The 56,459-nt window shown below is 73.7% G+C and carries 50 protein-coding genes and 1 tRNA gene (1 of these 51 cut by a window edge); 23 read left to right on the top strand and 28 right to left on the bottom strand.

What is annotated here, in order from left to right; genetic code table 11:
• Positions 1-873: the 5' portion of a diaminopimelate decarboxylase gene (lysA, locus tag ACFYZF_RS03990; protein WP_387015674.1), read on the bottom strand. The gene continues 513 nt to the left of window position 1, outside the view; the window shows 873 of its 1,386 coding nt (coding positions 1-873); its start codon is at positions 871-873; the stop codon falls past the left edge of the window.
• Positions 874-933: 60 nt separating this feature from the next.
• Positions 934-2,598, bottom strand: coding sequence for an arginine--tRNA ligase (gene argS / locus ACFYZF_RS03985; protein ID WP_387015671.1), 1,665 nt, complete (start codon positions 2,596-2,598; stop codon positions 934-936).
• Between the two features lie 100 nt (positions 2,599-2,698).
• On the opposite strand from argS, the gene ACFYZF_RS03980 reads away from it, so the two are divergent.
• From ACFYZF_RS03980 to ACFYZF_RS03965, 4 genes are all read left to right on the top strand, one after another.
• Positions 2,699-3,514, top strand: a complete 816-nt coding sequence (locus tag ACFYZF_RS03980; RefSeq protein ID WP_387015668.1) for a DUF3105 domain-containing protein — start codon at positions 2,699-2,701, stop codon at positions 3,512-3,514.
• 25 nt (positions 3,515-3,539) lie between these two features.
• Positions 3,540-4,205: a DUF305 domain-containing protein gene (locus ACFYZF_RS03975; RefSeq protein ID WP_387015665.1), complete on the top strand. Its 666-nt coding sequence runs from the start codon at positions 3,540-3,542 to the stop codon at positions 4,203-4,205.
• Positions 4,206-4,407: 202 nt separating this feature from the next.
• Positions 4,408-5,100 carry a winged helix-turn-helix domain-containing protein gene (locus ACFYZF_RS03970; RefSeq protein WP_387016064.1) on the top strand — a complete coding sequence of 231 codons (693 nt, stop codon included), beginning with the start codon at positions 4,408-4,410 and terminating at the stop codon, positions 5,098-5,100.
• A gap of 137 nt (positions 5,101-5,237) precedes the next feature.
• Positions 5,238-5,309, top strand: a tRNA-Arg gene (locus ACFYZF_RS03965).
• Positions 5,310-5,453: 144 nt separating this feature from the next.
• On the opposite strand, the gene ACFYZF_RS03960 is transcribed toward ACFYZF_RS03965, so the two are convergent.
• Both ACFYZF_RS03960 and ACFYZF_RS03955 read right to left on the bottom strand, forming a co-directional pair.
• A complete protein-coding gene (locus ACFYZF_RS03960; RefSeq protein ID WP_387015663.1) occupies positions 5,454-5,624 on the bottom strand; it encodes a hypothetical protein in 171 nt (56 codons plus the stop codon).
• A 292-nt stretch (positions 5,625-5,916) separates the two neighbouring features.
• On the bottom strand, positions 5,917-6,534 hold the full coding sequence (locus ACFYZF_RS03955) for an RICIN domain-containing protein (RefSeq protein ID WP_387015661.1): 618 nt from the start codon (positions 6,532-6,534) through the stop codon (positions 5,917-5,919).
• A 655-nt stretch (positions 6,535-7,189) separates the two neighbouring features.
• On the opposite strand from ACFYZF_RS03955, the gene ACFYZF_RS03950 reads away from it, so the two are divergent.
• Positions 7,190-9,385, top strand: coding sequence for a PQQ-binding-like beta-propeller repeat protein (locus ACFYZF_RS03950; protein WP_387015658.1), 2,196 nt, complete (start codon positions 7,190-7,192; stop codon positions 9,383-9,385).
• A gap of 226 nt (positions 9,386-9,611) precedes the next feature.
• On the opposite strand, the gene ACFYZF_RS03945 is transcribed toward ACFYZF_RS03950, so the two are convergent.
• The gene (locus tag ACFYZF_RS03945; RefSeq protein ID WP_387015655.1) at positions 9,612-10,406 is read right to left on the bottom strand and encodes an isocitrate lyase/phosphoenolpyruvate mutase family protein; all 795 of its coding nucleotides are present in this window, start codon (positions 10,404-10,406) and stop codon (positions 9,612-9,614) included.
• Between the two features lie 225 nt (positions 10,407-10,631).
• On the opposite strand from ACFYZF_RS03945, the gene ACFYZF_RS03940 reads away from it, so the two are divergent.
• Complete coding sequence (locus ACFYZF_RS03940; protein ID WP_387015653.1) at positions 10,632-11,177, top strand: TetR/AcrR family transcriptional regulator; 546 nt, start codon at positions 10,632-10,634, stop codon at positions 11,175-11,177.
• A 44-nt stretch (positions 11,178-11,221) separates the two neighbouring features.
• Positions 11,222-13,429 (top strand): MMPL family transporter, encoded by a 2,208-nt coding sequence (locus ACFYZF_RS03935; RefSeq protein ID WP_387015650.1) that lies wholly within the window; start codon positions 11,222-11,224, stop codon positions 13,427-13,429.
• A 58-nt stretch (positions 13,430-13,487) separates the two neighbouring features.
• On the opposite strand, the gene ACFYZF_RS03930 is transcribed toward ACFYZF_RS03935, so the two are convergent.
• Positions 13,488-14,744: an erythromycin esterase family protein gene (locus ACFYZF_RS03930; protein ID WP_387015647.1), complete on the bottom strand. Its 1,257-nt coding sequence runs from the start codon at positions 14,742-14,744 to the stop codon at positions 13,488-13,490.
• A 138-nt stretch (positions 14,745-14,882) separates the two neighbouring features.
• Between ACFYZF_RS03930 and ACFYZF_RS03925 the strand changes: the two genes are divergently transcribed.
• Positions 14,883-15,074 (top strand): DUF2795 domain-containing protein, encoded by a 192-nt coding sequence (locus ACFYZF_RS03925; protein ID WP_387015644.1) that lies wholly within the window; start codon positions 14,883-14,885, stop codon positions 15,072-15,074.
• An 84-nt stretch (positions 15,075-15,158) separates the two neighbouring features.
• Here the strand turns inward: ACFYZF_RS03925 and ACFYZF_RS03920 are convergent, their stop codons facing one another.
• Positions 15,159-16,061 carry a Gfo/Idh/MocA family protein gene (locus ACFYZF_RS03920; protein WP_387016063.1) on the bottom strand — a complete coding sequence of 301 codons (903 nt, stop codon included), beginning with the start codon at positions 16,059-16,061 and terminating at the stop codon, positions 15,159-15,161.
• A gap of 251 nt (positions 16,062-16,312) precedes the next feature.
• On the opposite strand from ACFYZF_RS03920, the gene ACFYZF_RS03915 reads away from it, so the two are divergent.
• Together ACFYZF_RS03915 and ACFYZF_RS03910 are read left to right on the top strand one after the other, a co-directional pair.
• Positions 16,313-16,708 (top strand): hypothetical protein, encoded by a 396-nt coding sequence (locus ACFYZF_RS03915; protein ID WP_387016062.1) that lies wholly within the window; start codon positions 16,313-16,315, stop codon positions 16,706-16,708.
• Positions 16,701-17,117 carry a hypothetical protein gene (locus ACFYZF_RS03910; RefSeq protein ID WP_387015642.1) on the top strand — a complete coding sequence of 139 codons (417 nt, stop codon included), beginning with the start codon at positions 16,701-16,703 and terminating at the stop codon, positions 17,115-17,117. The genes ACFYZF_RS03915 and ACFYZF_RS03910 overlap by 8 nt, the downstream gene beginning before the upstream one ends.
• A 105-nt stretch (positions 17,118-17,222) precedes the next feature.
• Here the strand turns inward: ACFYZF_RS03910 and fabG are convergent, their stop codons facing one another.
• Both fabG and ACFYZF_RS03900 read right to left on the bottom strand, forming a co-directional pair.
• Positions 17,223-17,981 carry a 3-oxoacyl-ACP reductase FabG gene (fabG, locus tag ACFYZF_RS03905; RefSeq protein ID WP_387015639.1) on the bottom strand — a complete coding sequence of 253 codons (759 nt, stop codon included), beginning with the start codon at positions 17,979-17,981 and terminating at the stop codon, positions 17,223-17,225.
• A gap of 53 nt (positions 17,982-18,034) precedes the next feature.
• Entirely contained in the window at positions 18,035-19,687 is a 1,653-nt protein-coding gene (locus ACFYZF_RS03900) for an alpha-amylase family protein (protein ID WP_387015636.1), read from the bottom strand.
• Positions 19,688-19,899: 212 nt separating this feature from the next.
• Between ACFYZF_RS03900 and ACFYZF_RS03895 the strand changes: the two genes are divergently transcribed.
• Positions 19,900-20,571 (top strand): DedA family protein, encoded by a 672-nt coding sequence (locus tag ACFYZF_RS03895; RefSeq protein ID WP_387015634.1) that lies wholly within the window; start codon positions 19,900-19,902, stop codon positions 20,569-20,571.
• A gap of 53 nt (positions 20,572-20,624) precedes the next feature.
• Here the strand turns inward: ACFYZF_RS03895 and ACFYZF_RS03890 are convergent, their stop codons facing one another.
• The 4 genes from ACFYZF_RS03890 to ACFYZF_RS03875 form a co-directional block, all read right to left on the bottom strand.
• The gene (locus tag ACFYZF_RS03890) at positions 20,625-22,184 is read right to left on the bottom strand and encodes a cellulose binding domain-containing protein (RefSeq protein WP_387015632.1); all 1,560 of its coding nucleotides are present in this window, start codon (positions 22,182-22,184) and stop codon (positions 20,625-20,627) included.
• Between the two features lie 119 nt (positions 22,185-22,303).
• Positions 22,304-23,722, bottom strand: coding sequence for a chitinase (locus ACFYZF_RS03885; protein ID WP_387015629.1), 1,419 nt, complete (start codon positions 23,720-23,722; stop codon positions 22,304-22,306).
• Positions 23,723-23,785: 63 nt separating this feature from the next.
• Positions 23,786-24,289, bottom strand: a complete 504-nt coding sequence (locus tag ACFYZF_RS03880) for a YidC/Oxa1 family membrane protein insertase (RefSeq protein WP_387015627.1) — start codon at positions 24,287-24,289, stop codon at positions 23,786-23,788.
• 169 nt (positions 24,290-24,458) lie between these two features.
• On the bottom strand, positions 24,459-24,746 hold the full coding sequence (locus tag ACFYZF_RS03875; protein WP_387015624.1) for a DUF6412 domain-containing protein: 288 nt from the start codon (positions 24,744-24,746) through the stop codon (positions 24,459-24,461).
• A 199-nt stretch (positions 24,747-24,945) separates the two neighbouring features.
• On the opposite strand from ACFYZF_RS03875, the gene ACFYZF_RS03870 reads away from it, so the two are divergent.
• From ACFYZF_RS03870 to ACFYZF_RS03855, 4 genes are all read left to right on the top strand, one after another.
• The gene (locus ACFYZF_RS03870; RefSeq protein WP_387015621.1) at positions 24,946-26,094 is read left to right on the top strand and encodes a glutamate--cysteine ligase; all 1,149 of its coding nucleotides are present in this window, start codon (positions 24,946-24,948) and stop codon (positions 26,092-26,094) included.
• Between the two features lie 120 nt (positions 26,095-26,214).
• Positions 26,215-27,594, top strand: coding sequence for an FAD-dependent oxidoreductase (locus ACFYZF_RS03865; protein ID WP_387015618.1), 1,380 nt, complete (start codon positions 26,215-26,217; stop codon positions 27,592-27,594).
• Positions 27,595-27,678: 84 nt separating this feature from the next.
• Positions 27,679-29,100, top strand: coding sequence for a WGR domain-containing protein (locus tag ACFYZF_RS03860; protein WP_387015616.1), 1,422 nt, complete (start codon positions 27,679-27,681; stop codon positions 29,098-29,100).
• A 77-nt stretch (positions 29,101-29,177) separates the two neighbouring features.
• Complete coding sequence (locus ACFYZF_RS03855; protein ID WP_387015614.1) at positions 29,178-30,059, top strand: aminoglycoside phosphotransferase family protein; 882 nt, start codon at positions 29,178-29,180, stop codon at positions 30,057-30,059.
• Here the strand turns inward: ACFYZF_RS03855 and ACFYZF_RS03850 are convergent.
• A complete protein-coding gene (locus ACFYZF_RS03850) occupies positions 30,056-30,862 on the bottom strand; it encodes an Fpg/Nei family DNA glycosylase (RefSeq protein ID WP_387015612.1) in 807 nt (268 codons plus the stop codon). The genes ACFYZF_RS03855 and ACFYZF_RS03850 overlap by 4 nt on opposite strands.
• A gap of 240 nt (positions 30,863-31,102) precedes the next feature.
• Here ACFYZF_RS03850 and ACFYZF_RS03845 point away from each other — a divergent pair, with 240 nt between their 5' ends.
• The 3 genes from ACFYZF_RS03845 to rocD all read left to right on the top strand — a co-directional run bounded on the left by ACFYZF_RS03845 (position 31,103) and on the right by rocD (position 34,239).
• Entirely contained in the window at positions 31,103-31,870 is a 768-nt protein-coding gene (locus ACFYZF_RS03845; RefSeq protein WP_387015610.1) for a thrombospondin, read from the top strand.
• A 339-nt stretch (positions 31,871-32,209) separates the two neighbouring features.
• Positions 32,210-33,025: a dimethylargininase gene (gene ddaH, locus ACFYZF_RS03840; protein ID WP_387016060.1), complete on the top strand. Its 816-nt coding sequence runs from the start codon at positions 32,210-32,212 to the stop codon at positions 33,023-33,025.
• Positions 33,025-34,239, top strand: a complete 1,215-nt coding sequence (gene rocD / locus ACFYZF_RS03835) for an ornithine--oxo-acid transaminase (RefSeq protein ID WP_387016058.1) — start codon at positions 33,025-33,027, stop codon at positions 34,237-34,239. The genes ddaH and rocD overlap by 1 nt, the downstream gene beginning before the upstream one ends.
• A gap of 226 nt (positions 34,240-34,465) precedes the next feature.
• Here rocD and ACFYZF_RS03830 read toward each other — a convergent pair whose 3' ends face one another.
• Entirely contained in the window at positions 34,466-35,617 is a 1,152-nt protein-coding gene (locus ACFYZF_RS03830) for an FHA domain-containing protein (RefSeq protein WP_387015607.1), read from the bottom strand.
• On the bottom strand, positions 35,614-35,907 hold the full coding sequence (locus tag ACFYZF_RS03825; RefSeq protein WP_387015605.1) for a 4a-hydroxytetrahydrobiopterin dehydratase: 294 nt from the start codon (positions 35,905-35,907) through the stop codon (positions 35,614-35,616). Before ACFYZF_RS03825 ends, ACFYZF_RS03830 begins: the two co-directional genes overlap by 4 nt.
• A gap of 216 nt (positions 35,908-36,123) precedes the next feature.
• Here ACFYZF_RS03825 and ACFYZF_RS03820 point away from each other — a divergent pair, with 216 nt between their 5' ends.
• Entirely contained in the window at positions 36,124-36,900 is a 777-nt protein-coding gene (locus ACFYZF_RS03820; RefSeq protein WP_387015602.1) for a hypothetical protein, read from the top strand.
• A 61-nt stretch (positions 36,901-36,961) separates the two neighbouring features.
• On the opposite strand, the gene ACFYZF_RS03815 is transcribed toward ACFYZF_RS03820, so the two are convergent.
• The 5 genes from ACFYZF_RS03815 to ACFYZF_RS03795 all read right to left on the bottom strand — a co-directional run bounded on the left by ACFYZF_RS03815 (position 36,962) and on the right by ACFYZF_RS03795 (position 44,214).
• Entirely contained in the window at positions 36,962-38,011 is a 1,050-nt protein-coding gene (locus ACFYZF_RS03815) for a fatty acid desaturase family protein (RefSeq protein WP_387015600.1), read from the bottom strand.
• A 226-nt stretch (positions 38,012-38,237) separates the two neighbouring features.
• Positions 38,238-41,981, bottom strand: coding sequence for an SCO7613 C-terminal domain-containing membrane protein (locus tag ACFYZF_RS03810; protein ID WP_387015598.1), 3,744 nt, complete (start codon positions 41,979-41,981; stop codon positions 38,238-38,240).
• Positions 41,982-42,028: 47 nt separating this feature from the next.
• Positions 42,029-42,349 carry a divalent-cation tolerance protein CutA gene (gene cutA, locus ACFYZF_RS03805; protein WP_350886905.1) on the bottom strand — a complete coding sequence of 107 codons (321 nt, stop codon included), beginning with the start codon at positions 42,347-42,349 and terminating at the stop codon, positions 42,029-42,031.
• Between the two features lie 9 nt (positions 42,350-42,358).
• Positions 42,359-43,381, bottom strand: coding sequence for a 1-acyl-sn-glycerol-3-phosphate acyltransferase (locus tag ACFYZF_RS03800; RefSeq protein WP_387015594.1), 1,023 nt, complete (start codon positions 43,379-43,381; stop codon positions 42,359-42,361).
• A complete protein-coding gene (locus ACFYZF_RS03795; RefSeq protein ID WP_387015591.1) occupies positions 43,381-44,214 on the bottom strand; it encodes a patatin-like phospholipase family protein in 834 nt (277 codons plus the stop codon). Before ACFYZF_RS03795 ends, ACFYZF_RS03800 begins: the two co-directional genes overlap by 1 nt.
• A gap of 154 nt (positions 44,215-44,368) precedes the next feature.
• Between ACFYZF_RS03795 and ACFYZF_RS03790 the strand changes: the two genes are divergently transcribed.
• Positions 44,369-45,889 carry a serine/threonine-protein kinase gene (locus ACFYZF_RS03790; protein ID WP_387015589.1) on the top strand — a complete coding sequence of 507 codons (1,521 nt, stop codon included), beginning with the start codon at positions 44,369-44,371 and terminating at the stop codon, positions 45,887-45,889.
• Between the two features lie 59 nt (positions 45,890-45,948).
• On the opposite strand, the gene ACFYZF_RS03785 is transcribed toward ACFYZF_RS03790, so the two are convergent.
• The 7 genes from ACFYZF_RS03785 to ACFYZF_RS03755 form a co-directional block, all read right to left on the bottom strand.
• The gene (locus tag ACFYZF_RS03785; RefSeq protein ID WP_387016057.1) at positions 45,949-47,007 is read right to left on the bottom strand and encodes a glycosyltransferase; all 1,059 of its coding nucleotides are present in this window, start codon (positions 47,005-47,007) and stop codon (positions 45,949-45,951) included.
• Between the two features lie 231 nt (positions 47,008-47,238).
• Complete coding sequence (locus tag ACFYZF_RS03780) at positions 47,239-47,910, bottom strand: BON domain-containing protein (RefSeq protein ID WP_387015587.1); 672 nt, start codon at positions 47,908-47,910, stop codon at positions 47,239-47,241.
• A gap of 207 nt (positions 47,911-48,117) precedes the next feature.
• Positions 48,118-49,698, bottom strand: a complete 1,581-nt coding sequence (locus tag ACFYZF_RS03775) for a trypsin-like peptidase domain-containing protein (RefSeq protein WP_387015584.1) — start codon at positions 49,696-49,698, stop codon at positions 48,118-48,120.
• Positions 49,699-49,760: 62 nt separating this feature from the next.
• Positions 49,761-51,317 (bottom strand): sensor histidine kinase, encoded by a 1,557-nt coding sequence (locus ACFYZF_RS03770; protein WP_387015581.1) that lies wholly within the window; start codon positions 51,315-51,317, stop codon positions 49,761-49,763.
• Positions 51,314-52,015, bottom strand: coding sequence for a response regulator transcription factor (locus ACFYZF_RS03765; RefSeq protein ID WP_117665530.1), 702 nt, complete (start codon positions 52,013-52,015; stop codon positions 51,314-51,316). Before ACFYZF_RS03765 ends, ACFYZF_RS03770 begins: the two co-directional genes overlap by 4 nt.
• Positions 52,016-52,092: 77 nt before the next feature.
• Positions 52,093-52,701, bottom strand: a complete 609-nt coding sequence (locus tag ACFYZF_RS03760; RefSeq protein ID WP_387015578.1) for a PadR family transcriptional regulator — start codon at positions 52,699-52,701, stop codon at positions 52,093-52,095.
• Complete coding sequence (locus ACFYZF_RS03755; protein WP_387015576.1) at positions 52,698-53,528, bottom strand: DUF4097 domain-containing protein; 831 nt, start codon at positions 53,526-53,528, stop codon at positions 52,698-52,700. Before ACFYZF_RS03755 ends, ACFYZF_RS03760 begins: the two co-directional genes overlap by 4 nt.
• 188 nt (positions 53,529-53,716) lie before the next feature.
• Here ACFYZF_RS03755 and ACFYZF_RS03750 point away from each other — a divergent pair, with 188 nt between their 5' ends.
• From ACFYZF_RS03750 to ACFYZF_RS03740, 3 genes are all read left to right on the top strand, one after another.
• On the top strand, positions 53,717-54,373 hold the full coding sequence (locus ACFYZF_RS03750) for a hypothetical protein (RefSeq protein ID WP_387016055.1): 657 nt from the start codon (positions 53,717-53,719) through the stop codon (positions 54,371-54,373).
• Positions 54,374-54,559: 186 nt separating this feature from the next.
• Positions 54,560-55,498 (top strand): ABC transporter ATP-binding protein, encoded by a 939-nt coding sequence (locus ACFYZF_RS03745; protein WP_387015573.1) that lies wholly within the window; start codon positions 54,560-54,562, stop codon positions 55,496-55,498.
• Positions 55,495-56,319 (top strand): ABC transporter permease, encoded by an 825-nt coding sequence (locus ACFYZF_RS03740; RefSeq protein WP_387015570.1) that lies wholly within the window; start codon positions 55,495-55,497, stop codon positions 56,317-56,319. The genes ACFYZF_RS03745 and ACFYZF_RS03740 overlap by 4 nt, the downstream gene beginning before the upstream one ends.
• Positions 56,320-56,459 lie beyond the last annotated feature (140 nt).

The raw sequence follows: 56,459 nt of genomic DNA, 5'->3' as shown, positions 1-56,459 counted from the left end.
CTGCGGTGCGGACGGGTCGTCCTGGGTGGTGTACGCGATGCCGAAGCCGCCGCCCAGGTCCAGCTCGGGCAGCTCGACCCCCCGGGCGTCGCGGATCTGTGCCTGAAGGGCGAGCACCCGCCGGGCGGAGACCTCGAAGCCGTTGGCGTCGAAGATCTGCGAGCCGATGTGCGAGTGCAGGCCGCGCAGGTCGAGCACGTCCTCGTCGAGGACCTTGAACGCGGCCGTGGCGGCGGCCCCGCCCGCGAGGGAGAAGCCGAACTTCTGGTCCTCGTGGGCGGTGGCGATGAACTCGTGGGTGTGCGCCTCCACGCCCACGGTGACCCGGATCAGCACGCCGGGGCGCACCCCGCGCTCCCGGGCCAGCGCGGTGAGCCGGTCGATCTCGGTGAACGAGTCGAGGACGATCCGCCCCACGCCCGCGTCCAGGGCCCGGGTCAGCTCGGCCACGGACTTGTTGTTGCCGTGGAAGCCGATCCGCTCCGGTGGCATCCCGGCGGACAGCGCGGTGGCCAGCTCGCCCCCGGTGCAGACGTCGAGGTGCAGGCCCTCCTCGGCGATCATCCGCACCACGGCCCGGCAGAGGAACGCCTTGCCCGCGTAGTAGACGTCGGCGTCGGCGAAGGCGGCCCGGAAGTCCCGGCAGCGCGAGCGCAGGTCGTCCTCGTCGAGGACGTACACCGGGGTGCCGAACTCGGCCGCGATCTCGCGGACGCCGAGCCCACCGACGGCGAGCGCGCCGTCGGCGGCCCGGGTCGCGGTGCGCGGCCAGAGCTGCGGCACCAGGGCGTTGACGTCGGCCGGGGTACGCAGCCAGGCCGGCCCCCGGTTGCCGATGTCGCTGTGCAGCGCACCGGCCTCATGAGCCCGCATCAGCAGTCTCCACTTCGCGACTGCGGGGCTCGCACGCTCACTCCTCGCGCTCGCACGCGATCACATCCTTTCGGGCGCGGAGACGCCGAGCAGGTACAGCCCGTTGGCGATCACCGTGCGGGTGGCGTCGTTGAGCCAGAGCCGGGCCCGGTGCAGGTCGGTGATCTCCTCGTCGCCGCGCGGCAGGATCCGGCAGTTGTCGTAGAACCGGTGGTACGCCCCGGCCAGCCCCTCCAGGTACCGGGCCACCCGGTGCGGTTCGCGCAGTTCGGCGGCGGAGGCGACCACGGCGGGGAACTCGGCGAGCGCCTTGAGCAGCTCGTTCTCCTTCTCGTGGGCGAGCAGCTCGGGGCGGAACGCGTCGGCGTCGCCCCGGGTCAGCCCCACCTCGGCGGCGTTACGGCCCACGCTGGCCGTGCGGGCCGCCACGTACTGCACGTAGTAGACCGGGTTGTCCCGGGTGGCCCGGGTCCACAGCTCGACGTCGATGTCGATCGGCGAGTCGCTGGAGTAGCGGGCCAGCGCGTACCGGGAGGCGTCGATGCCGATCGCGTCGACCAGGTCCTCCAGGGTGACCACGGTGCCGGCGCGCTTGCTCATCCGCACCGGCGCGCCGTCGCGGACCAGGTTGACGAGTTGGCCGATCAGGATCTCCAGGTTGGTGTCCGGGTCGTCGCCGAAGCAGGCGGCCATCGCCTTCATCCGGCCGATGTAGCCGTGGTGGTCGGCGCCCAGCATGATCACGATGCGGTCGAAGCCGCGCTCGCGCTTGTCCAGGTAGTACGCGCAGTCGGCGGCGAAGTAGGTCCACTCACCGTTGGACTTGCGCAGCACCCGGTCCTTGTCGTCGCCGAAGTCCGTGGTGCGCAGCCAGACGGCCCCGTCGGTCTCGAAGACGTGACCCTGCTCACGTAGCCGGGCGAGGGCCTGGTCCAGCTTGCCCTGGTCGTGCAGGTCCTTCTCGTTGAAGTAGGTGTCGAACTCCACCCCGAACTCGCGCAGCGAGGACTTGATCTCGACGAACATGAGCTGCACGCCCTCGACCCGGTACACCTCCTGGGCGGCGGCGTCGTCCAGGTCCAGCACGTCGGGCCGGCGGTTGCGCACCTCGGTGGCGATCTCGGCGATGTACGCGCCGCCGTAGCCGTCCTCCGGGGCGGGCTCGCCCTTCGCGGCGGCGAGCAGGGACCGGGCGAACCGGTCGATCTGGGAGCCGGCGTCGTTGAAGTAGTACTCCGTGCCGACCTCGGCGCCGGCGGCGCGCAGCAGCCGGCTGAGCGCGTCGCCGACGGCGGCCCAGCGGACCCCGCCGATGTGCACCGGGCCGGTCGGGTTGGACGAGACGAACTCCAGGTTGAGCCGTTGGCCGGCGAGCGCGTCGCCGCGCCCGTACGCCGGGCCGGCCTCGACGATCGACCGGGCGAGCTGACCGGCGGCGGCCGCGTCGAGCCGGATGTTGAGGAAGCCCGGTCCGGCGATCTCCACCGACTTGACCCCGGGGGCCCGGCCGAGCTGCTCGGCCAGCTCGGCGGCCAGTTCCCGCGGGGGCACGCCCACCTTCTTGCTCAGCTGGAGGGCGAGCGTCGAGGCGTAGTCGCCGTGCTCGGGATTGCGCGGTCGCTCGACGACGGTGCGCTCCGGAAGCGCCGCGCGGTCCAGGCCTCGGTCGGCGAGGACGGCGTGGGCTGCGGAGAGGACGGCGGCGGCGAGTTCTGCGGGAGTCACCGAACCATGTTATCGGGGGTAGACTCGGGCACTCGGCGGCGACCCTGCGCGTGATATCCGGCCCGCCACCCACCCTGACCGACCGACCTGACGAGGCACGATGAGCATCAGCACCCCGGGCGGCCCAGAGCGCCGTCCGACCGTGGTCACCACCGGCAAGAAGCCGGCGGCGGGCCGGCCCGCGTCCGGCGCCAAGCCCGGGGCCGGCAAGTCGACGGGCGACAGCCCACGCCCCACGGCTGGCGGCAAGGGCAAGGGCCCCCGCAAGCCGATCGCCCCGGTGAAGGTCAGCCAGGGCCGGTCCTGGGGGCCGATCGCGCTGTTCGTCGCGGTCGGCGTGCTCGCCGTGGCGATCATCGGCTACGGCGCGTGGGCCTCGTTCGAGGGCTCGAAGTCGTGGGAGAAGCGGGCCGCCGACATCAGTGGCATCGTCAACTTCCGCGACAAGGACCCGGAGCTGGTGAAGGGCAGCAACCACCAGGCGGGCTCGATCAAGTACGCGCAGTCCCCGCCGGTGGCCGGCCCCCACAACGCGACCTGGCAGAACTGCATGGGCGACGTCTACGAGGCCCCGATCGCCAACGAGCACGCGGTGCACAGCCTGGAGCACGGCGCGGTGTGGATCACCTACCGCCCCGACCTGCCCGCCGACCAGGTGGCGAAGCTCAAGGACAAGGTCCAGGGCCAGGAGAAGCTGATGCTCAGCCCGTACGAGGGGCTGGACAAGCCGATCTCCCTCCAGACCTGGGGATACCAGCTCAAGGTCGACAACGCCGACGACAGCCGGATCGACGAGTTCGTCAAGACGCTGCGGGTGAACGCCTCGATCGAGGGCCCGACCGCCAACTGCGGGCAGCCGGGCATCACGGCCACCGGCACCACGCCGCGTGACGGCACCCCGATGCCCACCCAGTGATCCGGACAGCGAGGACGAGAACCCGATGACCGCACCCACGACGACAGACCGCGACCTGGCTGACGGCCCGGTGGACGACGGCGGCCGGCCGCCCGTGCGCCGGTTCGGCGTCCTGGTGGTCGCCGCCGCCGTCGTGGTCGGCCTCCTCCTCGGGTACGCGGGCGGCCTGCTCACGCCGAAGCTCACCCGGCCGGGCGACGCCTCGGCCGAGGCGGGCTTCGCCCGGGACATGACCGGCCACCATGCCCAGGCGGTGGAGATGGGGCTGATCGCGTTCCGGCAGGGCACCGACCCCGAGGTGGTCAGCATCGGCGGCGACATCGCCACCGGCCAGCAGGGCGAGATCGGCACCATGCAGACGTGGCTGCGCTCCTGGGGCCTCGACCCGACCGGGTCGCAGCCCCGGATGGCGTGGATGCCGGACGGCGAGGACACGGTGCGCGACGGGCTGATGCCGGGGATGGCCACCCCGGAGGAGCTGGCGAAGCTGCGCGCCGCCCAGGGCCGGGAGCTGGACGTCCTGTTCCTGGAACTGATGATCGATCATCACACCGGCGGCGTCCACATGATCGACGGCATCCTCGACGTGAGCGACGAGTCCGACGTGGTGCGTACCGCCCGGACCATGAAGAACACCCAGCAGACGGACCTGACCAACCTCAGGGCCGCCCTCGCCCGACTCAAGGGCTGAGGAGTCCTCGACGACCCGGAAGGCCCGCGCCACCGCCCGCCCGGCGGTCGGCGCGGGCCTTCCGTCTGCCACCGGCACCCGCACCCCGACGGCCACATGTCCGATTAGCCGCTTTGGCGGCAGGACACCCGATTGCTGCATTTGATGGACTTTTCTACCCACATATCGTGACCAGTTGCGATTCGGGCTCGTTGCGCAGGACGTGGGGGTTGCACTCAGAGACGCAGGGCGCTCGGTCACCAGCTGGTGCCGGCGCCACACCATCGGCGGTGACGGAACGGTGGCAGCCGTCCGTCGCGGACAGCGGCAGGGCGAGCCGGGAACGCTCAGCCGCGAACAGGAGCTGGAACTGATCGATGTCCTGCGGGGCGTCCACCCCGACGAGTTCGGCCTGGACGAGGAGCTGTGGACACGGCAGAGCCTCACCACGCTCATCCAGCGCCGCTTCGACCCGGCGATGGACGTCGGCGCCGTCGGGGCGTACCTGCGGGCCTGGGGGTTGGGGCCGCGCGAGCCGCGCGAGCGCGCCTGCGGCCTCTGCGTCAGCGCGGTCGAGCGCTGGGTGCGCCTGGAGTACCCGGCGATCGCCCGGGCCGCCCAGGAGCACCTGGCCGAGGTCTACTGGCTCGGCCGGGTACGGCTGCGCGGGACAATGCCGGCGGCCGACGTGGTCTCCGCCGTCTCGTCCCGGGGCCGGGTCCGGTTCATGGTGACCACCCCGTCGGTCGACCCGCCGCTGCCCCGGGACTTCGTGCTGCGGCTCAGCGGGGCCGAGGAGCGGCCCGTGCACCTCATCGTCGACGGCTCCTGGCCGAGGAACGAGTGGCCGCGCCGGCTGCCCCGGCGGATCGCGCTGCGCCCGCTGCCGAGCTGCGGACGCGCGGTCGCGGCCTGAAGCCGCAGGCGGCCCCGGCGGGGCGGTGCCAACGCAGCCCCCGACAGGGCCGGCACCGCCCCGTCGACACGAAGTCGCTCACCGGGTACCGATTCGGCGATCGGCGGGGCCATTTGCTAGTCTTCACCAGTCGCTGAGCCCCCGTAGCTCAGGGGATAGAGCACCGCCCTCCGGAGGCGGTGGCGCAGGTTCGAATCCTGCCGGGGGCACACTTGCCAGGAAATATCTGACCAGCACAGAAAGGCCGCCGACCAGGGCAAACCCGGTCAGCGGCCTTCATCGTGTGTCCGGCCGTCAACGGCCCCTGGCGGGTGCCGAAGTGGCGCCGAAGTTCCGGCGCGGGTCAGTCGCGACTACCCGGCCCGTTCGGCTGCCTGGATCGGCGGGACCGGCGCCCACTGGCGCACAAGCACCCGCAGCGGGGGCAACAGCGGCGAGTGCGTCGCGGTCGCCGGCGACCGGGCAGTCGCCGCCGCCGGCTCGCGGAACCGCTCCGGCACCGGCCGCACCAGTAGGTTCGCCACGAAGCAAGGACAGGACCGGCCCCACCTCACCTTCGCCACCACCACCTTGGTCCACCTTCGTAAGGGCCAACAAGACGACGCGCTGAGGGCCGCCCCACATCGACAGTGCCCCCGGTTCATCGGCCGGAGGCACCGTCGTCGAGGCTGGCGTGGTCCACAAGATCCTTCAAACAACAAGGGGTCGGGATCTATCCCTCGATCCTCTCCAGCGACCACACCGAGCCGATTACGAAACTCGATGGCGGGGTTAATCGCCGGATGACCACTTTAGCGGCAGCACTCACACCATCTACTAGACGTACTTCCACAAAGCAAGATCTATCGCCGGAGACGCAGACGTCGACGGCGACGGCGACGGCGACGGCGCTGGGGACGACGACGAAGTTGCTCCCGGGCAGGTTTTCAGGATGACGATCGCTCCGGCCGACGGGTTATCCCCGTAGATAGTGAGACACCAGGGGCCGCCTGCCAAGTTGCTCAAGAGCCTTCCGTCGTTGTTAAGGGTCCATTGTTGATTCTGCAAGCCGTGGCACCCCCAGTTGACGACGGAAACTCCGTCGGCGGCTGTACCGCCGTAGACGTCGACGCATCTGGTGTTGTCGGCTTGGCTCACAAGAGTGCTACTTTCACCGGCAATTGTCCACAAGTTATTTTCGACCGCAGGGTCGCATGGCATGACGACCAACGGGGCGCCATCGTACGCGTTACCGTTATAGAGCGTCAGGCACATATTGGTGTCTGGGTTCTGCAGCTGATGGTAGCTAGCCTGGATAGTTGTCCTGCCGTTCGGATCGGCAATGTCCGGTTGCGCCGTCGCTCCGGCGGTTGGCCACACCAGCAGGCTCACGGCGAGAATAACCGCCCCAAAGCCTGCTGCGAAGACGCGGCTGCCGCGGTGGGAGTGAATCATGCATTCATCCATTCGTAGAGGTAAATGTCTTCCACAAGTATCCAAGCGGGAGCGAGGGGTTGCAATAGCTGGTCGGATGTTGTCGTCCTCAATCCTGCGCAATCGGGCACGATCAAACGCTTGCGTGCGCGTTCAGTACGCCGGCACGAAACGATCATCACTCAAACGAGGACGCAGCCGCCGGGCTCGATCCACTGGTGCGGCAGTGAGGTGATCTCAACGAGGTCTGCAACGCCGATGGGGAGGCCTCCACGCGATCGCCCGTTCCGCCAGGCTCGACGTCCCCAGCGAACTCACACAGCACGTGGCGCGGCTGCTTCGCGCCGAGCGGTCGGCACCCGATCGAGGACACGAGCGTTGACCTGCTCTTGCGTGACCCTCCCGGCCCACTCCTCCGCCATCACAACGCGAGGCAGCCGCGCGCGGCCGGCGACGCTGTCCTCACCAGTGGCGACGACGCTCTGGTAGCGATTGCAAGGAATCAACCACCCGTCCAGCCAGGTTGACGATTTCCTGCGAAATCGCCGGGAATCTGCTGGAGAACCGTTGGTCAGGCGGTTGGGGCCGTGCCAAACTCCCCGGCATTCCAAGCGAGCCCGCCGGAAGGGAACAGACCATGCCATCGTTGCCAGCTCAGGACCATGCCCGTCTCTCGATGGACCGACGCCGGTTGCTCGGCCTGGGCGTCGGCACGGTCACCGCGGCGGCCACCGGCGCGATGGTCGGCGGGTCGCCCGCGGCGGCCGGCTCGCCCGTGCACGGCGGGCCGGGCAGGCAGTGGTCGTCGGGGTTCGCCCTGCTGGGCGACACGCAGATCGACGTGGATCTTCCTGAGCGGACCGAGGGGGTGCGCTGGGTGTACCAGCAGATCGCCGCGGCGAACGCGCCGATCGTCTGCCACGTCGGAGACCTCGTCGAACATGGCTCGGTGGCCGAGTACGACACCTATCTGGGCACCATCCCGGCGGCGCTGCGGCCCCGGATCCGGCACGTCCCGGGCAACCACGACTGGCGGTGGGACAGCACTGCCGGCGAGCGGTACGGATCGCTGTTCGGGCCGAAGCGGTACTCGTTCGACTTCGACGGCCTGCACTTCGTGGCGCTGGACCCGAGCCACCTGCTCCAGGAGCCGGGCGGGTTCGGCGAGTCCGGCATCGAGTGGCTGACCCGCGACCTGGACAAGGTCGCGCCCGGGGTGCCGATCGTGCTGCTGTGCCACTTCCCGTTCGGCGGCGACAACTACTACGTCTCCGACCAGGAGCGGCTGCTGAAGCTGCTCGACCGCTACAACGTGCGGGCCATGTTCGCCGGGCACGTGCACGAGGAGCAGGTACAGCGGTTCAACGGGGTGACCCAGCTGGCGGTCGACGACACCCGTGGCGCGCCCATCTACTACTGGGTGCAGCGCGCGGTCGGGGCCGACGGCCCGGTGCTGAAGGTGGCGGCCGTGCGGCGGGCCGCCGACGGCAGTGCCGAGTCCCGGCCGGTGCTGGACATTCCGCTCGCCGGCCCGCGGATCGCCGCGGAGCAGCGGCCCCAGGCTGTCTCGCTCGACCCGGCCGGCGCCGCGCTGGCCGTGTCGGTACGGCTCTCCCCGCACGTTCGGGCCGCCAACGTCCAGGCCAAGCTCTACCCGCAGCACACCTACGGGCTCAAGGACGCCGGACCCTGGCGGAATCTCTCCCCCGACTCCGCCGGCCGCCGCTACACCGGCGGCCTGGACATCACCACCCTGCCACCCGGCGAGCACCGGATGACCGTACGGGTCACCGACCCCGACGGCGCCTGGCACGAGCAGACCCGCGCCTTCGCTCTCCCCGACGCCGGCCGGCGACTGCGCTGGACTGACCAGCTCGGCGCACCGGTGCAGGCCGGCCTGGCCGCCCGGGACGATCTGCTGGTCGCCGCGACCACGGGCGGGACCGTCATCGGCGCCCGGCCCACCCGTCGCGGGCTGCAACGACGCTGGCAGACCCGGATCGGCCCGGTGCACGGCCGGCCGGCGTTCGCCCCCGACGGTGGGACCGTCTACGTACCCTCCGACGACCACCGCCTCTACGCCCTCGACCCGGCCACCGGCCGCCGCCGGTTCGCCCACGACGCCGGTGCCCCGGTGCTCGGCAGCCCGCTGGTGACCACGGTCGACGGCCGTACCCTGGTCGTCCTCTCCGCCGGCCAGACCCGGCAGGCCCTCGACGCGCGTTCGGGTGAGACGGTGTGGACCGTGGCCGGACAGGGCATGTTCGCCGGGCGCGCGGCCAGCGACGGTGCCCGGGTGTACGCCGGTGCCGGGGACGGAAACGTCTACGCCCACGACGCCCGAACCGGTGCCGCGCTGTGGTCGTTCTCCACCACCACCCGCGCCACCGCCTACAGCCGCCTCATCTACGGCCCCTGGGCGGACACCCTGGAGGTGCTCTCCAACGGCCTGCTCCTGGTGTCCACCGTGACCAACGCGTTCGCGCTCGACCCCGCCACCGGCGAGGCCCGCTGGTCGATGGCCGGCTCCTACATCTACGCGCCCAAGCTGCTGCTCGACAACGGCGACGTGCTCATGTTCGACGACGGCGGTCGCACCGCCTCCCGGGTGGACCCGGCCACCGGCCAGGCCCGGTGGACCACCGGCCTCGGCGCCCGCCCGGTCAACACCGGCGCGGCGATCCACGGCAACGTCGCGTGGACCCCGACCACCACCGGCCTGCTGGTCGGCCTCGACCTCACCACGGGGTCGGTCCGGGCCCGGCTCCAGCTCACCACCACCGCGAACTGCTACAGCCCGCCGGTCGTCATCGGCGACATGCTCCTCGTCGGCGACCAGGACGGCCTGCTGCACGGCATCGCCGTGGACTGACCATCCGGTGACGCGTCGCCCGCCCCGCCGGTCAACGGGGGCGGGCGGCGGGGCCGGGACCAGGACCGGCTCCTCGGCCCGCCGGGCGCGGGGGCGGCGCTCACCCCTCGGGCACGGCCTGCACCCCGGCGATCGGGGGTGCCCCGGCCCGGCTCCGCGCTGCTCATCACCCCACCCTCCCGGCCCGGCCGCCCGGCGGGGCAACCGGAACCGGGATGCGGGCGCCCTACGCCGAAGGCGGGGCGTACGGGTTCCTGCCGGCCCGGACCGCGTCGAGCAGCGCGGCGGTCCGCGCCTTGACCGCCGTGTACGGGCCGGCGCCGTAGCTGATCCGGGCCGCGCCGAGCCGGGCCAACTCCGCCAGGCTCGGGGCGCCCGGCCTGAAGACCAGGTTCACCGGGGCGTCCGCGCCGGCCACGAACTCCGCGATCTGCTCCGGGTCGCCCAGGAAGATCGGGTAGACGCAGTCCGCCCCGGCGGCCCGGTAGCGCCGGGCCCGGCGGACCGCCTCGGCGGTACGCCCGGCCGGATCGCCGGCCTCACGCAGGTACAGGTCGATCCGGGCGTTGAGCACCAGCGGCACCCCGGCCGCGTCGGCCGCGGCCCGGACGGCGGCGAGCAGGTCGGCCTGCTCCTCGGCGTCGTACAGCGCCCCGGTGCGCGGGTCGGAGTCCTCCAGGTTGCAGCCGACCGCGCCCACGGCGAGCATCCGCTCGACCAGCTCGGCCGGGCTCAGACCGTACCCCCGCTCCAGGTCGGCGGTGACCGGGACCGGCACGGCGCGGGCGATTCGGGCGACGGCGGCGAACATCTCGTCGACCGGGGTGGCCTCGCCGTCGGCGTACCCGAGGGACTCGGCGACCGCGGCGCTGCTGGTGGCGACGACGGGGAAGCCGGCCGCGGCGACGGCCCGGGCGGAACCGGCGTCCCAGGCGTTGGGCAGGACCAGCGGGTCGCCGGCCTTGTGTAGGGCACGCAGCGCGTCCGCGCGCTCGGCGGGAGTCGATGAGTTTTCGGTCATCACCGCATCATCGCAGCCATCGGGGCGACGGCTGTTCTTCGAAAGAGCCGTGTCTCGTCGCCCGCGCCGTACCCGGATCCGATCCGGCACCGGTGTCGGATGGTACGAACGGGTACCGGGAACCCCGGAACGGCGGGCTGTGGCGAATGCCACCCGACTTCTCTGACCGATCGGTCAGGGCCTGACCGATCGGTCAGGCATGCTGGTGGGCGGGGGGTGGGCGACATGGCTCGGGTGGTATCGGAGACGCACGCCGAGATTCTCGCCGCGGCGGCGCGGAGATTCGCCGTCACCGGATACAAGGGCACCTCGTTGCAGGACATCGCCCGCGAGGTGGGCGTCTCCAAGGCCACCGTGCTCTACCACTTCGCCAACAAGGAGGCCCTGCTCAGCGAGCTGATGGCCCCGGCGATCACGGCGCTGCACGAGCTGGACGACCGGTTCGCCGGGCTGGCCGGCCCGGATGCCCAGCGGGTCGCCGGCGAGGGCTTCGTGAACCTCGCGGTGCGCTTCCGGCGGCAGATCGCGCTGCTCCGCGGGGAGTTCCCCGAGCTGCTCCAGCAGCCGGAGTTCGCGCACGTACACCAGATCTCCGAGCGGCTGATCGCGGCGCTCGCCGGCCACTCGACGCGCCCGGCGAACCGGATCGCGGCGCTGGTCGTCCTCGCCGGGATCGCCGAGACGTGCGGCGAGTTCGGCGACGTCGCCGACGACGAGTTGCGCGACGCCCTGCTCGGCCTGGTCCGGCGGGCACTGGCACCTCCCGACTGACCCCACCACCGTCCAGCTCACCAACGACCGAGAAAAAGGATCTGATGGCGACCCTGTTGTACCGGCTCGGCCGAGCCTCGCTGCGCCGCCGACGGCTCGTCGCCGTCGTCTGGCTCGTCGTGCTCGTCGGCCTCGGCCTCGCCGCGGCGACGCTGCGCGGCCCGACAACGAGCAACTTCACCATGCCCGGCACCGAGTCGCAGCAGGCGATCGACCTGCTCAGCGAGCGGTTCCCGGAGGCCAGCGGGGCCACCGGCACCATCGCCGTGAAGGCTCCGGCGGACGGCCAGCTCGCCACGCCCGAGGGGCAGGCCCTGGTCAAGCAGGTGACCCAGGAGGCGGCCACCCTGCCCGGTGTGGTCGGGGCGGTCGACCCGTACCAGGCCCAGGCGATCACCCCGGACGGCCGGTACGCGCTGATCCAGGTGCAGTTCGCCGGCCGCGCGGACGACGTCACCGACGCCCAGCGCGACGCGTACGAGAAGGTGGGCGCGCAGGCCGAGGCGCAGGGCTGGCAGATCGCCCCGGGCGGCGAGGTGCTGGGCGGCGAGCCGGAGATCGGCTCGACCGAGGCGCTGGGCGTGCTGGTGGCGGCGGTCGTCCTGGTCATCACGTTCGGCTCGCTGGTCGCGGCCGGAATGACCATGCTCAACGCGCTGATCGGCGTCGGCGTCGGCATGGCCGGTCTGTTCGCGCTCAGCAGCGTCATCGAGCTGACCAGCACCGCGCCGATCCTCGCCCTGATGCTCGGCCTGGCGGTCGGCATCGACTACTCGCTGTTCATCACCTCCCGGCACCGGCAGAACCTGATGGAGGGGCTGTCCCCCGAGGAGGCCGTCGGCCGGGCGGTCGGCACCGCCGGCTCGGCGGTGGTCTTCGCCGGCGCCACCGTGGTCATCGCGCTGGCCGGCCTCGCGGTGGTGCGGATCCCGTTCCTGACCGTGATGGGCCTGGCCGCCGCCGGCACGGTGACCATCGCCGTGCTGGTCGCGATCACCCTCGCCCCGGCCCTGCTCGGCTTCGCCGGCACCCGGGTGCTGCCCCGCAAGCTGCGCAAGGCCGAGGCGGCGGCCAACGGCGCGGACCCGACCGGGACCCCCGAGGCGGCGGCCGCGGCGGAGGACCGGTCCGGCTTCGGGTTCCGCTGGGCACGCCTGGTCACCCGGCTGCGCGTACCGGTGATCCTGGTCGCCCTGCTCGGCCTGGGTCTGCTCGCGCTGCCCGCCCCCGACATGCGGCTGGCCCTGCCGGACGCCAGCACCGCCGCGGCCGGCTCGCCGGCCCGGGTGAACAACGAGCTGATCCGGGAGGGCTTCGGGCCGGGCTTCACCGGCCGGCTCGCGGTCCTCGTCACGTCGGACTCGCCGGAGGCCACGGCCGCCGCCGCACCGCAGGTCGCGCAGCTCGTCCAGCAGACGGACGGGGTGCTCGCGGTGGCCCCGGCGCAGACCGACCGGACCGGGCGCACCGCGCTGATCGGGGTCATCCCCAAGAGCGGTCCGACCGACGAGGCCACCGAGAGCCTGGTGCACGACATCCGCCAGCGGGTTTCCGGCGTCACCGGCGCGGACGTGCTGCTGACCGGCGCGACCGCGATCGGCATCGACGTGTCGGAGAAGCTCTCCGACGCGCTGCCGGTCTACCTGGTGCTCGTCGTCGGCCTGTCGATCCTGCTGCTGATGCTGGTGTTCCGGTCGATCCTGGTACCGGTCAAGGCCGCCCTGGGCTTCCTGCTCACGGTCGCCGCGACGTTCGGCATCACCGTCGCGATCTTCCAGCAGGGGCACCTGGCCGATCTGGTCGGCCTGGACACCCCGGGCCCGCTGGTCAGCTTCCTGCCGATCCTGCTCATCGGCATCCTGTTCGGCCTGGCCATGGACTACGAGGTCTTCCTGGTCTCCCGGATGCGCGAGGACTTCGTGCACGGCGACACCGCGCAGCAGGCCACCGTCAACGGCATGGGACACGGCGCCCGGGTGGTCACGGCCGCCGCGCTGATCATGATGGCGGTGTTCGGCGGCTTCGTCTTCCTCGACGACCCGATCATCAAGTCGATGGGCTTCGCGCTGGCCATCGGCGTGGCCATCGACGCCTTCGTGGTCCGGATGACCATCGTCCCGGCGGTGATGTCGCTGCTCGGCAAGGCGGCCTGGTGGATCCCCCGCTGGCTCGACCGGCTGCTGCCCAACGTGGACATCGAGGGCGAGGGGCTGCGCGCCCACCTCGCCGAGAAGAAGCCGGCCGACGCCTGACCGGTCCGGCCCCGGGCCCCGCACCGCCGCTGACCCGGCGGGGCGGGGCCCGTCCGGCTCAGACCCCCGCCGGGTACGTCTCCATCTCCCCGAACGAGGTGAGCGCGGGCAACGGGTGCAGCGCGGTGGTGTCGTCGCACCAGACGAAGGCGTCGTAGCGCTCGCCCAGCCGGGTCGGCACGTAGTTGCCCCAGGACTCGAAGGTCGGGTCGTAGACCACGCCGATCGCCCGGTGGTCGTGCTCCTCGGTGACCCAGCCGGGCTGGTCCGGGCCGCCGAAGATCAGCACCGCGCGCTCCGGCAACAGCTCGTGCAGCCGCCGCTCGACCGAACCGGGCCGGGCCGGCGGCACCACCATCGCCTCGGCGGGCGACCCCCACCGGGGAGCCGCCACCGTCGTCCCCCGGTAGCTGCCGAAGCCGACCAGCACCACGTCGTCCGCCCCGTGCCGCTCCCGGGCCAACTGGCCGATGTTGACCAGCCCGTCGGCGGCCATGCCGGTGGCCCGGGCGTCGCCGACGTGGGTGTTGTGCGCCCAGACGACACCCCGGGCGTCCGGGCCGTGGAAGTCCAGCAGCCGGTCCAGGGTGTCCGCCATGTGGATGTCCCGCACGTTCCACGACTCCGGGCCGCCCGCCACCATCGCCCGGTAGTAGCGCTCCGCGCCGGCCACCACCTCCGCGTTCTGCCAGGCCGAGAAGCGGTCCGGGCCGTCCGAGGCGGCCCGTTCCCGGGTACGCGCCAGCAGCTTGACCACCTCCTCCTCGCAGCGGGCCGAGACGAACCGGCTCGCCGCGCCGTACTCCTCGACCCGCCGCCCGTACGGCTCGAAGCACCGGTACGCCTCCTGCGCGGCCTCCAGCGAGGTCGGGTCCTCCTCGCCCAGGTAGTCGAAGATCGCCTGCATGGACTCCCAGAGGCTGTAGACGTCCAGGCCGTGGAAGCCGGCCCGCCGTGGGACCGGCTGCTCCAGGTTCCACGCCCGCAGCCAGCGGCAGAACCGGGCCACCTCGGCGTTGGCCCACATCCACGTCGGCCAGCGCTCGAAACGCTCCAGGGCGACCTGCGGGTCGGCGAGGCCGTCCGGGGCGGCCGTGACCGACCGGTGCACCCGCTCGCAGTCGGGCCAGTCCCCCTCCACGGCGACGAAGGAGAAGCCCCGCTCGGCGATGAGCCGCCGGGTGAGCTGCTCGCGTAGCCGGTAGTAGTCGTGGGTGCCGTGCGTCGCCTCGCCGATCATCACGATCCGGGCGTCCCGGATCCGCTCCAGCAACGGATCGAAGTCGCTCGGCGCGCCGAGCCGCTGTACCAGCATGTCCGCGGCTACCCGGCCCGGTTCGGGGCAAACCGACCGCCGGCGGGGCCCGCCCTCTCCGCCGGGCCCCGCCCCCTCCGCGCGGCGCGGCGCGGACCACCCGGGCATGTCCTGCCGGGCAGCGGGTAGTGGGCTGGTATGGCGGTCAGTGGAACGGAGTTGCAGGAGTACCTGGCCGGGCTCGACTACCCGGCTTCCCGGGAGGACCTGGTCCGTTGGGGGCAGGAGAACGGCGCCAGCACGGAGGTGTTGCAGATGCTCCGCGCACTGCCGGCTGAGGAGTTCAGCTCTCCGACCGAGCTGAGTCAGGCGCTGAGCGGTCTCGCCTGACAAACGAGCCGCCGCCCGAAGCTGATGGGTGCCGCTCGGCCCGGGGCGGTGCCGGCGCAGCGAGGCCCCGAGCGGCCCGCCGACTCAGCCCGGGAGTGCGACGGTGCGGCCCTCGGCACGGGCGGTCTCGGCGGCGTCGAGGACGGCCACCACCTCCCGGCCGAACCGGACGTCGCAACGGTGGTCCCGGGCACCGGCGTCGATCTCCTCGACGAGTTGGTCGATCGCGGTGGAGAGCGCGGTCAGCGCATTGCCGTCCCCGGGCGGGACTTCCAGCGCGCCGTTCTCCCCGAAGAAGACGAAGTCGCGGGTGGCGGCCTCGGGCGGCGCGTCGAGGGTGAGCGACACCGTGCTGGTCGCCCCGCCGTCGTGGGTGAGCAGCAGGTGGACCAGGCCGCTCGGGCCGTCGATGGCCGTGACCCGGGTCACCCGGCCGAGCACCGGCAGGATGATCGACAGGGCGTGCGGGCCGATGTCCCACAGCGCGCCCCGGTCCCGCCGCCACTGCGACGCGCCGTACGGGTTGCCGGGCTGGAAGATGGACGTGAACATCGTCGCCCGGGCGTGCTGCCAGCCCCCGGCCGCCGCGGTCGAGGCGAGGAAGCCGGTCACGTTCGGGTGGAACCGCTGGGTGAAGAACACCACGGAGGCGACGCCGGCCTGCCCGACCGCGGCGACCACCCGGTCGGCGTCGGCGAGGGTGAGCGCCAGCGGCTTGTCCAGCAGCAGGTGCCGACCGGCCGTGGCGGCTCGGACGGCGATGTCGGCCTGCACGTCCGGGGGCAGCGCCACGGTGACCGCGTCGCAGGCGTCGATCAGCGCGTCGACCTCGGTGAAGACGGGCACCCCGTGCCGCCGCGCCAGCTCCGCCGCCTTGTCGGGGTTGCGGCCCCAGACCCCGGCCAGCTCGGCGCGGGGGTGCGCGCCGATCGCCGCCGCATGCGTCTCCGCGGCCCAGTGGCCGGTGCCGAACAAGCCGAACCGCAGCACGTGTACTCCCGGTGTCGTCGCCGACCACGGCGGTCCCGTGGCCGTGATCCACGCTAGTCGCCCGGCCGATCCGACGCAGCCGACGGGGCCGGACCGGACCAGGTCAGGCCCGCGGACCGGGACGGCCAGACCGCTGGACCCGACCCGGACAGGCCGACGGCGGGCGTGGCGGCGGGCCGGGCCGGGGTGAGTACTACACCGGTTAGTAGGCTGTCCCGGTGACCGAGACTCCGACTCCGGTGCCGTCGATGACCAGCATGGCCGCGGCCGGCTCGCCGGTGGACGGGATCCTCGCGACGGCGACGATCGTGCTGTCGCTCGTACTCGCGGTGTGGGCGCTGGTGGCGGCGATGCGCAACCGGTCGCCGGACCGGGTGCAGTTCGTCGGCCTGGCCGTGCTGGAACTGGGCCTGCTCGCGCTGACGGTGGCGGCGCTGGTCGCGCTCGGCGGCGGCGAGCGGCCGGGCGAGCCCGGCGCGTTCTTCGGTTACGTGGTGACGCTGGTCTTCCTGCCGCCGCTGGCCTGGGTGCTGGCCCGGATGGAGCCGACCCGGTGGGGGTCGGCGATCATCTGCGCGATCTGCCTGGTGACCCCGGTCGTGGTGGTCCGGCTCCAACAGACCTGGGAGGCGCTCGGTGGTTGAGACGGAGACACCCCGGCTGGCCACCAACTCCGGGCCGGGCCGGTTGCTGATCGCCGTGTACCTGCTGTTCGCCATCGCCGCGACCTCCCGGGCGGGGTTGCAGATCGCCACGAAGTTCGACGAGGCGCCGGTGGCGTACCTGCTCTCGGCGCTGGCCGCGCTGATCTACATCGTGGCCGCGGTGGGGCTGGCCCGGGCCGGCCACGCGGGCCGGTGGGTCGCGCTGGCCTGCTGCTCCGTGGAGCTGGTCGGGGTGCTCGGCGTCGGCGTCCTCAGCCTGGTCGACGCCGAACTGTTCCCGGACGAGACCGTCTGGTCCCAGTTCGGCAGCGGCTACGGCTACATCCCACTGGTGCTCCCGGTGCTCGGCCTGTTCTGGCTCTGGCACACCCGCCCCCACCCCCGCTGACCCACCCCCACCCCCGCGCAATTTCACGGAAGGAGTGGGCACGGGACGCGAAATGGCCACTCCTTCCGTGAAAGAGCGGCCATTCGTGGGTGCGGGTGGGGAGGGTTAGGCCCTTGGGCCGCCGGCTACGTAGATGACCTGGCCGGAGACGAAGGATGCGCCCTCGCTGGCCAGGAACGAGATGGTGTGGGCCACGTCCTCCGGGCGGCCCACCCGGCGGACCGGGATCTCCGACTCGGTGTGCTTCTGGAGCGCCTCGAAGTCCACCTTCATCCGGGCGGCGGTCGCGGCGGTCATGTCGGTGACGATGAACCCGGGGGCGACCGCGTTGACGGTGATCCCGAACGGGCCCAGCTCGATGGCGAGGGTCTTGGTGAAGCCCTGCATGCCCGCCTTCGCGGCCGCGTAGTTGGCCTGGCCCCGGTTGCCCAGCGCCGAGGTGCTGGACAGGTTGACGATCCGCCCCCACTTCCGCTCGACCATGTGCTTCTGGGCGGCCTGGCTGAACAGGAACGCGCCGCGCAGGTGCACGCCCAGGACGGTGTCCCAGTCGGTGTCGGTCATCTTGAACAGCAGGTTGTCCCGGAGCACCCCCGCGTTGTTGACCAGCACCGTCGGCGCGCCCAACTCGGTGGCGACCCGCCCGACGGCCACCTCGACCTGGTCCCGGACGGAGACGTCCGCGCCGACGCCGAGGGCCCGTCCGCCGGCCGCGACGATCGCGTCCACGGTGTCCCTGGTGGCCGACTCCTCGATGTCGACCACGGCGACGGCCAGTCCGTCGGCGGCCAGCCGGCGGGCGGTGGCCGCCCCGATCCCCCGCGCGGCCCCGGTGACGATCGCGACCCGCTGCTCCTCGGACATGCCTACCTCCCGGTAACTTACGGCGACCACCGGAGCCTAGCCCACCCCCGGGGTCAGTAGGCGGCCCCACGACAGAGGCGGATCCAGCGGTAGCCGTACCCGGCGAGCTTGAGCGAGTCGAGCTTGCCCACCTCGCCGTAGCTGCGGTCGGCGAGGACGTCCGTCGGCAGGTCCGCCTCGTCGGCGAGCGTGCCGAGGTCGACCTCGACGTCGTCGGTGCCGAGGTTGTGCAGGAAGACCATGGTCCCGGTCGGGCCGTCGGCGCGGTGGGCGAGCACCCCGTGCGGCGTCGGCACGTCGATGTGGGTGGTCGAGCCGGAGCCGATCTCCGGCGCCTCGCGCAGCGTCCGGATCATCCGCTCGAACCAGGACAGCAGTGACTTGTGGTCGCCGCGCTGGGCGGTGACGTTGACCTTCTCGTACGAGAAGTCGCCCTTGTCGATCACCGGGCGGACCAGCTTCTCCGGGTCGGCCGTGGAGAAGCCGGCGTTCGGCTTGTACGACCACTGCATCGGGGTACGGATCGCCTCCCGGCCGGGCAGCGAGAGGTCCTCGCCCATCCCGATCTCCTCGCCGTAGCGCAGCACCGGCGTGCCGCGCAGCGAGAACTGGAGCGCGTACGCCAGCTCGACGCGCCGCCGGTCGTTGCCGAGCATCGGGGCGAGCCTGCGGCGGATGCCCCGGTCGTAGATCCGCATGTCCTCGTCGGGGCCGAACTCGGCGTACACCTGGTTGCGCTGCTCGGTGGTGAGCCGGGACAGGTCGATCTCGTCGTGGTTGCGCAGGAAGGTGGCCCACTGCCCGCCGGTGGGCAGGATCGGGGTGTCCCGCAGCGCCTCGATCACCGGCTCCGGGTCCTGACGGGCCAGTGCGAGCACGAGCCGGCCGTTGAGCATGAAGTCGAAGAGCATGTGGATCCGGTTTCCGGAGCCGCTGCCGTCGCCGAAGAAGGTGGGGAGCTGGTCGGGCTCCACGTTGGCCTCGGCGAGCAGGACGGCGTCGCCGCGCCGCCACTGGACGTGCTGGCGCAGCTCGGTGAGGTACTCGAAGTCCTTCGGCGAGTTCGGGTTCCCCGGCTCGGTCAGCTCGATGATGAACGGCACCGCGTCCATCCGGAACCCGGAGACGCCGAGCTGGAGCCAGAACGAGACGATCTTCTTGACCTCGGCGCGGACCTGGGGGTTGTTGAAGTTCAGGTCGGGTTGGTACTTGTAGAACCGGTGGTAGTACCAGGCCTTGGCGGTCCGGTCGTAGCTCCACGTCTCCTTCTGCTCGCCCGGGAAGACCATGCCCTGGTGCCGGTCGTCCGGCTCGTGGTCGGACCAGACGAACCAGTCCCGGTACGGCGAGTCGGGCGAGGACCGGGCGGACTGGAACCACGGGTGCTCGTCCGAGGTGTGGTTGACCACCAGGTCGATGATCACCCGGATGCCCCGGTTCTGCGCCTGGTGCAGCAGCTCGGCGAAGTCACCGAGGGTGCCGAAGCGGGGGTCCACGTTGTAGAAGTCGGTGACGTCGTAGCCGTCGTCCTTGTTCGGCGACGGGTGGATCGGGTGCAGCCACAGGCAGGTCACCCCCAGCCGGGCCAGGTAGTCGAGCCGGCCGATGAGGCCACGGATGTCGCCGACCCCGTCACCGTCGGAGTCCGCGTACGTGTCAATGTCAAGGCAGTAGACGACCGCCTCGGAGTACCACCTGTCACCCATGCCGACGTACCTTCTCCGATTCCGGCTCCCGGCAAACGCGAACGGATTCCGGCTCACGGAGAACGCGAACGCCGCCCGCCTCGGGGCTGGTCCGCGCCGGGGTTGGTCCGCGCCGGGGCCGGGTCGGCGGACCCCCGATCACCGGCAGGTGTGATCGCCTCCGAACTGGGTATCACCTTCCGATCCCCCCGGCGGCCCGCGGAAGGACAACCATGGCCCTCGCCCAGAACGTCGATCCGTCGCAGTTCACCGGGCTGACCGGGTGGGTGGCCAGTGTGATCGACTCGCTCGGCGCGGTCGGGGTGGCCGCGCTGGTCGCCCTGGAGAGCATCATCCCGCCGATCCCGAGCGAGATCGTGCTGGCCATGGCGGGCTACCTCGCGGCCGAGGGCCGGTTCAACCTCGTCCTCATCGTGGTTGCCGCGACGGTCGGCTCGGTGGTCGGCGCGCTGGTGCTCTACTGGCTCGGCGCGGCCGTCGGCGAGGACCGGCTCAAGCGATGGCTGGACCACATCCCACTGGTCGACCGGGACGATCTGGAGAAGGCCGACCGATGGTTCGAGCGGCACGGCCGGTGGGCCGTGCTGATCGGCCGGGTGGTGCCGGTGGTGCGCAGCCTGGTCTCCATCCCCGCCGGGGCGAACCGGATGCCGCTGGTCGAGTTCGTCCTGCTGACCACGCTGGGCAGCGGGGTGTGGAACGCGCTGATCGTCGGCGCCGGCTTCGCACTCGGGTCGCGCTGGGAGGAAGTGGACCAGTACAGCAGCTGGTTCAACTACGCGATCTTCGCCGTCTTCGGCGTGATGATCCTGAGCTGGGCGGTGAAGAAGGTGCGCCGCCGCCGCGCGCGGCGCGACCGGCAGTCGATGACCACCGGCCGCTGACCGCACGCCCGCCCGGCCGTGCCGGGGCGGTACTGCTGCGTCGGCGATACTGCTCAGTTGTACTGGGCGGTGATGCTGGTGAACTCCCAGGTGTTCTGGGCGATGCCGGAGCAGTGGGCCACCACTCCCCCGCCGGCGCACGGCCGGTCGCGGTTGACGGCCCAGAAGGTGAACCGGGACAGGCTGCGGGCCTTCGCCCAGTCGCGGATCTGCGTCCAGGTCGCCGGGGAGGTCAGCTCCTGCTGGTCGGACAGGCCGTTCATGCCGGAGATGCCCATGTGCGTGTACGCGGCGGCGTCGGACCAGCCGAAGGCGGTCTTCAGCGCGTTCTTCAGTCCTTCGGCCGCGTTGACGGTGCTCTGGTACATGTTCGCGCCGCCGGCGAAGTCGAACGGCATGATCGTGAACGTGTCGATGTTCGCCCCGAGCGCGGCGGCCTGGTTGATCAGCCGAATGCCGTAGTACGACGGCCCGGTGGTCGTGGTGCCGAAGGTGACGATCGTCTTGATCCCGGGGTTGTTCTGCTTGACGATCTTCAGCGCGCCGAGGATCCGGTCCTGCACCGCCTCGTTCTCGAACTCGTCGCTGTTCTCGATGTCGATGTCGATCGCCTTGAGCCCGTACGCGTTGATCACCTGCTGGTACGCCGCCGCCAGGGCGCTGGCCGACGAGCAGTTCGGGCCGAGCTTGTTACCGCTCCACCCGCCGAAGGACGGGATGACGTCGCCCCCGGCGGCCCGGATCGCGGCGATGGTGTTGGCGTGCGCGCCGCCGGTGAGCGGGCCGCTGCCGTCCCAGGCCGGGGTGCAGCCGCCGCCGGAGAGGACGAACGCGATGGTGAACCACTTGATCCCGGTCGCACCCATCACCGTCGACGGCGCGGGCGGGTCGCCCCAGCCCGGGTAGAGGTACGGCGCGGCGGCCATCGGGGCGTTCCCGCCGCTGCAACCGGTGGTGGTGGCGGAGACTGCCGGCGACTTCGCCGACTCGCCCGAGGAGTTGTACGCCGCCACGGTGTAGCTGTGCGCGGAGCAGGCGGTCAGCCCGGACACCGTCGTCGAGGTGCCGGGAAGGGTGGCCTTGACGGTGGTGCCCTCGTACACCCGGTAGCCGGTGACCGTGCCGGACACGGCGTTCCAGGCCAGCGAGACCGAGGCGTCGGTGGTGCCGGTGACCCGCAGCCCGCCCGGGGTGGCCGGGCCGCCGGGGTTGCCGCCGCCGGTGCAGGAGGCGCCGTTGACGGTGCAGTTGGTCGGGTCGCCGGTGCCGGCGACGACGAACCCGAACGACGTGCTGGCGCCCGGGGCGAGGGCGCCGTTCCAGGACTTGTTGACGGCGGTCACGCGCTGGCCGGCGGTGGTCATCGTGGCGTCCCAGAAGGTGCCGAGCGAGCTGCCGGCGGGCAGGTCGAACTGGACGTTCCAGGAGCCGATGCTGGCCGAGGTGTTGTTGGTGACGGTGAACTTCGCCTCGTACCCGCTGCTCCAGCTCGAGGTGCGGACGAAGGCTGCGGTGGCCGCCGACGCGGCCGGCGGGGCCACGAGGGTGGCCGCGACGACGGCGGCGGCGAACGCGGCGGCGAACGTCGCCGCGCGGGGGGACCGGAGTTTCACGTGGCCTCCAGGGACCGGTGGTGGGGGTTTCCGCCCGAGGGGGGCGGGCGGGACCGCCGGCCCGCGCAGGGCGGGCCGGCGGTGGTGCGGGGGCGGTGGTACGGGGTGGTGCGGGCGGGTCAGGGCAGGGTGGACAGGTGCGGCTTGACGGTGCGGGCGAAGCCGTTGCCGTTGCTGACGTCCCAGTTGACCGACCAGGTCATCGCGCCCCGGATGCCCGGGTAGGTGCGCGGCGGGCGGAAGCTGCCGCAGTTGGTGCCCTTCGCCAGGCAGTCGAGGGCGGCGTTGACCACGCTCGGGGCGACGACGCCGCCACCGGCCGCGCCGGGACCGGCGGGCAGGCCGAGCCCGACCTGGTCGGGGCGCAGCCCGGCCTCCAACTGGATGCAGGCGAGCGCGACGATGAAGTTCACCGTGCCCTGGCCGTACGCGGCGTTCTGGTCGCAGCCGAGCATCGCCCCGGAGTTGTAGAACTGGGTGTTGACCACGGTGAGGATGTCCCGGATGTCCAGGGCGAGCTTGAAGTAACCGCCGGCCGGGTTCTGCATGTCGATGGTCTGCGGGGCCATCGCGATGATCAGGCCGGTCCCGACCTTGGCCCGCAGGGCGCGCAGCGCCTGGGCCATGTACGTCGGGTTGAGCCCGTTCTCCAGGTCGATGTCGACGCCGTCGAAGCCGTACCGCTGGATGAGGGCGTAGGTGGTGTTGGCGAAGGCCGTGGCCGAGGCGGCGTCGTTGACCGCGACCCGACCGGTCTCGCCGCCGACGGAGAGGATGACCTTCTTGCCGCGCGAGCGCAGGGTCTGCACGTCGGCGGTGAAGTCGGCGTCGGTGTAGCCGCCGAGGGCGGCGGACAGGCCGGGATCGACGGCGAAGGTGACCGCCCCGGGGGTGCCGGTGGCCTCGGCGAAGGCGACCGCGACCAGGTCGTACTCGGCGGGGACGTCGCGCAGCCGCAGCTCGACCGCCGGGTTGTCGAAGTTGTGCCAGTAGCCGGTGAGCATGTGCTTCGGCAGGTTGCCGGTGGGCGGGGCGGTGGTCGGGGGCGGGGTCGTCGGGGGCGGGGTGGTCGGCGGCGGCGTGGTCGGGGGCGGGGTCGTCGGCGGCGGGGTGGTCGGCGGCGGGGTCGTCGGGGTGGGGCCGCCGCCGCAGGGGGCGCCGTTGAGCTGGCAGTTGGTCGGGCTGCCGGAGCCGGTCGCGAGGAAGCCGAACGACGTCGACCCGCCGGGGGCGATGCCGCCGTTCCAGGAGCGGTTGGTGAAGGTGTACCGCTGGCCGGAGCTGGTCAGCAGGGCGTCCCAGTAGCTGCCGACGGTGGTGCCGGCCGGTAGGTCGAAGGTGACGGTCCACGCGGAGATGGCGGTGGCGCCGCCGTTGGTGATCGTGTACTTGCCCTCCCAGCCGGACCCCCAGTCGGAGGTCTTGACGAAGTTCGCGGTGGCCCCGGCGGCGAACGCCGGCAGTGCCACCCAGGCCGCTCCGACGGTCGCGGCCAGCGCCGTCACCAGGGCCATGACAAGGGATCGGGAACGCTTCATGCAACCCTCCACGCCCGGACGGGCATTCACACTCATCAACGTTGGCGCTTATTATTAGGACTATTAACTGTTTCTGTCCAGAGGGAGATGCGGCATCGACCGGACCCGGTCGTCCGCCGAGGTCCGATCGGCGGTCAACGAACCTCGACGGGTGCCGCTCGGGGGCGACGCAACACCGCCTGCTCCGCCGCCGTCCACGCCGTCGTCCGTGCTGAACAGCCGGTACATGATCAGGAAGAACGGGGCCTGGAGCAGGGCCGGCAGGCAGCCGGCGACCGGGCTCGCCCCGGCCGACCGGTAGAGCCCGAACAGTTCGCTCCGCAACCGGGCCGGGTCGTCGGCGTACCGGCGTTGCAGGTCGCGGACCTGCGGGGCGAGGACCGCGCGGCGCCGCTCCCCGCGCACCTGGGCCAGGGTGAGCGGCGAGACCAGCAGGCGGACGGCGACGGTGAACAGGACTATGGCGACGGCCGTGGCGGCCCCGCCGGTCAGCGGGTGCAGCGTGTCGGCGAGCCAGGTGACGGCGGCGGTGCCGACCGCGCCGCGCAGCGGTGCGAAGGCGAGCATGGGTGACCCCTCGGTCCGGTTCCGGATGTCCCGACCGGCCCGGAAACGGGCGCGCGGCGGGACGGACGACGGCGGAGGCGACCTGATGGCGGGGGGCGACGCCGACGGGGAATGCCCGTCGTCGCCCCGGGGGGGCCGACGCCGACGGAAGCCGGCGCGGCCCGGGAGGCTACCCGGCCGCGGGGCCCGGTCCGGGCGCGCGGGGTCGGGGACGGCCGGCGGCGTCCGGGTCGACCTGCCGGGGAACACCCCGACGCCGGGCGCGTTCCCGCAGGCCGGCGCCGTGCCTGGCGGCCCTGGCCGGCGGGCCGGCCGCCAGCCCGGGGCGCCCGGCCAGCAGCACGGCGGCGGCCACGGCCGCCCCGGCCAGCAGCTCGGCCGGGCGGTCCGCGAGCACGATCAGGTGGGTGAGCGCGTACGCCCACATCCCCGTCACCGTCACCAGCAACCCGCCCACGCGATTCCCCTAGGCCCCACCGTCCACCCCGAAGGGCGGAACGTTCCTCCCCGGAACGCGGGGCCCGGCAACGGGGATGCGGAACGCGAGCGGCGTGCCGGCGGGCGACACGCGGGCGGCGGAGTTTCCCCGCACCGACACTGCGGGTATTGGCCGGTCACGTCGCGGCACAGCGCCGCGGCCGGCACGGAAACGGACGGTGAGGACGATGAGCGGTTCAGTGGTGCAGCGGGAACCGAACGTGGCCCCGGGCGGCACCGGCCTGCTCACCGTCGGCGTCGAGGAGGAGTTCCTGCTCGTCGACCCGCACACCGGCACCGCCGTGCCGGCCGTCGACCTGGTGATGGAGCAGGTGCCGGCCGAGCTGCGCGGCCAGGTCGAGCGCGAGTTCCAGACGAGCCAGATCGAGATCGGCAGCCCGCCGGGGCTGGAGCTGTCGTCGATCCGGCACTCCCTGGGGATGCTGCGCCGGGCGCTGTCCGAGGCGGCCGAGCGGGCCGGCGTACGGGTACTGGCCATCGGCACCGGACCGGTCGACGGCCCGGTGCCGCCGGTGGTCGACAAGCCCCGCTTCGACCGGATGATCGAGCGGTTCCGGCTGCTGGTGCCCGGCCCCGGCAACAACGGCATGCACGTTCACGTCGGGGTGCCGGACCCCGAGACCGGCGTACAGGTGCTCAACCACGTCCGGCCCTGGCTGCCGATCCTGCACGCGGCGACGGTCAACTCCCCGTTCTCGGCCGGTGTGGACACCGGCTACGCGAGCTGGCGATCCGTGGAGTGGGAGCGGTGGCCGTCGGTGGCGCCGACGCCGTACCTGGAATCGCACGAGCACTACGAGCGGCTGATCCGGCAGCTCATCGCCAGCGGCGTGATGCTCGACGAGGGGATGCTCTACTGGTACGCCCGGCTGTCGGCCAAGTACCCGACGGTGGAGCTCCGCATCGGCGACGTCTGCCCGTCGGTGGACGATGCCGTGCTGGTCGCCGCCCTGGTCCGGGCCCTGGTGGCCAGCGCGATGACCGACATCGCCGAGGGCCGGCCGCCGGTGCGCACCGACCACCACCTGCTGGTCGCCGCGCACTGGCGGGCCGCCCACGACGGGCTGGAGGGCGACGGGGTGGACCTGACCGACGGCGAGCTGCGCCCGGCGTGGGAGCTGCTGGGCCGGCTCGTCGAGCGGCTCCGCCCCGAGTTGGAGCGGCACGGCGACCTGGCCGAGGTGACCGACCTGCTCGGTGGGCTGCGTCGGCACGGCACCGGGGCGGCCCGGCAGCGGGCGGTCTTCTCCCGCACCGGAAGCCTGGTCGACGTGGTGCGGGACGTGGCCCGCCAGACCCGTGGCTGAGCGCCCGGCCACCCGGGCGGCCGGGCGCGGGACCGCGCGGGCGGCCGGGCGCGGCGGGGTCGGGTGGGCGGCGCGGCGGGACGGGCTCCGCCGGGGGCGTGGCGTGACAGGATGGTCGGCGTGGCGCAACGGTTGATCGTCATCGGCGGGGACGCCGCCGGCATGGCGGCGGCCTCCCAGGCGCGGCGTCGCCGCGACCGGTCGGACCTGGAGATCGTGGCCTTCGAGCGGGGGCACCACACCTCGTACTCGGCGTGCGGCATCCCGTACTGGATCAGCGGGCTGGTCACGGATCGGGACCAGCTCGTCGCCCGAGCCCCGGCCACCTTCCGCGACGAGTTCGACATCGACGTCCGGCTGCGACACGAGGTCACCGCGATCGACCTGGACCGCCGGGAGGTGGTCGCCCGTGACCTCGACCGCGGCGGCGAGGTCCGCGAGGGGTTCGACGACCTGATGTACGCCGCCGGAGCGGTGCCGACGACACCCGGCTGGGCCGACACGGACATGGGCGGCGTCTTCGGCGTGCAGACCCTCGACGACGCCGGGGCCCTGCGCGACTGGCTGGACGGCGACCCGACGCCCCGGCGGGCGGTGGTGGTCGGCGGCGGCTACATCGGGGTGGAGATGGCCGAGGCGCTGGTCCAGCGCGGGCTGTCGGTCACCCTGGTCGAGAAGGCCGACCAGCCGATGGCGACCGTCGACCCGGACATGGCCGCTCTCGTCGCGACGGCCATGCGCGGCATCGGCATCGACATCCGTACCGGCGTGGGGGTGACCGGGCTCGACCAGCGCGACGGCCGGGTGTCCGCGGTGGTCACCGACGACGGGCCGGTGCCGGCCGATGTCGTGGTCCTGGGCCTGGGGGTACGCCCCAACACCGCCCTCGCCGAGGCCGCCGGCCTGCCGGTCGGCCCCTCCGGTGGGCTCCGGGTGGACCGGCGGATGCGGGTGGTCGGGGCGCCGGGGGTGTGGGCGGCCGGCGACTGCGTGGAGAGCCTGCACCTGGTCAGCGGCCTGCCGGTGCACGTCCCGCTCGGCACCCACGCCAACAAGCAGGGCCGGGTCGCCGGGATCAACCTCGGCGGCGGATACGCGACCTTCCCCGGGGTGATCGGCACGGCCGTGACGAAGGTCTGCGAGCTGGAGGTGGGGCGCACCGGCCTGCGCGAGCGGGACGCCACGGCCAGCGGCTTCGAGTTCGTCTCGGTGGTGGCCGAGTCGACGAACCGGGCCGGGTACTACCCGGGGGCGCGGCCGATGACGGTGAAGCTGATCGCCGAGCGCCCCAGCGGGCGGCTGCTCGGCGCGCAGATCGTCGGCTGGTCGGAGGCGGCCAAGCGGATCGACACCCTGGCCGTGGCGCTGTGGAACGGCATGACGGTGGACGAGATGACCGCCCTCGACCTCGGCTACGCCCCGCCGTACGCGCCCGTCTGGGACCCGGTGCTGATCGCGGCCCGCAAGGCCGTCGACGCCCTCGACCGCAGCCGGGGATAGACCGTTTCTGTCGGGGGTAGCGGTTAGCGTGTGCCCGCTGTCGTGGTGCCGGGTCCGGCGCTCTTCCCCCCGAAAGGCGATCCCATGTCGCAGGAGACGACCTACCTCGAACTGTCCGAATCGGACGGTGCGGCGCACAAGTTCTACGAGGTGGTGGTGGACGACACCGCGCTGACCGTGCGCTACGGCCGGATCGGCGACCAGGGCCAGGTGAAGACCACGGCATACCCGGACAACCTCCGCGCCCGCGCCGCCGCCGCGAAGAAGATCGGGGAGAAGGTCCGCAAGGGGTACGCCCCGGCGGTGTTCGGCGCCCGCCAGAAGCGGCCCGTCTCCCGCCGCCAGATCGTCAGCACCCGCTCGACCGCCCGGACCGCCCCGGTGCTGTGGCGGTACGCCTCGGGCGCGCCCGCGTTCGGCATCTTCGTCGACGGGCGGCACTGCATGGTCGGCAACGAGCACGGGGTGATCACCACCCTCGACCACGACGCCCGGCTGCTCAACCAGGTCCGGCTCCCCGACGGGGTGAAGTGCATCGTCGCCGACGACGCCTGGATCTACGCGGGCTGCGACGACGGCAACGTCTACGACCTCTCCGGCAAGGTGCCCCGGGCGGCGTACGCGATCGCCCCGGACATCGACATCTACTGGCTGGACATCCACGACGGGGTGCTGGGCGTCTCCGACGCCGGCGGCGGGATCGCCGCGATCGACCACGAGGACGAGTTCCTCTGGCGACGGCAGGGGCGCGGCCGGGGCGGGTGGATGGTCCGCTGCGACGCCGACGCGCTCTACCAGGGCCACTCCCAGGGGGTGACCGGCTACGACTGGCGCACCGGGCGGGAGCTGTGGCACACCCGCACCGGCTCGGTGCTCTTCGGCTGGCAGGAGCGCGACGCCGTGTTCGCCGGCACCGGCACCCGCGAGGTGGTGCGGCTGCGCAAGGACGGGCACGCCGAGCGGACGTACCGCTGCGACGCCGCGGTCTTCTCCTGCGCCGCCGCCGAGGACGGCCGGTACGTCTTCGCCGGCGACAACCAGTCCTCCATCTACTGCTTCGACGCGGCCGGCAACCGGCTGTGGAAGCTCGGCACCGGCTGCGGCTCGGCATACTCGATGCAGTACCACGACGAGCGGCTCTACGTGGTCACCACCGGGGGCTACCTGGCCTGCGTCGACGCGAGCGAGCCGGCGATCCGGGCCGCCGAGGCGGGCAGCGTACCGGAGGTGGTGGACGTCAAGGCCCCGGCCCGGCTGCCCGAGCCGGCGGCCTGGACCACGGTGGAGGTCACCACCGAGGAGCGGGACGGCGTGGTGGTGCAGTGCGTCGACGAGGGCGGCCGGCTGCGCGTCCACGTCCTCTCCGACGGCTACCACCGCGACTGGTCGGTGCAGTTCCCCAAGGGCATCCGCGAGGCGGGGGCGCGCTACCTGATCACCGAGGTCCGCCCGGCGGGCCGGGGCGGCTTCTACCGGGCCTACGGCGACATCCGTCGGCTTCGCTGAGCGGGCTCTTCCTGTTCCAGGCGGTGGCGGGCATTAACCGGTGGTGCCGACCGGCCGGTCGGGTCGAGGATGGTCCGATGGGCGTGCGGCTGGAAATCCCCGAAGGGCTGCGCTGGACCGAACGCGTCCCGGCCGGCCGGGCCTGGCTCGCGGCGCTGCCGGGCCGGGTGGCGGAGTGCGTCGACGGGTGGGGGCTGCGACTGTCCGGCCCGCCGTTCCCGTCCGCGTTCGCCTCGCTGGCGTTGCCGGTCGAGCTGCCCGACGGCACCCGGGCGGTGCTCAAGCTCCAGTACCCGGACGCCGACAGCACGCATGAGGCCACCGCCCTGGCGCACTGGGCGGGCGACGGGGCGGTCCGGCTGCTCGGGCACGACCCGGGCCGGCGGGCGCTGCTGGTGGAGCGCTGCGCCCCGGGCACGCCGCTGCACGCCCTGCCGCCGGACGAGGCGCTGGACGTGGTCGCCGGGCTGCTGCCCCGGCTCTGGCAGCCGGCCGGCGCGCCGTTCACCCCGCTGGCCGAGGAGGCGGCGGGTTGGATCGAGCGGATGCCGGCGGACTGGGAACGGGCCGGCCGGCCGTACGAGCGGCGGCTGCTGGACGCCGCGCTCGGCCGGCTCGCCGAGCTGATCGGCACGCAGGGCGAGCAGGTGCTGGTCAACCAGGACCTGCACGCCGGCAACGTGTTGCGGGCCACCCGGGAACCGTGGCTGGTGATCGACCCGAAGCCGCTGGCCGGCGAGCGCGAGTTCGGGGCGGTGGCGATCGTCCGGGGGCAGGAGCTGGGCCACTCCCCGGCGGCGGTACGGCACCGGCTGGGCCGGCTCGCCGCCGAGCTGGGCCTGGACGCGGAGCGGGTCCGGGGCTGGGCGATCGGGCACACCCTGGCCTGGAGCGTCGCCGGGGACGCGGTGTTCGGCCACCAGATCGAGACGGCCCGCTGGCTCGCGGAACTGGGCTAGCGCTGGCAGGTGGGGCACCAGTAGAGGTTGCGGCCGGTCAGCGTGCCCCGGCGCACCTCGTCGCCGCAGACGTGACAGGGCTGGCCGGGGCGGCGGTAGACGTACACCTCGCCGCCGTGCCGGTCCACCCGGGGCGCCCGGCCGGTGGCCTCCGGCAGGTGGGCGTCCCGGACGGTGTCGATCCGGCCCACCTCGACGGCCCTGGTCATCAGGTCCACCAGGTCCGCCCACAGCTCCCGCCAGCGCGCCGGGGTCAGCGTCCGGCCGGGCAGCAGCGGCGGCAGGCCGGCCCGGAACAGCGCCTCCGTGACGAAGATCAACCCCGTGCCGGCCACCACCGACTGGTCGAGCAGCAGCGCCGCGAGCGGGGTCGGGCTGCGGGAGATCCGGGTGTACGCGCGGGACGGGTCGGCGTCGACGCGCAGCGGGTCGGGGCCGAGCCGGTCGCGCAGCGCCGCCACCTCGGGCGGGGTGAGCAGCTCGCAGGCGGTGGGGCCGCGCAGATCCAGCCAGTGGGCGTCGCTGGTCAGCCGCAGCCGCACCTGGCCGACGGGCGGCGGCGGCTCGCCCGGCCCGTCGGCGAACTTGCCGTACAGGCCGAGGTGCACGTGCAGGGTCAACTCGTGCGCGTAGTGGTGCAGCAGGTGCTTGCCGTACGCCTCGGTGCCGTCCAGGACGGTGCCGGACAGCCGGGCCGCGCCCTCGGCGAAGCGGCCCTGCGGGCTGGCGGCCTGCACCTTGTCGCCGGCGAACAACCCGGCGTGCCGGGCGGCGAGGCGGTGAATGGTGTGTCCCTCTGGCACGCCCGCAACGGTAGCTCCCCCACCCGCCGGGCGTGCTGACCGCCGGGCGTGCGACCCCGATCCGTGGACCGGGGCCGGGGCCGGGGCGGCTTCGTGCCGGCGTCTGTGGAGCTGATGTGGGCCGCCCTTGTCGGGTGACAGGGGGTGTCGGCGGCTCGACGGTTGGGTACCTCGGGGGTGTTACCGCGTGGCTGCCACTGACGCTTCCCAGGCATCACGCACTGACCAGGAGGTGATGAGGTGAAGATTCCTTCGCTGTTGTCGGGCCGGAGCGAGCCGGCGACGACGCACGACAGCAACGGCGACGGCCACGTCGACAGCCACGCCGACGGCTTCGAGAGGGCCGTCGCGACGGACACTGGCAGCCGCCCCAACGGGCGGCCGGTGCTCGCCGACCGCGACGACGAGCAGGCGACGTACCGCAGCAGCACGACCGTCAGCGACGGCGAGCGGGCCCCTGCCGCGGAGCGACAGGCGGCGGAGCGACAGGCGGCGGAGCGGGGAGCCATCGCCCGCGCCGCGACCGCCCGCGCGGCCACCACCCCCACCACGACCGGCTCTCCCACCAAGGAACCAGCCCTCGACGGGGACCGTACCGCCGGACTTTCGGCACCGGTGGACCGCACCACGGCCGGCAGCGAGACCCGGCCGGAGCCGGAGCCGGTGGCGGTGGCGGTCGGGCCGAAGCCGCGCGCGAGCCTGCTCGCCACCCTCGGCCTGATCGTCGGCGTCGCCGGGGCGCTCGCCGTGCTGACCGGAACCCTCGCCGGGTACGGCATCGCGGTCGGCGTGCTCGGCGGGGTGCTGTCCGTGTTCGGCCTGCTCGCCACCCGGCGCCGGCACATCGCCGGCAAGACCGACGCCCTGCTCGGCATGGCCTTCGGCATCGCCGCCGTGGTCCTCGGCGTGCTGGCGATGACCGGCCAGTTCGACTGGCCGACCACGGACGGCGACTGGGTGCAACGGCTCCGTGAGTGGCTCGACTCACAGTTTGTCGACCGGTTCTGACGGGCACTTTGATCTCCGCCGGCGGTTCGCCGGCCCAGCCCGACCAGTCTGGTGGTTCACCAGCCGGGCACATCCTCTTTCGGGGGGCGGCGGTTCGCCGCCCCCCGAAGCGCGTCCGGCCTCGACTCGCCCCACGGCCGGGGGTGAGTGCTGATCGAGGAGCGGGTCTGCGCAACGAATCGTCGGGCGGGTCCTGCTATACGCAATGATCAGTCGGTCGACGCAAGTTCCACCGGTGGATGTCGTCGGTGCCGGCCGCATACGGTTGGGCCACGGCGCCAGCCCCGTGGGCCGAAGGTGGCCGGGGCGCGCCCGACCCCTGGGAGCAGGACAATGACGATGGACGCCACCAGCCAGCGCTTGCTGATGTGCCGGCCGACGTACTTCGCCGTCGACTACGCGATCAACCCGTGGATGGACCCCACCGCACCGGTCGACGCCGACCTGGCGATCCGGCAGTGGGAGGAGCTGCGCGGGATCTACCGCGAGTTGGGCCACACGGTCGAGGAGATCGCCCCGCTGCCCGGCCTGCCCGACATGGTCTTCGCCGCCAACGGCGGCACCGTGATCGACGGCCGGGCGATGGCCGTGCAGTTCCGCGACCCGCAGCGCGCCGACGAGGCCCCCGCCTACCGGGCCTGGTTCGAGGCCGCCGGCTTCGAGGTGTACGACCCGAAGCACGTCAACGAGGGCGAGGGCGACATCCTGCTGGTCGGCGACGTCCTGCTGGCCGGCACCGGGTTCCGCACCGCGCACGCGTCGCACGCCCAGTTGCAGGAGGTGTTCGGCTACCCCGTGGTCACCATGCAACTCGTCGACCCGCGCTTCTACCACCTGGACACCGCGCTGACCGTGCTCGACGAGCGGACCGTGGCGTACCTGCCGGAGGCGTTCTCGCCCGGCAGCCAGGCCGCGCTGCGCCGGCTCTTCCCGGACGCGGTCCACGCCACCATGGCCGACGCCGAGGTGCTGGGCCTGAACGCGGTCGGCGACGGGCGGCACGTGGTGCTGCCCGCGCAGGCCACCGACCTGGCCGCGAAGCTGCGCGACCGGGGCTACGAGACCATCGGTGTCGACCTGTCCGAGCTGCGCAAGGCCGGCGGTGGACCGAAGTGCTGCACGTTGCGGCTCCGTCAGGGAAAGGCGAGCAATTGATCGTGGATGACAGGCTGCGGACGCCGGGCGCGGTCCGGGACGCGGAGCGTTTCACCGCGCACAACTACCACCCGCTGCCGGTGGTGATCACCTCCGCCGAGGGAGTTTGGCTCACCGACGTGGACGGCCGGCGCTACCTGGACTGCCTCGCCGGCTACTCCGCGCTCAACTTCGGACACCGGCACCCGCAGCTGATCGCCGCCGCGCACGCGCAGCTCGACAAGCTGACCCTGACCAGCCGGGCGTTCGTCCACGACCAGTTCGCCGACTTCTGCCGCGAGCTGGCCGAGCTGTGCGGCAAGGACCTGGTGCTGCCGATGAACACCGGCGCCGAAGCGGTGGAGACCGGGATCAAGGTGGCCCGCAAGTGGGGCTACCAGGTCAAGGGCGTGCCGGCCGGGCAGGCGAACATCGTGGTGGCCGAGGGGAACTTCCACGGCCGCACCACCACCATCGTCAGCTTCTCCACCGACGAGGACGCGCGCGCGGACTTCGGGCCGTACACCCCGGGCTTCACGGTGGTCCCGTACGGCGACCTGGAGGCGCTGGCCGCCGCCATCGACGAGAACACCGTCGCCGTGCTGCTGGAGCCGATCCAGGGCGAGCAGGGTGTGGTGGTGCCGCCGGAGGGCTACCTGCCGGGCGTACGCCGGGTCTGCACCGAGCGCAACGTGCTCCTCGTCGCCGACGAGATCCAGTCCGGCCTGGGCCGGACGGGCACCACCTTCGCCTGCGGGCACGAGGGCGTGGTGCCCGACATGTACCTGCTGGGCAAGGCGCTCGGCGGCGGCATCGTGCCGGTCTCCGCGGTCGCCGCGAACGCCGACGTGCTGGGGGTGCTGAAGCCGGGCCAGCACGGTTCCACCTTCGGCGGCAACCCGCTGGCCTGCGCCGTCGCCACCGAGGTGGTCCGGCTGCTGGCCACCGGCGAGTTCCAGCGCCGCTCGGCGGAGCTGGGCGAGCGGCTGCACGCCGGCCTCCGGTCGCTGGTCGGCAAGGGGCTGGTCGCCGTCCGGGGCCGGGGCCTGTGGGCCGGCCTGGACATCGACCCGGCGCTGATGACCGGCCGGCAGGCCTGCGAGCGGCTGATGGAGCGGGGCGTGCTGGCCAAGGACACCCACGGCTCGACGCTCCGGCTGGCCCCGCCGCTGGTGATCACCGCCGAGGAGATCGACCACGCCGTGGCCCAGCTCGCCGCCGTGCTGGCCGGCTGATCCTCTCGTACGACGACGGCGGGGGGGGGGGGCCCCGGGCCCCCCCCCCCCGCCGGGGGGCCCGCCGGGGGGGGGGGGGGGGGGGGGGGGGGGGGGGGGCGCCCGGGGGGGGGGGCGGGCGGGGGGGGGGGCCCCGCCCCCCCCCCCCCCCGCCGCGGGGCCCCCCCCCCCCCCCCCCCCCCCCCCCCCCCCCCCCCCCCCCCCCCGCCCGCCGAGGCGGCCCGGGTCAGGGCCGGGGCAGACGCATCGCCATGGTGGGGGCCTCGGCCATCACCGAGGTGGGGGTGAACGGGGCACCCGTCGGAAGCTCGTCGGCGCGGCCGATCTGCACCCCCGGGTACAGCTCGACCATGTCGTTGGCGGAGAGCACCCGGGACTGCTGCGGCTTCAGCGGAATCCGGTCCGGCTCGGCCATCGACCCGGACGGGCGGATGCCCGAGCCGTTGGTGCTGACGTCGGTGACGATCACCTCGCCGACCCGCAGCTCGAACCGGACGTGGCCGCGGCTGATCCAGCGCCGCGCCTCGTCGTTGAGCCACTGGCCGAGCACGATCCCGCCCTGCTGCTCCGGCGCACGCCCGACCAGCACCGACTGCCCCTCGGTGAGCACGAACCGACGGCGGATCAGCCCGCCGACGCGCACGGCCAGCACCTCGGTACGCGGGCGCGGCCCGGCGTCGCCGAGCCGGGCCCCGTGCCGTGGGCAGGTCGGCACCCCGCCGCGCAGGGCGGGCGGCGGCTGCCCGGCCGGGGCCCGCTCCACCGCGGCCAGGTCGGCGAACGCGCCGCCGCCCCCGCCGCCGCCGAACAGGGCGCAGCCCGGCTCGGGGCAGCGCCACTGCCGGGCGAGCAGCTTCGCGCCGGTCGCCGAGCGGGTGCCCGCGATGGGCACGTTCCCGCCGCCGACGTGGCCGATGAACACCGGCCCGCCCGCGCCGGGCACCGGGGCAAGCACCCGGCCGGGCTGCTCGACCACCCACGGGAACCGGCCGCGCAGTCCGTCGAACCGGGCCCGGCTGAGCACCGGTAGCCCGAGCAGGTCGGCGACCTCCAGCATCCGGTCGCCCGGGTTGTCGAGCACCTCCACCAGGCCGTCGTCGGCCCAGCGGCGGACCACCATCCGCTCGTTGGACGTCAGGTCGGCGTCGGAGAGCAGGGCCCGGTGCACGATCGCGTAGACCGGGACGCTGTCCTCCTCCAGGTCGCGGGCGAGCGCGTCGATCACCATGCCGAGCCGCAGCAGGTTCGCCGGCCGGCCGCCGTCGAGGTTCTGGTAGCGGATCACCTCGGCCAGGTCGAGGACGGCCCGGGCCAGCGACGGGTCGGTGCAGACCCGCCCCTCGATGGCGTCGAGCACCTTGCTGATCTCGAATCTCATCGGGCACTCCGGACGATGTCGTCGATCCGCCGCGCCAACTCCAGGTCACGCTCGGTGACCCCACCCGCCGAGTGGGTGACGCAGCGGAAGGTGAGGGTCCGCCACCGGATGTCGATGTCGGGGTGATGGTCCAGCTCCTCGGCCACCTCGGCGACCCGGTCGACCACAGCGATCGCCGCCGGGAAGCTGCCCAGCTCGGTGGTACGGCTGATCCCGGTCGGGTCCCCCGTCCAGTCCGCCAGGCCGCCCAGCCCGTCTCGCACCGCCTCTGCGGTGAGCACGTCTGCCATGGCCCGACCCTACCGGCAGGGCCGGGTGACCGGCTCTCCCGCCACCTCGTCCGCCCCCGCCGACCTGCGCGGACAGGCTGGGCGGGGCACGGAGGCGGGCGAAGCTGGCCGCTGACGGACCGACGGCTGTCGCCCCGGCCCGCTACGCTGGCCCGCGGCCCGGCCGGGCAGCCACACACCGCCGCCCGGCCCACCCTTCACGAGGAGTGATCCACAATGAACACTCGACGGCTGGCAACCACGGGGGTTGCGCTCGTCGCCGCGTTCGGTCTTGGTCTCGGCCTCACCGGCTGCGGCAACCAGAACGAGGCGGACGCTCCAGCCGGCAACGGCAACGTCGGCGCGAGCGCGGCGCCCGCCAGCAGCGCCCCGGCCGACGCGCTCGCCGAGCTGACCGCCGCCGCGCTGAAGCTGAACGAGCAGAGCGTCCGGGTCGACATCAAGTCCTCGGTCATGAACGGCGGCGGCCTGATGGACCCGCGGACCAAGTCCGCCGACATGACGCTGGACCTGGGCGCCCAGGGCGGCAAGGTCCGAATGATCACCATTGGTGACGACATGTGGCTCAAGGCGAAGAGCATCTCCGCCAAGTGGCTGCACATGGACGCCACCAAGCTCGGTGCCAACGGGCAGATGAACCTGATGCCCGACGGCGACCCGGGCGGCGCCAAGAAGATGATCGGTGGCGTGGTCGAGGTGAAGAAGACCGGCGAGGGCACCTTCTCCGGCACGTTGGATTACACCAAGGCCAACCCCGACGACAAGAACATCAAGGCGCTCGGCGCGAAGGCCAAGGCCATCCCCTTCACCGCGAAGACCGACGCCGAGGGGCGGCTTGTCGAGCTGGACGTGGACACCAGCGTGCTGCTTGCCTCGCTGGGCAAGATGACCACCACGTACTCGGACTTCGGGGCCACCGTGTCGCCGGAGAAGCCCGCGGCCGGCGAGACCGAAGAGGCGCCGGAGTCGCTGAGGAAGGCGTTCGGCGGCTGACCTGTGCGGAGCACCGGGACGGGGCGGCGCCGGTCGGTGCCGCCCCGTCGCGCGTCCGGGGTCAGCCGCGCAGCGGGCGCCCCACCTCGTGCAGGTGGGCGAGCGCCTGCCGGTACGACTCGACCAGCCCCGTCTCCGCGTACGGCAGGTCGAGCTCGGCGCAGTACGCCCGCACCAGGGGCTGGGCCCGGCGCAGGTTCCCCCGGGGCATGTTCGGGAACAGGTGGTGCTCGATCTGGTAGTTCAGCCCGCCGAGCGCCACGTCGATGAACCGGCCGCCCCGCACGTTACGAGCGGTGAGCACCTGCTTACGCAGGAAGTCGAGGTCGTCGTCGGCGGTCGGCATCGGCATGCCCTTGTGGTTCGGGGCGAACGCGCACCCCATGTAGAGCCCCCACAGGCCCTGGTGGATGGCGATGAACGCCAGCGCCTTCCCCGGCGACAACACCGCGAACAGCAGGCCGAGGTAGCCGACGGCGTGCGCCGCGAGCAACACCCCCTCGACGGCCCGGTGCCGCATCGGCGTCGCGTACCGGCCGTCCGGCCCCCGGGCGACCAGCGCCCGCACGCTCGCCACGTGCAGGGCGAGCCCTTCCAGTAGCAGCATCGGGAAGAACAGCCAGGCCTGCCGGCGGGCCAGCCGGCGGCCGAACCCCCGGGTCACGGCGGCCTGCTCGTACGTCCAGACCAGCGCCCCGGCGCCCACGTCCGGGTCCTCGTCCTCATGGTTCGGGTTGGCGTGGTGGCGGTTGTGCTTGTCGACCCACCAGCCGTAGCTGAGCCCGACCGCCAGGTTGCCGGCGAGCAGCCCGGTCACCTCGCTGGGGCCCCGGCGGCGGAACATCTGCCGGTGCCCGGCGTCGTGCCCGAGGAACGCCACCTGGGTGGTGGCCACGGCCAGGCCGACCGCCACCGCGAGCTGCCACCACGAGTCGCCGACCAGCGGCACCGCCACCCAGCCGGCGACGAAGGCCGCCACGGTCAGCACGATCCGGGCCCCGTACCCGCCGGGCCGGCGGTCCAGCAGGCCAGCCCGGCCGATCCGCCGGGACAACTCCGCATAGTCGCTGCCCCGCCTGGCCGGCCGGTCCATTGTCGCTGCACGCACCATCTGGGCTCCCGCGTCTCCGCACCCAGGCACGCCGGACGGCGTGCCCTACCGTCAAGTCTGCGGGCAACCGATTGCGCAGCGTAACCCGGGCCACCCCCGTCTCCGGGGTAGGGCGTGCCCTACCCCGGCCCGCCCGGGCTCCCTACGCCCCGCCCCGCCCTGCCCCGCTCCCTCCGGCTTCGTCCTGTTCAACGCGCGTGCCCGCACGCGCGGAACGCCGACGGGTTCACCCCATCCGGCCGACCACCGCCCGGAGCCTGGCCAGATCGCGCCGGCGTCGCTCGTAGGTGGCGGCCAGGCCGATCAGGGCCAGCCCGCCGACGGCCAGGAATATCCAGCGGGGCAGCAGGTCCCAGCTACGCACCAGCTCGTGCAGCGCGAGCAGGGCCAGGGTGATCCCCCCGAGCAGCACCGGCGCCTGCCAGCGGCGGGCCGACCCGGCCAGCACCACGGCCAGGGCGCCGGCCCCGAGCAGCAGCCGCCGCCAGGGCTGCGGCTCCGGCGCGAACAGCACCGACACCAGGCCGGGCAGCAGCGCGGCGGCCAGCCCCGGCCCGAGCGCGAGCCAGCTGTTCAAACCCGGGCGGGTGCGCAGCGCCACCACCCCGGCGGCCAGCGCCACCCCGGCCGTCGGCAGGGTGTACGCCTCCAGCAGCACCACCCCGCCCGCGCCCAGCAGCAGCCAGGTGCCGAGCAGCTCGCTGCCCCCGGCAACGCCCGCGAACGCCCACCGCCGCCCGGTCGGCTCGCCGCGGCGCAGCAGCCGCAGCCCCACGGCGACCCCCCAGAGCACGCAGACCGCGGCGGCGTGCCGGGGTGACCCGCCGGCCAGTAGCACCGCGAGCAGGGCGACGGCCTGGGCGGCGACGTCCAGCGCCGGGCCCCGGGCCGGGTCACGCCCGGCCGGCAGCGCGGCGACGGCCAGGACCAGCACCGCGACCGTCAGCACCGCGAACGAGGCCGAGCGCAGCGGCAGGCTGGCCGCCAGCGCGGCGGTGACCGCGAACCCGGTCGCCGCGCCGACCGCCATCAGGGCCCCGCCCAGCCGGACCGGGCCCACCCGGCCCCCGACGGCGACCACCGTGGCGACCACGACCAGCGCGCCGAGGCCGGCGAGGGTGCCGGCGCGGGTGGCGAGCAGCCCGGCCAGCCCGAACACGGTGGCCACCAGTCCCACCGGCACGGTGACGGGGACGAGCAACGGCCGGGGCCCGGCGAGCGCGGCAGCCAGCAGGGCGGCCAGCCCGGTGAGCAGGAGGACGGCCGGCACCACCGGCCACGGCGTGCCGGCGGCGGCCAGCAGCACCGGCAGCGCCGCCGCGGCGAACGGCACCGCCGGCAGCAACGCACCGGCCCCGCCCACCATCGCCCAGGGCTCCCGACCGGCCCCCGCACCTGCACGGGAAGAGAGGGCCTGGAACGCCGAATGGCCACGCTTTCCGTGCAGGTGCAGGTGCGGGGGCCGGCCCGCTAGCGCCGCCGTCAGGGTGAGCATGAGCAGGGCCACGCCGGCCGGGGTGGCCCCCGGGATCGTTCCGCCGATCGGCGCGCCGGACCAGGGCAGGGCCGGCCCGCCGTGCGGGGCCACCAGCGCCGCCACGATCGCCGGGGCGGCGGCGAGGAGCGCGACCACGAGCAGCCCCAAGCCGGCGACCCGGGGCGCGCCCGGCCCGGCGAGCACCGTCAGCAGCACCGCCAGCGCGGCGTAGAGCGCCACCGGCTCGTCGGCCCGTACGACCAGCGGCGCCAGCCCGGCCAGCGCGGACCCGACGGCGAAGGCGGTCAAGGCGTAGCCGGTCAGCTCGGGCCACCAGCGGCGAACGGCGAGCAGGCCGACCAGCGCCAGCCCGGCGGCGGCCAGGGCGGCCCGCGCCTGCCACCAGGGTGCCGCCCCGGCCGCGAAGCACGCGACGGCCACCGTGCCCTGAAAGGCCGGCAGCGCGGCGGCCAGGGCGGCCCCGGCAACGCCCCGGGCGACGCCGGTTGCCCGGCGGCCCCGGGCGGCGACCGCCGTCCCGAGCAGCACGACCGCGCCGAGCAGCACCGCCTCCCCGGCCGGCGTGGCCAGCCCGACCAGGAGGGCGTGCCCGACCAGGGCCCCGCCGGCGATCGCCGCCACCAGCGCCTCCCACCAGGGCCGGGCCCTGGTGACCGCGTACAGCAGCAGGGCCGCTCCGACGACCAGGTCGGCGGCGGGCACCGCCGGCCACGGCACCGGCCCGACGCCCGTGAGCGCGAGGGTGCCGAACGCGACCGCGACCACCCCGGTGACCGGCCTCGTCACCCGGGGCAGCAGTGCGGCCAGCGCCACCGCCGCCAGCACCACCGCGACCGGAACCTGCCACCCCCACGACAGGTCCGGACCGGCGCCGACGCCCCGCCACGGCGGCAGCGCCCTGCCCACCGCGACCGCGCCGAGCACGACCGCGAGCAGCGCGGCGACGTGGGCGGCCCCGGTGGCCACCACCAGGGCCCCGACCCGGGGGCCGGGCCCGACCAGGCGGGGCAGCGGCCGGACCGCCCCGACCAGCGCGAGGGCGATCAGCGCCGTCGCCACGGTCAGCAGGTTCGGCCGCAGCTCCGCCACCGGCCGGAGCAGCGCCAGGGCGAGCACCGGGACCACCGCCCCGGCCGTGATCGCCCGGAACAACCGCCCGCCGGCGACCAGCGCCGCGCCGAGCAACGTCAGGGTCACCAGCAGCAGCGGCCCCCCGGCCAGCAGCGGCGTGCCGGCGACCCGGCCCAGGGCGAGCGGTACCAGCGCGCACCCCGCCGCGACGGCCAGCGCGACCCCGTGACCCAGCCAGGCCAGCACCCGCCCGGCAACGACGGCCGCCCCCCCGGCGGCCGTCGCCACCACCGCCGGCCCCCCGACCGCCGGCCCCCCGACCGCCGGCCCCGCACCCCCCGCCAACACCGGACCGGTCGTCGCACCCGGCACCCCCACCGGAACCGGGCCGCCCCCCGCACCCGGCGCCCCCGTCGGCCCGGGACCGGCCGCCGCACGCGGGCCGCGCAGGGCGGCGACCACGGCCAGGTTCAGCGCCGCGACGCCGACGAACACCAGCGTCCACCCGGCCGCCGAGGGGCGGGCCGGGGCGGCGAGCAGGGGCAGCACCGGCTGCACGGTGAGCAGTGCCGCGAACCACGGCACCGCGAGGCGGGTCAGCCGGCCGTAGCCGGCCGCCAGCGCCGCGCCGACCCCCCCGACCAGCGCGGCGTAGCGGGCCGCCGACCAGCCGGTCACCCCGAACAGGTCCACCGACCAGGCGGCGTACCCGTCGAGCACCACCAACAGCAGGCCCACCGCGGCGAAGGTCTCCGCGGTGCCCCGCAGCCCACGCCGCGCCAGCAGCGGCGGGACGGCCAGGGCGAGCACGGTGAAGGCGAGCAGGATCAGCGCCCGACCGACGACGCCCACGGCGGCCCACGCGACCGCGGTGAAGACCACCGCCGCGGTGCCGAGCAGCAGGCCGCCGAGGACGAAGAGCAGCCCCTGCACCGTCCGGGTGGAGGCCTCCGCCCCACCGACCGGCGCGGCCGGCACCGGCCGCTGCGGCGGCACCGGTCCGGGCGACCCGGCCGGCACCGGTCCGGCACCCCACACCGCCGGGACCGCCAGGGGCCCGGCGGGACCGACCGCAGGCGCGGGAACAGGACCGGCAGGACCGACCGCAGGCGCGGGAACGGCGGGCGGCGGCACGGCCGGGCGTGGGGCGCCGACCGGGGTCGCCGCCCGCACCCGAGCGGCCAGATCCGCCCGGCGGGCCTGCGCCGACCGCACCGCCCCGGCCAGTTCGAGGTACGTCCGGCGGGCCTGCTCCGCCCGCCCGGCGAGCAGGACGATCTCCCGGTCGAGCCGGATCACCTCAGCGGCGGCCGGGTCGGGCGCCCGGCCGCAACGCCGGCAGCCGACGCGCAGGTCGGCGGGGGTCCCGCACCCCGGGCAGGGGTAGCCAGTGGTGTCCACGCGGCCATCATGCCGCCCGTGATCCGCCCCGCCCAGAGTGCGGATACTCAGGGACGGGTCTGCTCGTGCACCCAGGCCGCGTAGTCGGGGTTGCCGCTCTCCGTCCGAGTGACCAGGATCTCCGGCACCTCGTACGGGTGGGTGGCCCGGATCTGGTCGACCAGCGCGTTCACCCGGTCCGGCGCGGTCTTGAACAGCACCGACCACTCCGAACTGGTTTCCACCGCGGACCGCCACCAGTAGGTGCTGTCCACCTGGCCGCCCACCTGCGCACAGGCGGCGAGCCTGCCGGCCACCGCAGCTGCCGCCAGAACGTCCGCGACGGAGCGGCTGTCCACCACCGTCGTCACCACGCTGATCTGCTCCACGACCGCACCCTACGCGGCGTCGACCCCGTCGTGGTGCGCCGCGATCCATTCGTCGATCCGCGCCCACCAGTCGAAGAGCCAGTCGATGCGCTCCTGCTTGCCGACGGGGACCTCCTCCGGAGGCACGGACCAGAACCGCATCACGATCCGCTTGTCCATCGGCAGCTCCCGCCAGACATCGGCGACGGTGAGCATCCGATCCAGCCCGGTGTGCGCGACGAAGATCACCCCGGCGTCCGGGGCGGCGTCCAGGGCGGCGAGCAGCCCGCCGGGTTGCGGCGCGAGCACGTGCTGCATCCGTTCGGCGCGCAGCGCCATCCGCTCCAGCCCGAGGGACCGCAGCCGGGCGATGGCCCGCAGCCGGCGGCGCGGGGTGAAGTTGCCGCCCTCCGGGAAGATCACGAACGCGTCGTTGTCGTCCAGTCCGGTGGCGAGATGGCCGATCTGCTCGGCCACCGACCCGTCCCGGTTCCGGGCCGGGGCCAGGAACCGGCTCGGCAGCCGGTTGAGCAGCACGTCGATGGCCGGATCCCACTGGAGGCTGTCCTTGAGCACGATCCGGGGCTCCCGGTGGAACCAGTTGACCAGCGCGTGGATCAGGATGAACGAGTCGCCGGGCCCCGCGTGCCGGCAGAGCACCAGCTCGGGTCGGCCGGGCAGCGCCGTGTCCGGGTCGGTGCCGACCACGTCGATGCTCAGCCGCAGCGTCCACCGGGCCTGCCAGAAGAGCACCCGGAGGAACCACCCGGCGAGCACGTAGTGCGCCCGCTGGAACGGCGGCGTGCGCTTCCACACCCCGAAGCCCGAGGCCAGCCAGAGCACAAACAGGGCGAGCAGCGCCGCCGCGTCCCAGACCAGGTAGACGCAACCGATCCAGAGCAGCCGCAGCGGCCGGAGCCGACCCGGCACCAGCGGGGACAGCGCCAGCGCGGCGAACGCCCAGACCGGCAGGGTGGTCACGACCAGCACCGCGAGCAGCACCACACCGGGTGCCAGCAGCAGTCGGCGTACCCACCGGGGCGGCAGCGGCATCAGCGTTCCAGGTGGGTGGCCAGGTAGCGGCGGGAAGCGGTGTACGCGCGGCTGATCCGCCGTCCCACCGCCGCCATGTCCCGGTACGCCCACGGGCTGTCCTCGCGGGGGCCCGGCCCTCCGGTCGGCAGCACGTGCACCTGCACCCCCTCGGGCAGCGCCGCCATCTCCCGGGCGAACCGGTGCCGGCGGGCGATCTCGAACGCCACCTGGGCGATCTCCCAGGGCCGCCTGGGCGGGGTCAGCTCCCGCTCGATCCGGCCCACCTGGAGGACGAAGATCTGCCGCGCCCCGACGGCCACCGCCTCGCCGATCGGGATGGAGTTGACGATCCCGCCGTCGATGTAGTGCTGCCCGCCGATCTCGGTGGGCGGCAGCAGCCCCGGCACCGAGGCGGAGGCGAGCACGGCGGGCACCAGCGGCCCGCTGTCGAACCAGTGCTCGGCGGCCCGCTCGATGTTGGCCGCGCAGCACCGGAACGGCACCCGCAGGTCGGCGAACGTGGTCTCCTCACCGAGTTCCGCCTCCAGCAGCCGGCGCAGCGGCCGGGGCGAGTGCAGGTGGGTGCGGGCGGCGAAGCGGCGAAGCTGCCGGGCCACCGAGTCGCCGTACACCTCGCTGGCCTCGGGGGAGGCCCAGAGCCGGACCAGCCGGTCGGTGACCGCCTCGGTCGGGTCGGCGGCGACCAGCGCGCCGTTCACCGCGCCGATCGAGGTGCCGAGCACCAGGTCGGGCCGGACCTCGGCGCGGAACAGGGCACGCAGCATGCCCACCTCGACCGCACCGAGGACTCCCCCGCCGCCGAGCACGAACGCCACCGGACCGCTGACCATGCCGTCCATCCTGGCACGGCCCGTCCGGTCGGCCACCCACCGCCCGAGCCGCCACCGGCCACGGGCCGGACGGGTGGAACCGGACGGCCGTTGACACGCTGGACACATTCGCGCAACCTGATACCGCCCCGACACCAGGCAGGTGCGCTCCGTGATGGCAACACTGCACGCCGGAAGGCTGCTGGCCCGTAGGTACCGGCTCATCGACCAGATCGGCGCCGGTGGCATGTCGGTCATCTGGCGTGCCCGGGACGAGGTGCTGGACCGCACGGTGGCGCTGAAGGTGCTCGCCCCCTCGCTGGCGGCGGACGCCCGGTTCCGGGACATGGTCCGCGAGGAGGCGCGCAGCGCCGCCCAGCTCGTCCACCCGCACGTGACGGCGGTGCACGACTACGGCGAGACGCTCGCCCCGGACGGCAGCATCACCTCGTTCGTGGTGATGGAGCTGCTCGTCGGGGAGGAGCTGGAGTACCGGCTGACCGAGGGCCCGCTGCCCTGGCCGGACGCGGTCGAGATCGGTGCCCAGGTGGCGGAGGCGCTGGCCGCGGCGCACCGACTCGGCATCGTGCACCGGGACATCACCCCGGCCAACGTGATGATGACCCCGGTCGGCGCGAAGGTGCTGGACTTCGGCATCGCCACCCACATCGGCGCGCCGGACGAGGACGAGGACGGCGGCACCTTCGGCACCCCCGCGTACGTCGCCCCTGAGCGGCTGGACGGGGCGCCGGCGCAGCCCGCCACCGACAGCTACTCCCTCGGGGTGCTGCTGTACGAGATGCTGACCGGGCGGGTGCCGTACCCGGCGGACACCTGGGAGCAGCTCGGCGCGGCGCTGGAGACCGGCGACGCCCCGCCCCCGCTGGAGGTGCCGGCGCTGCCGACCGAGGTGGCCCGTATCTGCCTGCGGTGCCTGTCCCGGGAGCCGCGCGACCGGCCCTCCGCGCACCAGGTCGCCCTCGCGCTACGCGATCAGCTCCTGCCGGCCGACCCGCAGGCCGCCACCATGCTCGCCCCGACCATGACCCTGCCGTCGATCGTCGGGCCGTCCGAGCCGGCCCCGGTCGCCGGGCCGCCGGCCTCCGCCGCGCCGGCCGCGTCCACTCCGGACATGACACCGCCGGGCGAGGGCGGGCGGCGGCGCGCCCGGTCCGATCGTCGCCGCTGGCCGGTGCCAGTGCCGGTGATCGCGGTGGGGGTCGTGGTGGTAACCGGGCTGGCACTGCTCCTGCCGACGGTGACCCGGGATGCGGACCCGCCGCCGCCCGGGGCCGCCCCGACGGGCGCCCCGACGGTGGCGGCATCGACACCCGCGCCGAGTCCGTCCCGGAGCGCCCCGACCACCCCGGCCCGGCCGCCCGGCCGGACGCGGCCCACCCCGTCGGCGACCACGCCGCCGACACCGTCCGGCGGAAGCCTGGCCGAGGCGGCCAGCCGGATCGACCAGCTCATCGAGGCGGGGGTGGCCGACGGTGGCATCCGCACCGACGTCGGCACGGACCTGCGCAACCTGCTCGGCCACGCCACCGCCGCAGACGGCCGGGACGACCTGGCCGGCGCGGTGCGGCGGGCCCGTGACAAGGTCGCCGACCGGCGGCGCGAGGGCAGCATCACCCCGGCGTACGCCCGCCAGCTCGACACGGCCTTCCAGCAGCTCGGCGTGACCCGGGTCTGACCCGTCGGCGTCGGACCGAGGCAACCCGACGAGGCGGCGTGGCCTCGGGGCGACGCCGGTCAGCGGGCGGTGACGGGGACCGGCCGGCGGGTCGCGGCGTGCCCGGAGGTGCCGAGGAAGTCCCGGTACACCGCCTCGTAGCCCAGGGCCATCCGGGCGGTCGAGAAGTTCTCCGCCACGTGTGCCACGCACGCCACCGGGTCCAGCCGTCCGGCCTGCCGCAGCGCGCCCGGCAGGTCCTCGGGGCGGTCGCAGACCAGACCGGTCACGCCGGGGCGGACCAGCTCCGGCACCGCCCCCCGGCGTAGCGCCACCACCGGCGTGCCGGTCGCCATCGCCTCCAGGATCACCATGCCGAAAGGCTCCTCCCACTGGATCGGCATGATCAGGCAGAGGGCGTCCACGAGCATCCGCAGGGTGGCGTTCCGGTCCGCGTTGAGCACCACGGTCACGTCCTCGTCGAGCATCGGCTCGACCACCTGCTCGAAGTACCGGCGCTCGGCGGGCTCGTTGCACTTGCCGGCGAGCACCAGTGGCAGGCCCGCCGCCCGGCAGGCCCGGATCGCCACGTCGGGGCCCTTGTCCGGGCTGAACCGGGCCAGCCAGAGCACCGGGCCACGGCCCCGGACGGCCTTGTGCGGCACGTCCCCGGTGTCGAGCGCGTTGTGCACGGTGCCGACCCACGGCAGCCCCGGGTTCAGCCGGCGCTGGGTGTTCGAGATGGCCACCAGCCCGACCCCGTGGTCGGTGTTGCCGAGCACCGTGCCGTACTCGCCGACCGGGTTGCCGTGCACGGTGGCCACGGTGGGCACCGCCCGGCGGCCGGCGACCAGCGGCCCGATGGTGGTGTGGTCGTGCACGAGGTCGAAGTCGTCCGATCCGACGAGGCGGTTGACGTGGGCCAGGTGGGCCAGCTCCGGCAGCGACTCGCCGAGCCGCTCGTACTGGAGGTCGTCGCAGGTGGAGACGTATCCGGCCCGGGTGCCGTGATCCGGGCCGGCCCCGAAGACCGTCAGCGCGTGCCCCAGCTCGGCCAGCGCGTCCACCAGCCCGGCGACCACCTGTTCCAGGCCGCCGTAGCCGGGAGGTGGCACGGGCAGCCACGGTGGGACCACCATCGCGATCCTCAGCGGGTGCTCCCCCGACCGGTCGGATGGCAGGTCGTTCACGGCCACGAGTCCTCCCCGTTGGTCCCAGTGCGCGTGATCGGCGGCGCTTTCCCGCCCGGAACGGTGGTCAAACCGGGCGCACGGCACCAGCGCCACGGCCAGGGCCGCCGCACCGCCGTTGAAGGTGGCCCGTGCCGGTCGCCCGGCCCGGTCGGTCCCACCAGCCGGTCGCCCGCGCCCCTAGCCGACCACCACGAGCCGGTCGTCGACGGCCCGCACCCCCGGGGCCGACCAGGCGATCCGTTCCGCCTCGTCCCGTTGCCACCAGGAGCGGACCACGCCGGTGAGGACCACGGTGTCGCCGCGCACCCGGGCCTGTACCCGCTCGGTGCCGAGGATCCGGGACACGGCCCGCTGCACGTCGTGCCGGGCGCGTTCGCCGGCCGGCCGCCGCGCGGGGCGGACCTCGACGAGGTTGGTCACCCCGCGCACGCCCCGCAGCCGGCGCAGCTCCCGTTCGGCGGTACGCCGCTGCCAGCCGAACTCCGCCTCGCCCCGCAGGGTCAGCCACCCGTTGGCGGCGGTGACGTCCAGCCGTTCGGCCGGCACGAAGCTGTCCCATTCCAGGGCCCGCCCGGCCGCGAGGGCCAGCTCGGTGTCGGTCTGCCCGGGGACGTCCGACGGGCGTACCTCGATGTCGTCGGCGACCGCGCGGACGCCGCGGATCCGCTGGGCGCACCGTACGGCTGCCCAGCGGTGGGCGTAGCTGTCCACCGAGCCGGTGAGGGTGACCACGCCGTGCAGCACGGCCACCCCGACCACGGTCGGCGGGACCTGGGGGTCCCAGTCCAGCTCCGCGAGGACGTCGTGGTGGATCTCCGGATCGGTCCGGGCGCTCGTCGCCATGTTCATGGTTCCCCCTCCCGCGCTACCCCACGCGTGGTCACCGTGCCCGGCGAGGGGGTGAGACCGGCTCACCCGGATCGGGTGGGGAGGCCCGGCGGCCCAGGCACCGCCATTCGAGCGGCGTGCGCCGGAACAGGGAGGGGGCGGTGGGTGACAGAGCCAACCCCCTTGGCTCCGCCACCCACCGCCCCGGAGGAGGTAGGTCTGCTGGTGTTACGACGTCTCGGAGAGCGTGACGGTTGCCGTCGCCGCCGATCCGTTTCGCTGGTATTGAACCTCGACCCGATCGCCGACCTTGCCGGCCTGGACGGCGCCCACCAGATCGTTGGAGTCGTTGACCACCGTGTCGCCGAACTTGGTGATCACGTCGCCCCGCTGGAGGCCGGCCTTCTCGGCGGCGCTGCCCGGGATGATGGACGCGACCACCGCGCCGCCGTCCTCGGCCGGGCTCACGCTCACCCCGAGCGAGGGGTGGCTGACCTTCTCGCCGCGCTGGAGCTTCCCGGCGACGTCCTTGGCCTTGTTGCTCGGGATGGCGAAGCCGACGCCGATGTTGCCGGTGCTCTGCCCGGAGGTGGCGATGGCGGTGTTGATGCCGATCACCTCGCCCCGGGTGTTGACCAGCGCACCGCCGGAGTTGCCCGGGTTGATCGGGGCGTCGGTCTGGAGCAGCCCGGCGATCGAGCTGATGCCCTGGCTCGGGTCCTGCTGCTGGCCCTCGCCGGCCTGGATGGTGCGGTCCCGGGCGCTGATGATGCCCGAGGTGACCGAGCCCTGCAGGCCCAGCGGGCTGCCCAGGGCCAGCACCTGGTCACCGACCTGCATGCCGTCACTGTCGCCGAACTTGGCGGCCTTGAGGCCGCTGACCCCGTTGGCCTGCACCACGGCCAGGTCCGTCTTCGGGTCGGTGCCGACGATCTTCGCCTCGGCGTTCTTGCCGTCGGCGAAGACCACCCGCACGGTTTCGCCGCTGGCGGAGGCCACCACGTGGTTGTTCGTGAGCACGTAGCCGTCGGCGCTGAGGATGACGCCGGAGCCCTCGCCGCTGCCGGTGGTGATCGAGACCACGCTGTCCTGCACGGCGGCGGCGATCTTCGGCAGGTCGGCGCTGTTGATCACGGGCGCGGCGGAGTAGGTACGGGTGATCCCGCCCGAGTAGCCGTCCACGGCGAGCGCGAGTGCGCCACCGGCGACACCGGAGCCGAGCATCAACGCGAACACCGCGACGCCCGCGCCGGCCAGCTTGGCGATCCGGCTCGGCTTGGGGGCCGGGCCCTGCGCCCACTGCGGGACCTGCTGGCCGGGGTGCTGCGGCGGCACTGGACCGCCCGGGTACGTGGGAGTCCCGGCGTGCGGGGCGTACTCGGGGGTCGCCGGCCCGTGCTGGCCCCCCGCGGCCCAGCCGGACTGCTGCCCGGGCTGCCAGGGGCTCGTCGGGTACTGCCCGGCCGGCTGCTGCTGCCCGGCGACCGGGTACGGCGCGGCGGACGGGGTGGCGGCCGGCGGAGCGTAATTGCCGTACGGGTGCGGGCCTGGGCCGGAGACCGGGGCGGCGGAGCCGGGCGCGGCACCCGGAGCGTGGGAGGCGGCGGGCGCGTCAGCCGCAGCGGCGGGCGCGTCAGCCGGGGCGGCGGAGGGGGTCGTGGGGGCGGTCGGCGCGGCCGGAGCGTAGGGCTGGACGGCCGGGGAGTCGGACTGCCCGGGCTCGCGGCGGGACAGCTCGGCGGTGGGGTACGACGGCTCGGCGTCGGAGGGCGCCGGCCGCCGCTGCGGGTCGGTCTCGTACTCGGTCATGTGTCCACCATCCCCCCTGCCACTGCGATCAGCCTGGAACCAGCCTGGAAGTTGCCTGAAAGTCACTCGCCCGGATCGTCGATGTCCGGCAGCATCGGCAGCCGGACCCGGAAGGTCGCGCCCCCGCCGGGAGTCTCGGCGACCTCGACGGCGCCGTGGTGGGCGGCCACTAACGCCGCCACGATGGCCAGGCCCAGCCCGGTCCCGGTGGCCCCGCCGGCCCGGCGGGTGCGGGCGGCGTCGGCCCGGTAGAAGCGTTCGAAGACCCGCTCGGCCTGTTCCGGGGAGAGCCCGCGGCCGGTGTCCGCCACCTCGACCACCGCCAGGTTCCCCGGCTCGGTACGCAGCCGCAGGGTCACCGAGGCGTCCGGCGGGGTGTGGGTGAGCGCGTTGGTCATCAGGTTGCCGATCACCTGGCGCAGCCGGGCGTCGTCGCCGAGCACCACCAGCGGCCCGGAGCCGGGCTCGATCTCCAGCTCGATCCGCCGGTCCGGGGCCACCACCCGGGCGGCCTGCACCGCGTCGCCGGCCAGCAGCGGCAGCTCCACCGGGGCGAGCGAGAGCGGGCGCTCCCGGTCCAGCCGGGCCAGCAGCAGCAGGTCCTCCACCAGCAGCCCCATCCGGGATGCCTCGTCCTCGATCCGGCGCAGCAGGCCGGCGGTCTCCTCGGGGGCGCGGGCGGCCCCCTGCCGGTACAGCTCGGCGAAGCCCCGGATGGTGGTCAGCGGCGTACGCAGCTCGTGCGAGGCGTCGGCGACGAACTGCCGCATCCGCTCCTCGGAGCGTCGGGCCCTGGTCTCGGACGCCTGGGCGGCGGCTGCCGCGTCGCGGGCGCCGGCCTCGGCCGACCGGGCGGCGATCTCCGAGGCGGCGCGGGCGGTGAACGCGGCCTCGATCTGGGCGAGCATGGTGTTCAGCGCCCGGGACAGCCGCCCCAGCTCCGAGGTGGGGCAGGGCTGCCCCTCCTCCGGGTCGGGAACCCGCCGGGTGAGGTCGCCGCCGGCGATGGCCCCGGCGGTGCGTTCGATGTCCACCAGCGGTTTGAGGCTGGTCCGCACGATCGCCGCCCCGATGGAGGCGAGCAGGATCAGCACCGCCCCGCCGACCAGTAGGTCTATCCAGATCAGCCGCTTCACCGCCTGGTCCACGTCGGTGAGGTTCTGCGCGATGGCGACCATCTGCCCGTTCGGAAGCTCCGCGTAGATGATCCGCCAGCGCACCCCGCTGTTGCGGGCCGGGACCGTTCTCGGCTCGCTGGCCTGGGCCGCGAAGCCGGCCGCGTCGCTCGGCCAGGACGGCAGGTCGTCGGCGTGGAACCGGCCCCTGTCGTACTCGACGATGTCCGCCACCCCGGTCCGCCCGTCGGTGGCCACCAGCAGGTAGTCGGTGGGGATGATCGATTTGGTCTGCTGTGCGGTGACCAGCGTCGTCCTGATGTTGTTCACCGCGCCTTTCAGCTCGCCGTCGACCTGATCGACCAGGTAGTTGCGCAGGAAGTACGTGGTCAGCGAACTGATCACCACGAGAGCGACGGCGACCAGCGTCAGCACGGCCGCGACCAGCTTCACCCGCAGCGGTACGCTCCGCAGCCGCCCCTTCGCCTGGGCGACGGCGTTCACGCCGCCGGCTTGCGCAGGACGTACCCCACTCCACGCAGGGTGTGGATCAGCCGGGGCTGGGTGTTGTCGACCTTGCGTCGCAGGTAGGAGATGTACGACTCGACGATGTTGTCGTCGCCCCGGAAGTCGTAGTTCCACACGTGGTCGAGGATCTGCGCCTTGGACAGCACCCGGTTGGCGTTGAGCATCAGGTACCGCAGCAGCTTGAACTCGGTCGGCGAGAGCTGCACCCGCTGCCCGGACCGGTGCACCTCGTGGGTCTCCTCGTCCAGCTCCAGGTCGGCGAAGGTGAGCCGGGACGGGGCCTGCTCGCCGCTGGCCGTCCGGCGGAGCACGGCCCGGATCCGGGCGGTCAGTTCCTCCAGGCTGAACGGCTTGGTGACGTAGTCGTCGCCGCCCAGCGTCAGGCCACGGATCTTGTCGTCGGTGGCGTCGCGGGCGGTCAGGAAGACCACCGGGGTACGCGTGCCGCCCTCGCGGAGCATCCGGATGACCTCGAACCCGTCGAGGTCGGGCAGCATCACGTCGAGGACCACCAGGTCGGGGCGGTGGTCCTTGGCGGCGCTGAGCGCGGCGCTCCCGCTGGTCGCGGTGGCCACGTCGAAGCCGGCGAAGCGGAGGCTCGCGGAGAGCAGTTCGAGGATGTTGGGGTCGTCCTCGACGACGAGCAGTCGCGCCTCGGTCTGGGTAGCGGCCATGCCGTCCATCATCCGTGACATGGCTGCGCCCACGCTGGGCGGTTGCTGGAAAAACCCTGAGAGCGCCGCCCGGGCCGTCAGCGCAGCAGGTGGCGCAGCCCGTCCAGGGCACCGTCGAGCGCCCGGATCGCCGTGCGGAGCTGGGCGTCACTGAGCCGGCCGGCGCGGACCAGGCCACCGACCTCGACGGTGAACGCGGCCAGCCGCTGGTCGAACTCGGCCAGCAGGGGCGACTCCCCCGCCGGGCCGGTCGGCCGCGCCGGGCCCGGGGGCGGCTCCCACCTGGTACGCCGGGTCTGCCGGGTGGCCTCGCGCAGCTCCCGCTTGAGGTCGTGGATCGAGCCGCGCACCTCGGAGCGGATCTCGCCGGCCAGGGCGGAGAGGTCCGCTACCGAGGCGCTGATGTCGGACTCCAGGGTGGCCAACTCGCCGGCCCGCTGGCGCAGCTCGGCCCGGCCCGCCTCGGTGATCTCGTAGACCTTGCGGCCACCGGCGGCGGTGTGGGTCACCAGCCCCTCGACCTCCAGCCGCTGGAGCCGGGGATAGACGGTGCCGGCGCTGGGCGCGTACAGGCCGAGGAAACGGTCCTCCAGCAGGCGGATCAGCTCGTACCCGTGCTTGGGGCCGTCGTCGAGGAGCTTGAGCAGGTAGAGCCGGAGCCGCCCGTGGCTGAACACGGCGGTCACGGCAGCTCCTCATTCTCGTCGTCGACCGGGCGGGCGAGCAGCGCGATGCTGCCGGAGGTCGCGGACGCCCAGAGCTTACCCGCGCCCGTGCCGATGACCCCCTCGCTCTCCCGCATGCCGCCCAGCCCGGCCCGGTCGCGCACCTCGGGGAAGCCGCTGGTGATCCGGCCGGCGGTGGTGTGCAGGCGCACGGAGAGGTCGCTGTCCCGGCGGACCCGGACGGTGATGGCGCCGGAGATGGTGCTGAGCTGGATCTCCCCGCCGCGCGGATTGTCCAGGTCGCAGGTGATCTCGCCGGAGACGGTGTGCGCGCGGACGGTGGCGGTGGCGCTGTCGGCGAGGACCACCTCGCCGGAGACGGTCTCCAGGCTCAGGTCACCGGCGGCCCCCAACGCCTCCACCGACCCGGAAACGATCTTCGCGGTGGTCCGGCCACGGACGCCCATCAGGGTGATCTGCCCCGTCGTGACCTTGGCCTGGGTCTGCCGGCGCAGGCCCGAGGCGACCAGCGGACCGACGACCAGGGTCAGGTCGGCCGGCACCTCGGCGGGGACGGCGATCGAGACGTCGGCCCGGAAACGCCGGCCGAGCCGACCGAGCCACCACAGCATCCCGGGCATCCTCGGGCGCCGTTCGTGCCGGACGGTCAGCACACCGTCCCGGTGCTCGACGATCACCGGCCGACGGCTGATCCGGGTGACGTCCACCCGGGCCGGCCCGTCCGTGCCGACCACGTTGAGCCGCCCGGCGACCAGGTCGACCTTCAGCGAGGTGACCGGCTCGTCCAGGGTGAGCCGCCGTGGGCTGTCGACGGTCCAGCTGGCCATGGTTTCCTCCCCGCCCGGACGTGCCCGAGCGGCGCGTCCACGAGGAGAGCATAACGCGATACATCGCGACTGAACAAGACTGTCGCGTGTCGGGAAGGCGTCCGGCGGACGCCACCGGGCGATCGGCCCGGACCGGGATGAGAGGGTGGTCCACGTCACCGGAGACGACAGGAGGACCGTCCATGACAGTGATCATCCCGGCGCGGTTCAACGGTCCGCCCGGCTCGGGCAACGGCGGCTGGACCGCCGCCGCCCTCGCCGCCGCCACCGGGCACGACGGGCCGGTCGAGGTGACGCTGCGGCAGCCGCCGCCGCTGGAGACCCCGCTGACCGTGGCCGGCGGGGAGGTCCGCGACCCCGGTGGCCGGCTGGTCGCCGAGGTGCGGCCGGCCGGGGACGCCCCGGAAGCGGTGCCGCCGGTGGACCTCGGCACGGCGCGGGCCGCCGCGGCGGCGTACCCCGGGCTGGCCGAGCATCCTTTTCCCGGCTGCTACGTCTGCGGGCCGGACCGGGTCGACGGCCTGCGGATCTTCCCCGGCCGGCTGCCGGACGGGCGGACGGCCGCGCCGTTCACCGCCCCGGCCGAGGTCACTGTCGAGACGGTCTGGGCGGCGCTGGACTGCTCCGGGGGTTGGGCCGTGATCGGCCCCGGCCGCCCGTACGTGCTCGGCCGGATCGCCGCCGTGCTGGACGCGCTGCCGGCCCCGGGCGACGAGTGCGTGGTCACCGGCGTGGCGGACGACGCCCGGGGGCGCAAGGCGCTGGTCCGCACCGCCCTGTACGGCCCCGACGGCCGCCTGCTGGGCCGCGCCCGGGCCACCTGGATCGCGCTGCCCGGGGCGTGACCGGCGGCGGGGCGAGGCGGGCGGCCTCGTCCCTGGGGAGGATGCCCTCCTGCCTGAGACGGAGTCGGGTGTAGGTGTCGCGCCTGATTGACCTGGTTGCGCCGTCTTGCCACGCTGTGCGACGGCGCATCCGCAACAGCGCCGCACACGTCGGCGCGTCCACGCGCCACGCACGGGAGGAGAACGATGTCTGACGGGCAGCGAAGCCCCACCATCGGCAGCGGTCAGATCGTGGTGTCCGGCCTGACGAAGCAGTACAAGAACGTCCGGGCGGTCGACAATCTGTCGTTCACGGTCGCATCGGGGCGGGTGACCGGCTTCCTCGGCCCGAACGGCGCCGGCAAGACCACGACGCTGCGCATGCTGCTGAACCTGGTCACCCCGAGCAGCGGCGGCGCGACCATCGGCGGCCAGCGGTACGTCGACCTGGCCGACCCGCTGCGCCACGTCGGCGCGGTGCTGGAGGCGTCCAGCGCGCACAAGGGCCGTACCGGGATCAACCACCTGCGGGTGATCTGCGCGGCGGCCGGGCTGCCGAAGCAGCGTGCCGACGAGGTCCTCGCCCTGGTCGGGCTGACCCCGGCGGCGAAGCGCAAGTTCAAGGGCTACTCACTGGGCATGAAGCAGCGCCTCGGCATCGCCGCCGCGATGCTCGGCGACCCCCAGGTGCTGATCCTCGACGAGCCGGCGAACGGGCTCGACCCCGAGGGCATCCGGTGGATGCGTGGCTTCCTCAAGGGCCTGGCCCACGAGGGCCGCACGGTGCTGGTCTCCAGCCACCTGCTGTCGGAGATGCAGCTGCTCGCCGACGACGTGGTGATCATCGCGGCCGGCAAGTTGATCCGGCAGGGACCGGTCGAGCAGGTGCTCGGCTCGATGGCGCAGGGCGGCCGGGTGCGGGTGCGCACCCCGCAGGCCGAGGAGCTGGTCGCGGCGCTGCTCCATCAGTCCGCCACGGTGGAGACCGACGAGCACGGCGTGCTCCTGATCGGTGGGTTGGACGCCCCGGCCATCGGCAAGGCCGCCCTGGCCGCGAAGGTGGAGCTGCACGAACTGACCCCGGAACGACCCGACCTGGAACGGGTCTTCCTGGAGCTGACGGCCGGAAAGGCGGGCATCCGATGAACCTCGTCCGATCCGAGCTGCTCAAGATCCGGACCACCAGCACCTGGTGGATCTTCGGGCTCATCTCGCTACCGCTGTGGGCCCTCGCCCTGCTGTTCAACTGGCTGCAGACCGACGCGCTGGCCAGCGGGGGCTTCGAAGACGTGCCGGCCGAGCAGGCCGACCAGATCCAGGCCGTGCAGTCGGTGGACAGCCTGGCCGCCAACATCTACACCAACGGCCAGTTCTTCGGGCTGCTCATCATGATGCTGCTGGGCATCATCGTGGTGACCAGCGAGTTCTTCCACCAGACGGTGACCACCACGTTCCTCACGGTGCCGCACCGCACGGCGGTGATGGTGGCGAAGCTGGTCGCCGGGGCCACGATCGCGATGCTGTTCTGGCTGGTCACCACCGCGCTCAACCTGGTGTTCGGCGCGCTGGTCCTGAACAGCGTGGACGTCGGCGCCCAGTTCGGCAGCGGCGCGGTCTGGCGGGCGATCGGCCTGAACGCGTTGGCGTACCTGCTCTGGTCGGTGCTGGGCGTCGGGATCGGGGTGCTGATCCGCAGCCAGATCGGCGCGACGGTCACCGGCATCCTGCTCTACCTGGGCGGCTCGATCGGGGCCGTCGCCGTGCTGAGCCTCCTGGCCTCCAGGTACGGCGAGTGGATCAACAAGCTCCAGGTGGTGGTGCCCTCGCTGGCGTCGTCGCTGATGGTCAGCGGAGTCGACATCCCGGGCAACCCGCCCCGCTGGGTGGGGGCGGCTGTGCTGATCGGGTACGCCGTGCTGGCCGGCCTGATCGGCGCCCTCACCATCCGGCGGCGGGACATCTCCTGACGCCTGCGGCAGACCGCGACGACCCGGCCCCGGGGGGGGGGGGGGGGGGGGCCCCGCCGCGCCCCGGGGGGGCGGGGCGGGGGGGGGCCCGGCCCGCCCGGGGGGGGGGGCGGGGGGGGGCAGAGTAGGTGGGGTACGGC

The organism is Micromonospora sp. NPDC001898 (assembly GCF_042891255.1).
In the GTDB taxonomy this organism is placed as follows: Bacteria; Actinomycetota; Actinomycetes; order Mycobacteriales; family Micromonosporaceae; genus Micromonospora.
This window is presented reverse-complemented; position numbering and strand designations above follow the sequence as displayed.

What these genes read in the sequence shown, in the direction of transcription:
- ACFYZF_RS03935 (WP_387015650.1), top strand. Translation starts at nt 11,222, where the DNA reads ATGGCGACCCTGTTGTACCGGCTCGGCCGAGCCTCGCTGCGCCGCCGA.
- ACFYZF_RS03915 (WP_387016062.1), top strand. Translation starts at nt 16,313, where the DNA reads ATGACCAGCATGGCCGCGGCCGGCTCGCCGGTGGACGGGATCCTCGCG.
- ACFYZF_RS03880 (WP_387015627.1), bottom strand. Translation starts at nt 24,289, where the DNA reads ATGCTCGCCTTCGCACCGCTGCGCGGCGCGGTCGGCACCGCCGCCGTC.
- ACFYZF_RS03780 (WP_387015587.1), bottom strand. Translation starts at nt 47,910, where the DNA reads ATGAACATGGCGACGAGCGCCCGGACCGATCCGGAGATCCACCACGAC.
- ACFYZF_RS03785 (WP_387016057.1), bottom strand. Translation starts at nt 47,007, where the DNA reads ATGGTGGTCCCACCGTGGCTGCCCGTGCCACCTCCCGGCTACGGCGGC.
- ACFYZF_RS03755 (WP_387015576.1), bottom strand. Translation starts at nt 53,528, where the DNA reads ATGGCCAGCTGGACCGTCGACAGCCCACGGCGGCTCACCCTGGACGAG.
- ACFYZF_RS03900 (WP_387015636.1), bottom strand. Translation starts at nt 19,687, where the DNA reads ATGGGTGACAGGTGGTACTCCGAGGCGGTCGTCTACTGCCTTGACATT.
- ACFYZF_RS03950 (WP_387015658.1), top strand. Translation starts at nt 7,190, where the DNA reads ATGGACCGACGCCGGTTGCTCGGCCTGGGCGTCGGCACGGTCACCGCG.
- ACFYZF_RS03820 (WP_387015602.1), top strand. Translation starts at nt 36,124, where the DNA reads ATGAACACTCGACGGCTGGCAACCACGGGGGTTGCGCTCGTCGCCGCG.
- ACFYZF_RS03980 (WP_387015668.1), top strand. Translation starts at nt 2,699, where the DNA reads ATGAGCATCAGCACCCCGGGCGGCCCAGAGCGCCGTCCGACCGTGGTC.
- ACFYZF_RS03745 (WP_387015573.1), top strand. Translation starts at nt 54,560, where the DNA reads ATGTCTGACGGGCAGCGAAGCCCCACCATCGGCAGCGGTCAGATCGTG.
- ACFYZF_RS03925 (WP_387015644.1), top strand. Translation starts at nt 14,883, where the DNA reads ATGGCGGTCAGTGGAACGGAGTTGCAGGAGTACCTGGCCGGGCTCGAC.
- ACFYZF_RS03955 (WP_387015661.1), bottom strand. Translation starts at nt 6,534, where the DNA reads ATGATTCACTCCCACCGCGGCAGCCGCGTCTTCGCAGCAGGCTTTGGG.
- ACFYZF_RS03775 (WP_387015584.1), bottom strand. Translation starts at nt 49,698, where the DNA reads ATGACCGAGTACGAGACCGACCCGCAGCGGCGGCCGGCGCCCTCCGAC.
- ACFYZF_RS03940 (WP_387015653.1), top strand. Translation starts at nt 10,632, where the DNA reads ATGGCTCGGGTGGTATCGGAGACGCACGCCGAGATTCTCGCCGCGGCG.
- ACFYZF_RS03830 (WP_387015607.1), bottom strand. Translation starts at nt 35,617, where the DNA reads ATGAGATTCGAGATCAGCAAGGTGCTCGACGCCATCGAGGGGCGGGTC.
- ACFYZF_RS03860 (WP_387015616.1), top strand. Translation starts at nt 27,679, where the DNA reads ATGTCGCAGGAGACGACCTACCTCGAACTGTCCGAATCGGACGGTGCG.
- ACFYZF_RS03765 (WP_117665530.1), bottom strand. Translation starts at nt 52,015, where the DNA reads ATGGCCGCTACCCAGACCGAGGCGCGACTGCTCGTCGTCGAGGACGAC.
- ACFYZF_RS03855 (WP_387015614.1), top strand. Translation starts at nt 29,178, where the DNA reads ATGGGCGTGCGGCTGGAAATCCCCGAAGGGCTGCGCTGGACCGAACGC.
- ddaH (WP_387016060.1), top strand. Translation starts at nt 32,210, where the DNA reads ATGGACGCCACCAGCCAGCGCTTGCTGATGTGCCGGCCGACGTACTTC.
- ACFYZF_RS03740 (WP_387015570.1), top strand. Translation starts at nt 55,495, where the DNA reads ATGAACCTCGTCCGATCCGAGCTGCTCAAGATCCGGACCACCAGCACC.
- ACFYZF_RS03885 (WP_387015629.1), bottom strand. Translation starts at nt 23,722, where the DNA reads ATGAAGCGTTCCCGATCCCTTGTCATGGCCCTGGTGACGGCGCTGGCC.
- ACFYZF_RS03795 (WP_387015591.1), bottom strand. Translation starts at nt 44,214, where the DNA reads ATGGTCAGCGGTCCGGTGGCGTTCGTGCTCGGCGGCGGGGGAGTCCTC.
- fabG (WP_387015639.1), bottom strand. Translation starts at nt 17,981, where the DNA reads ATGTCCGAGGAGCAGCGGGTCGCGATCGTCACCGGGGCCGCGCGGGGG.
- ACFYZF_RS03800 (WP_387015594.1), bottom strand. Translation starts at nt 43,381, where the DNA reads ATGCCGCTGCCGCCCCGGTGGGTACGCCGACTGCTGCTGGCACCCGGT.
- ACFYZF_RS03790 (WP_387015589.1), top strand. Translation starts at nt 44,369, where the DNA reads ATGGCAACACTGCACGCCGGAAGGCTGCTGGCCCGTAGGTACCGGCTC.
- ACFYZF_RS03930 (WP_387015647.1), bottom strand. Translation starts at nt 14,744, where the DNA reads ATGCTGGTACAGCGGCTCGGCGCGCCGAGCGACTTCGATCCGTTGCTG.
- ACFYZF_RS03975 (WP_387015665.1), top strand. Translation starts at nt 3,540, where the DNA reads ATGACCGCACCCACGACGACAGACCGCGACCTGGCTGACGGCCCGGTG.
- ACFYZF_RS03815 (WP_387015600.1), bottom strand. Translation starts at nt 38,011, where the DNA reads ATGGTGCGTGCAGCGACAATGGACCGGCCGGCCAGGCGGGGCAGCGAC.
- ACFYZF_RS03895 (WP_387015634.1), top strand. Translation starts at nt 19,900, where the DNA reads ATGGCCCTCGCCCAGAACGTCGATCCGTCGCAGTTCACCGGGCTGACC.
- ACFYZF_RS03945 (WP_387015655.1), bottom strand. Translation starts at nt 10,406, where the DNA reads ATGACCGAAAACTCATCGACTCCCGCCGAGCGCGCGGACGCGCTGCGT.
- ACFYZF_RS03825 (WP_387015605.1), bottom strand. Translation starts at nt 35,907, where the DNA reads ATGGCAGACGTGCTCACCGCAGAGGCGGTGCGAGACGGGCTGGGCGGC.